Source organism: Klebsiella sp. JN_Kp126, assembly GCF_033843325.1.
Taxonomy (GTDB): domain Bacteria; phylum Pseudomonadota; class Gammaproteobacteria; order Enterobacterales; family Enterobacteriaceae; genus Klebsiella; species Klebsiella michiganensis.
The window spans coordinates 1-52,000 of sequence record NZ_JAWXQV010000097.1 but is presented as its reverse complement, the minus strand read 5'-3'; the positions used below and the strand labels follow the sequence as shown (position 1 = coordinate 52,000).

The following is a 52,000-nucleotide window of genomic DNA, read 5'->3' as shown; positions in this document are numbered from 1 at the left end:
AAGAACAAAGAGCAGCAACGCGATCCGGAGATGCATCAGACCAAGAAAGGCAATCCGCGAGGAGCTGGCCGAGGTGGATGTGGACTGGCTGATCGCCGAGCGTCCCGGCAAGGTAAAAACCTTGAAGCAGCATCCGCGCAAGAACAAAACGGCCATCAACATCGAATACATGAAAGCCAGCATCCGTGCCAGGGTGGAGCACCCGTTTCGCATCATCAAGCGGCAGTTCGGCTTCGTGAAAGCCAGATACAAGGGGCTGCTGAAAAACGATAACCAACTGGCGATGTTATTCACCCTGGCCAACCTGTTTCGGGTGGACCAAATGATACGTCAGTGGGAGAGATCTCAGTAAAAACCGGAAATAACGCCAGAAATGGTGGAAAAAATAGCCTAAATAGGCTGATTCGATGTGTTTGCGGGAAAAAAATCGGCCCAGATCCGCGAAATTTTAATCAGCGAGTCAGCTTGGGAAGAAATGACCTGCTTATTCGCACCTTCCCTAGCTTAGGGTTGTGCCCGTTATTGCTGGGTAAGATCAATCTCCATAACTTATTATCGGCTGCCTTTACTCTCAGGATTTTATCCGCTCTTCATCCGGGGACGACCAAGCCGTTACCCCTTTCCGTTGCAGGGATAGCGTTGGCGGTCCGTCATTCCACCATGCTAAAAGAACCCTGCCTCGTACCAGTCCATCTGCGTTTAGCAAAAGTTGCCATCTCATACTGTACCGCGCTGAGTTGAGGATGAGTCAGCGAAACTGATGGGCTATAGGGTCGTCGGGTTACGGTGTGGAGGTTCAGTTTACCGATTTGACGTCATTTGACGTGATTTGACGTTTATTAAAAATATTAATGTAATTTTATATGATATTTTTAACGTCATTTTTTAATCAGAAAAGCTTGCCAATATATGGGAAAATAAATATTTATTTAAAAAAATAATACATATAAATCATGTAGATATAATAACAGCATTGTATTCTTTTAGTTATATTAGATGCGATCTTTACAAAAAGATAACAAAATGAATTGATGTTTGTGAGGTTTATCACATTGTTATTTTATTTGTAATGATAGTTTTGATCGCATTAATAGGAGCGGGACACAGAGATGTTCTATGCATCGGTAATATCAGAAACATCATTCAACACTTTCTAGGAGGCTACTAGTGTCTAGTAACCATGAAGATCAGAACACGATCCCTATCGTGGCGGATAATCATCAATTTCTTGTGGAAGGTCACAATGAATCTCTTTACGCTGGCGCGGTTCACTACTGGCGTTTGGAGCGGGATAAATGGGGGGAAATTCTTGATAAGGTTAAATCCCTGGGGTTTACGGCTATTTCAATTTATATGCCCTGGGAAGTTCATGAAATCGAACGGGGACAATTCGACTTCGGCAGCATTGACCCCAACAAGGATCTTGACGCGTTCCTCACTCTGGCGGAAGAAAAAGGTCTTCGTACCATTGCGCGACCTGGCCCGCAAATCAATTCTGAATTAACCTGGTTCGGCTATCCTCGCCGGATCCTTGATGACCCGGAACTGCAGGCACTTAACGCACAAGGGGGGAAAGCCGTCCTCACCCAGGTCCCCCGACCTATTCCTGCGCTCAGCTATGCCGCGGAGAAATTTTTCACTGAGGCGGCTTTGTGGTTTGATGCTATTTTACCGATCCTGGTGAAACATCAGTATCCAAACGGCGGATTGATTGCGGCGCAAGTCGATAACGAAATGGCTTTCTTTTTCCATATCAATCCTTACGCCTGTGATTTCAGTCCATCCTCAATCGCAAAATTCCAGGCGTTTCTGGCAAAGAAATATCAAACGCTCGGCGCCATTGAACAGGTCTACGGCCGAACCCTGGGTGGTTTCGATCAAATCGATGCGCCACGGCGTTTTGAGGGTAAAACCTCACGCGACCTTCCCGCGTATGTCGATTGGATTGAATATCGGGAATACTACCTGGTGGACTGTCTCACCCGCTTAGCCGGTATGATGCGCAACGCTGGATTGACCAATATTCCCCTGTTCCATAACTACCCGCACCCCTTGGGGCCAGGGGGAGCCGCCAGCGGCATCACCGCGCCTTATAATCTGATGGCGTTAGAGGAAAGCCTTGACTTCGTTGGTTTCGATATCTATTCCCGCAAAGAATTGTACGATCACGTGAAAACGGTGGTGTCCTATGTGGTGGGGTCCAGTCGGTTCCCCTACATTCCTGAATTCATCGCTGGGGTGTGGCCATGGTACTTGCATCCAGGCGACGAGAAAGATGAGGCGTTTGTCACTCGCGCCGCGCTGATGCACGGGATCAAGGGATTCAGCCGTTATATGCTGGTCGAACGGGACCGCTGGCTGGCCTCGCCTATACGTCGCGATGGACGGATACGCACAGAAAACGCCGCGGTATTCCAGCAGACCAATGCCCTGGCCACCCGTTATGATTTCAATCAGTTTCAGCGCCAGGCTGATGTGCTGCTACTGGCGAATCGCGATTATGACCGGCTGGAAGCGGCCACCGAACTATTATCCTTCCCGGGCGATTTTCTGGAATCCCAACTGAGCCTGTCGGAATATCCCAATTTCATGACGGTTTCCGAGCGGACATTTGGTTTCAACGAGCCCATCCAACTGGCGAAAACGGATTGGTTCACCGCTTATTACCGTTGCCTGTCCGATGCCGGACACACTTTCCTGCTCTCTGATTCGTCACTGCCGGCAGTGCGCCTACCGCGCTATAAGGCTGTCCTGCTGTCGTCGTTTGAGTTTCTTGGCGATGCCGCGCAGCAAAAGCTCTTGGACTATATCGAGAATGGCGGCGTAGTGATCCTCGGCCCGCAGCTACCGACCCTGAATGAACGATTCGCCGAAAATAAGACCCTATTGACTGCCGCCGGCACCGGAGCAGCCGTGCCGCTGTCGGTTGATCGACGGCAGGTTGCCACAACCTATACCATCGGTAACGGGCGTCTGGTAGTGATACCACGGCTGGCCGATGTGGCATCGGCGGTTGATGAAGCGCTTCGCCAGGTCGGCATTGTCGCGATCAGCAAAAATGATCCTCAGCTTGATGTCGCTGTCCACCGTGATCCCAGTAAGCCAAACCGGGTTTTTGTGTTCGTCGCCAATCCGACCGATCGGGAAATTCAGGCGGAGGTGGGCGTCGGGCAACCCCTCCGAAACGTCAGCGAAATTTGGGAAGGCCGTGCTGTCAAGGCCAGCGGCACCCATTGGTGCGACACGTTGGCTCCTTACACTATTAATACGTACGAGATTGAACTCTAATTCGGAGGTAACCCGTTATGTTGCATGAAAACGCGCTAATGGTTGATATCGATGTGGATCATTGGCGAAATCTTCAAAACTTGCTGTTGGATTCCGCGAAAGAAAAACGTCGGATTATTATCATCCACGAGGACGGTGAAATCGTTAAATTTGTTCATTCGGGGAAAGCGAAGATTACGCGACCCATCACCAGGGTAACGCAACCTCAGGCGGACGCCAAAGCGGTATACGAAGCCAATCGAGCCACTACCGATTTCGTCTTGATCGTTGAACGCCGTGCTTCGGATGAGTATTTCAGAAAGATCCAGGATACCTGGACGGTTAATGACGACATTGACGAGTATGTACACCGGGCCTTCGTCACGATGGACGATTACCCTGACGGCATTGCCGCCTTTCCCGGCCCGGCCAGTTCCCGTCTGGGATTACAATGGCGGCTTGGCGCGTCCTATGAAGGGATTGAGCAAGCCATCAAAGCGTTCATCCCGGCGGATTCCTGCGTCGTCTTCGGTATCTTCGAGGGAGACCGTCTATGGAGCAGCCTGGTTTTGGGCTTCGGCGCGGAGCGACGTATCACGCTGGTGACCACGGTTGATCCCAGCGAATTGACCGTCAAAACCGGACGACAGGCCATAGCGCATGATGTTGTGTCCTGGACCGGCAGAAAATTTTCACCGGTCGCCCTCGGTCTGTTCGCCGACATTGCCGACGCCAGACAATTTTTGTCCCGCACCGATAAACCAGAAGTTATTCGTAACCTGTTTCGCACCGGCAAGTTACTGGCCGATCCGGTCCCGGAATCATTATCACGGTTAATATTATAACGCTAAGGCTAGTTTTCCTTTATGCCAGAATTCGGGGGTCGGGATGTGTCCGCCCTCTCTGACGAAAATAGTAATAACCCGACGGCATGCAAGCGCAGGCGGCATCATTCAAAGAGAACACTACAATGAAAAACAGGTGGAACAGGGTACTCTCAATCGTGGTCGCCGGTTTGTTTGGCATCGCAGCCACGGGAGCGGCGCTTGCCGCCGATCCCAATGAATTGCTCACTTCCCTGTCGGGTAAAGTGTTAAGCCAGGGACCCAACGGCGAACAGCCGGAATCTGTGGGCAATATCCGACTCACCCCCGATGAGTTATCCAGAATCAAAAATCTGCATGCGACCGCGGCAATTATCATGCATTACTCCGGCGATGACTGGTCGCGCGCCCAGATAAATGGCTTGACCCAGCAGTTCAAGAGCATGGGCATCAAGGTCATCGGCGTGACCGATGCCGGCTTCAAGCCCGAAAAACAGGTCTCCGATATCGAGACCATGTTGGTTAGGAAACCTAATATCATCGTGTCGATCCCAACCGATCCGGTTGCTACCTCGAGCGCTTATAAGAAAGCGGCCGATCAGGGCGTCAAACTGGTATTTATGGACAATGTTCCCAAGGGATTAACTGCCGGAAAAGACTATGTCAGTGTCGTCTCCGCTGACAATTACGGTAATGGTGTCGCGGCTGCGCTGCTCATGGCGAAAGAATTGAAAGGAAAAGGCTCGATCGGCATTGTCTACCATGCCGCCGATTATTTTGTGACGCAACAGCGCTACATCGCTTTCAAAAAAACCATTACGGATAATTTTCCAGATATCAAGATTGTGGCAGAGCAGGGTATCGGCGGACCAGATTTTGCCGGAGATGCTCAACGGGCGGCCAGTGCGATGATCACCGCGCACCGCAGGATCAACGGAATTTGGGCGGTGTGGGATGTACCGGCTGAAGGCGTTATCGCCGCAGCGCGCACCTCGGGACTCGACCATTTGGTGATAACCGCCTGTGACTTGGGTGAAAACGTGGCCATTAATATGGCCCAGGGCTCTTTTGTTAAAGGACTGGGCGCACAACGGCCATACGATCAGGGCGTCACCGAGGCGATTCTGGCTGGTTACGGCCTGTTGGGCAAAAAAGCGCCCACCTATGTTGCCTGGTCGGCGCTGCCAGTGACCAAAGACACACTCGCCGCCTCATGGCAGCAAGTTTACCACCAGGAACTGCCAGATGATGTTCGTAACAGCATGCGCTAGGTTAACGGGTAGACGCCTGATCCACCCCTTTACTCTGGTGAGAACGGTTGACTGAGTTCTGACCGGTGATCTTTTTCGCCAGCAAACGAACACTTTATGGGGTATAAAAATGACAAACATTGTTGCTGCTCTTGGCGGTCAGTCAGTGGGAAATGTGGAACAGCGGGCAGGAAACGAGTCCCCCAATCCTGCCCCCGCCATTCGCATGGTCGGCATCACGAAAACATTTGGCGGCGTAGTCGCCCTCAAAGATGTCCGGATCGAGGTCAAGCGCGGCGAGATCCATGCCTTGCTGGGGGGCAACGGTGCGGGGAAATCCACCTTGTTGAAGATCCTTCGTGGCGTACAGTCCCCCGATACCGGGACTATCGAAGTGAACGGGCAACCGCTGATCGAGCATACCGTTGAGGCAGCAAGGTTAGCGGGCATTGCCATGATTTTTCAGGAAATGAGTCTGATACCGACCCTCACCGCTGCCCAGAATATTTTCCTGAATCGCGAGCCTAGAAATCGCTTTGGTTTAATTGATGACCAAGCCTGCATCCGGTTATCCCGCGGTTTATTCCAGGAATTCCATGTCGATATCGAACCGACGGAGCTTGTTGCCCAGATGAGCGCCGGTCAGCGTCAACTGACTGAAATCATCAAAGCCATGTCGCAACGCAGCAGTATTCTGATACTGGACGAACCGTCGAGCGCGCTGACCGAAACAGAGGTGGGCCTGCTGTTTAGCATGCTTCGCCACCTGAAAACAGCGGGGGTCGCCATTATCTATGTGTCACATAGAATGGATGAGATCATGCATATCGCCGATCGCGCCACGATTCTGCGGGATGGCCGTTACGTCATGTCCGCGCCGCTATCGGATCTGACGATTGAGACTATTATCGGTCACATCGTCGGCCAGGAGGGGCGAAATCTTACGGTCACGGTTGATAATGCAGACTCGGTACCCGGGGAAATCATTCTGGAACTCAAGGGTGTATCCGGTAGCCGCCGGCCGCTTGATGTCAGTTTGACGGTTCGCCGGGGTGAAGTCGTCGGTATCGCGGGTCTGCTGGGCAGCGGTCGCAGCGCATTGGCACGTCTTCTCTACGGTATCAGCCCGGTGGTTGCCGGCGAAATCCGGGTGAATGGCAAAACCGTCCATTTCGCCAGCCCCCGCGAAGCCATTGCCGAAGGTATCGCCCTTATCCCCGAAGACCGTTTGCTGGAGGGGCTGATTGTTCAACATAGCGTCGCCAGCAATATCTGTCTGCCGGTACTTAAACAATTGAGCCGTTATACCTGGGTTTTGACCGGCCGGTCGGCCGCCCTGGTCAGAAAGCAGATAGATTTCCTGCGAATTAAGACTGATTCACCCGGAACCTCCGCCTTGGCGTTATCGGGTGGAAATCAGCAAAAAGTCGTCTTGGCAAAGGGTCTGGCGACCGCCCCGGATATTCTCATCCTGGATGAGCCCACTGCGGGTATTGATATCGGCAGCAAAACCGAAATCGTCGAATTGATTCGTGAACTCGCCCGTCAAGGCAAGGCCGTTATTCTCATTTCGTCGGAGATGGCCGAACTTATCGCCGCCTCTGATCGTATCATTCTCATGGCGAAAGGCCGGCTGGCCGGTGAGATTGATCCCAGGAGAGATTTGATCTCACCCGATACCGCCCCGTCAGAACGTCTGTCAGACGCGCAACGCCGCCTCCAGATCGCCATTCAGAAGGTAAATTCAAATGACTAAGTTAGCCGTGATTAACCCTACTTCCGTGTCACTGCTGAACGCCATGTTTCGTTCCTGGCGACGCGCCATCCTTTATATCGGGTTTGTTGTTATCTTTATTGTATTCTCCATCACCTTATCCGACCAGGGCTTCCTGGACCCCGATAATCTCTTGAACATTGTCAGACAAACAGCGATGATCGCCATCATGGCGACCGCCATGACATTCGTACTGGCTGCCAGAGAAATCGATCTTTCTATCGGTTCACTGGCGGGTCTGGCCTCGGTGGTCACCGCCATGACCATACATAATTATGGCGTGGTACCCGGCGTCTTCGCCGGTGTTGCGGTCAGCCTGATCTTTGGTCTGGTGAATGGTTTTCTGACCACTCGCATCGGGATACCTTCCTTTTTGACCACTCTCGCCACCATGGGTATTGCAACCGGTGTGTCAATGTGGATAAGCCATACCGCGGCGATTCCGATACTGAGCCAAGGATATGCTTTTGTGTTTGGCGGCGGTAATATCGGCCCGGTGCCGGTTTTGCTGATTTGGATGTTTGTCATCGGATTCGCCGGACATTTCTCGCTAAAACGCAGTACCTTCGGTCGTCGGGTCATGGCGACGGGGGGCAACGAGACCGCGGCGCGCTATAGTGGCATTAACACGGCATCGATCAAAGCCAGGGTCCTGCTGCTGTCGTCTTTGTCGGCCGGGTTGGCGGGGATGCTTTACGCCGGTCGGCTGCAATCCGGGCGATTCCAATTTGGCGTCGGCGACGAAATGTCGGTCATTGCTGCTGCGGTTCTGGGCGGTACCGGACTGTTGGGGGGAAGCGGTACCGTGGTTGGCTCCATTGTTGGCGCGTTGATGATGGGATTAATCAATAACGGGTTGCTGCTGCTGGGACTGGATTACAGTCAGCAACTGGTAGCCCGTGGTGTGATTATCATTCTGGCGGTGGCCCTTAGCCAATCTAATAACCGTTAGGGTAAGTGGTTTGGGGCGCTCAAAAATTAGAAATTTTTAAGCCGGCTGTCATTGTCTTATTTATCTTAAGGTTGGTTAAATGACTTGTTCTTTCTCTCACCAGAGATCGTTTGAAATTACTGATGTTAAGGAGCCGTCGCTGTGAAACGTGTGACTTTGCGCGATGTCGCGAAAGAGGCAGGAGTCTCGCTTGCAACGGTTGACCGGGTATTAAATGGGCGGAGTAAAGTTCGCCCCGATGCTGCCGAGCGCGTCAAAAATGCGTTGGATCTCTTGCAATTTCGCGGGAATGTCACGCCTGCGAGCCTGACAGATGAACAGGAATATCGCTTTCAGTTCATCATCCCGCGCGGCCCAAAAAATACCTTTATGGTCAGCTTGCGTGAAGAGGCTGAAGCGTTAGGAAAACGTTTGGCTGAACAACGCATTTTCCTGTCATTCGCCGACTATAAAGAATTGGATGATGAGGAGTTGACCCACCTGCTCAGTCAAATTAATCCAAAGATTTGCATGGGCGTTGCGGTGGTCGCCATTGATACCTTTGCGGTGCGTGAGGCTATCGACGCGCTGATTCAGAAAGGGGTCGGCGTCGTTACCCTTGTATCCGATGTTACCCCCTCCCGTCGGTTGCACTGTATCGGCCAAAATAATGTCGCCGCCGGCCGGGTGGCGGCTTCGTTGATTGGCAAGTTTACGGCGGGCCTCTCCGGTTCCGTCGGCATCATCGCGGGCGCGATGACCTTGTGTGATCAGGCCGACCGGCGAGTGGGTTTCGAACAGGTCATCACGCGGGAATATCCGCATTTACGGGTATTGCCGGTCCGGGAGGGACGCGACGATAGCAGCATAACCGTGACGGTGGCGCGCGAATTGTTGGCCAACAATCCCGATCTGGTGGGGTTATACAATATCGGGGCGGGTAACCGCGGACTTATCAATGCCATAGAAGAAAGCGGCCGCAAATCCGAGGTCGTGGTGGTGGCCCACGAACTGACGGAGCATGCGCGTCGCGCGCTCATTGCGGGTACCTTTGACGCAATTATTAATCAGAACCTGTTGCATGAAATCGAGTATGCCGTTCAGACGTTGAAGGCGTTTTCGGATAGTGATGCCGGCTTCATAGCACCAAGTGTTTCTATCGATATCTTCGTTCGTGACAATCTCCCTTGATCGATGCAAGATAGAGTTCATTGTATAAAAAGTGATATTGGCACTGTTGCAAAGTTAGCGATGAGGCAGCCTTTTGTCTTATTCAAAGGCCTTACATTTCAAAAACTCTGCTTACCAGGCGCATTTCGCCCAGGGGATCACCATAATAAAATGCTGAGGCCTGGCCTTTGCGTAGTGCACGCATCACCTCAATACCTTTGATGGTGGCGTAAGCCGTCTTCATGGATTTAAATCCCAGCGTGGCGTCGATTATCCGTTTCAGTTTGCCATGATCGCATTCAATCACGTTGTTCCGGTACTTAATCTGTCGGTGTTCAACGTCAGACGGGCACCGGCCTTCGCGTTTGAGCAGAGCAAGCGCGCGACCATAGGCGGGCGCTTTATCCGTGTTGATGAATCGCGGGATCTGCCACTTCTTCACGTTGTTGAGGATTTTACCCAGAAACCGGTATGCAGCTTTGCTGTTACGACGGGAGGAGAGATAAAAATCGACAGTGCGGCCCCGGCTGTCGACGGCCCGGTACAGATACGCCCAGCGGCCATTGACCTTCACGTAGGTTTCATCCATGTGCCACGGGCAAAGATCGGAAGGGTTACGCCAGTACCAGCGCCGCCGTTTTTCCATTTCAGGCGCATAACGCTGAACCCAGCGGTAAATCGTGGAGTGATCGACATTCACTCCGCGTTCAGCCAGCATCTCCTGCAGCTCACGGTAACTGATGCCGTATTTGCAGTACCAGCGTACGGCCCACAGAATGATGTCACGCTGAAAATGCCGGCCTTTGAATGGGTTCATGTGCAGCTCCATCAGCAAAAGGGGATGATAAGTTTATCACCACCGACTATTTGCAACAGTGCCCATGGTCAGTCTTCCCGCAGGTACTGGTACAAGGTTTCGCGGCTGATGCCGAAGTCACGGGCCACCAAGGTTTTCTGGTCGCCTGCCGCAACTCGCCGTTTCAACTCGGCAATTTGTTCGCTGTTCAGCGATTTCTTTCGTCCCCGGTAGGCCCCGCGCTGCTTAGCCAGCACGATTCCCTCGCGCTGACGTTCGCGGATCAGAGCGCGCTCGAACTCAGCAAAGGCTCCCATGACCGACAGCATCAGATTGGCCATCGGTGAGTCCTCGCCGGTGAACGTTAGCCCTTCTTTGACGAACTCCATGCGCACGCCCCGTTGTGTCAGCCCTTGGACGATGCGGCGCAGGTCATCAAGGTTGCGTGCCAACCTGTCCATGCTATGCACCACCACGGTGTCGCCCTCGCGGACGAAGGCCAGCAGCCTTTCAAGTTCGGGACGTTGTGTGTCCTTGCCTGAAGCCTTATCGGTGAATACCTTGCCGACTTCTATTTGTTCCAGTTGTCGATCAGGATTCTGGTCGAAGCTGCTGACGCGAACGTAGCCGATACGTTGACCTTGCAAGATGCCTCCAAAGGTAAAAATGTCAGGATGAAATCTATTACCCTTGGCTGAATGTGTCAATAAATATAAATTAATACCCTACTCTGACGTTGTTTGTGCTCAACATCTGACATCAGGTTAGGGTATAGTCTTAACTGACACCACCTCCCAGGGCCTGATATAAAGCAACACTATCGACTAGGCGTTGTGCCTGGACCGCAACCATATTGATCCGGATTGACTGTGCCTGTTGCTGCGCGATGAGCAGTTGCAGGTAGCTGGCCGCGCCCAGCCGGTATTGCCGCTCGACCGACTGCAAGGAGGCCTGTGCAGCCATATCAGCGGCAGCGAGGGCAGTCAAAGTTTGTGCATCGCTTTCCACCGCGCGCAGGGTGTCGGCGACGTTACGCAAAGACTCCAATACGACGCTCTGGTAATTGGCTACGGCGGCATCAAAAGCGGCGAGCGCCGCTCTTTTTTCAGCGGGTAGCCCTGGATTAAAAAGAGGCTGGGTGAGCTGCGCAACCAGGCCCCACACTGCCGAGCCACCACCGAACAGGGCACCGGTGGTCAGCGCCTGAGAACCAAGGTTGGCGCTCAGGTTGATCTGTGGGTAGAGCTTGGCGACAGCCACACCATAGTCTGCATTGGCCGCATGCAACAGCGCCTCTGACGCCTGGATATCCGGTCGGCGGCGCACCAGTTCTGAGGGCACGACGAGCGGCATCTCGACGGGTAGAGTAAAATCGGCCAGAGTGAAGGCCGGGATGCCACCCGTGCCTGGGGCACGACCGGCTAGCACCGCCAGTAGATGTTCGGTTTGTTGCAGTTGTTTACGCAGCGCAGGCAGTTCTGCCCGCGTTTGCTCCGCCTGAGCTTGTAGGCTCAACGCTTCATCAGGTGAGGCCTGACCGATACGCACGCGTTCATGGGCTAGGCGCAGTTGCTCATCCTGCTCGCGCAAAATGGCAGTAGTGGCTTCTAGTTGCGCGGCGAGGCGTGCTCGGGTAATGGCAGCGGTTGCCATGTTGCCGGCAAGGGCCAGGCGCGCAGCATTCAGTTCGAAGCGACGGTAGTCGGCGCGAGCAGCCAAGGCTTCGAGTGCGCGCCGGTTGCCGCCAGCCAGATCGAGGTTGTAATGCACGCCAACGCTGGCGTTGTAGAGGCTGAATTGACGTGCGTCTCCGCTCAACCCTTGGCTACTGGGACTCATTTGCTGGCGCTGAGATCCCAGTGCGACATCTACCTGTGGATATTGCGTCGAGCCCGCCTGTGCGGCAAGAAGCTCCTGCGCCTGTCGCAAATTGGCGCTGATGCTCGCCAGCGTCGGGCTGACATGGAAAGCTTCGTTTATCAGTCCGTCGAGTGCGGATGAACCCAAGCTTTGCCACCATTGCGTTTCGATCGGAAGCCCTTCGACTAGACGTTGTGTTTCGCCGAACTGCGTGGGAGCGGACACGGTTCTATCAGCTACCGGTGTTGCAGTGTAGCGAGCCACATCGGGTGCGGTGGGACGCTGAAAATCAGGGCCGGCGGCGCAGCCGGCCAGACCGGCGGTGACCAGACCAGCTACCAGGTAAGTTGCCGCAAGCCGTCTTTCGAGGCTGATGGGGCGCTGGCATGTTTTAGCGTGCTCCATAAAAATGCTCCACGAAAGGTTTACGGAAAGCTTGGTGGCAGCCCAAGCAGCTTTCCTGCACGTGGGCGAATGATTGGATCACCGCCTTGCCGTCGCTACTCACAGCAGCCAGCTTCATGGCCAGCGCCGCCTCGTGAGTCTGCGCGTCAAAGTTTCTGAACTTGGTCGCATCAGCGCCGAGGTAAGCAAGGATGCGCATTTTTTCAGTAAGCGGTGGCTCGGGGTGTGCAGCAACTTTTGGGGCGAGCTGAACGACCTGAACCCATTCCTCCTGCGAAATCGCACCGGTAATAGCCTGCATGTTGCGCCCGAGTTCCTGCATGATCTTGCGTAGCGCCAGTGGCTCAACCTGGGTAGCGTCACCAGCCCAAGCTGGCAACTGAAAACCCCATAAAAGCAGGCAGGCCGTAACGGTCAGGGTGATAGTTCCAAATGCGTGGCTGTGTTTGCGGTGGGTCATGAAATTCTCCTGTAATTCAATCGTTCTCTCATTCGAACTCCCGCCCTTCGCCAGCTTCCTCATGGGTCACGCCGTCGCGGATGTGGTAGATGCGCTTGAATGTGGGGATGATCTTTTCGTCATGGGTGACGACGATGATGGCGGTCTCGAACTTCCGGGCCATGTCGTTGAGGATGCGGATTACAGCCATGGCGCGCTCGGAATCCAGCGGCGCAGTGGGTTCATCGGCCAGGATCACCGGCGGACGATTGACCAGTCCGCGCGCGATGGCGACCCGTTGCTGCTCGCCACCGGAGAGTTGCGAGGGCATTGCGCGAGCTCGGTGTTGCACATCAAGCGCTGTGAGCAATTCCAGTGCCTTCGCGCGCGACTCTCCATTCGCGACGCCTGCAAGCATCGGCAGCAGCGCCACGTTGTCGGTGACATCGAGAAACGGAATCAGGTACGGCGCCTGGAAAACGAAACCGATCTTGTCACGCCGTAAGGCGCGCAGGTCGCGGACTTTCCAGCCATCGGCGTAGATCACTTCATCGCCCAGCGTCATGCGACCGGCGGTCGGTTCGATCACCGCACCCAGACACTTGAGCAGCGTGCTCTTGCCGGACCCGGAAGGGCCGATCAGTCCCACCACTTCACCAGGCGCAACATGCATATTCACGTCTCTCAAGGCAAAGACAGCGGTGTCACCATCGCCATACCGCTTGCTTAAACTTTCGATGTGTATCCCTTTGCCACTCATCTCAACCTCCAATGGCTTCGGCCGGATCGACCTTGAGTGCTATGCGAATGGCGACGAGGCTAGCTAGAACGCAGATCACGAGCACGGCAAAAAAACCGGCGACAGAATCCATTGGCGTGAGCAGGACATATTTTGGAAAAGCCGGTGCTGAAAAGGTGGCTGTGATCTTGCCGACCACGAAGCCAATCACGCCCAGGGCGAGCGCCTGCTGCATGATCATCGCGGCGATGGTTCGGTTGCGTGTGCCGATGAGCTTCAACACCGCGATCTCACGGATTTTGTCCATCGTCAGCGAATAGATGATGAAGGCAACGATGGCCGCGCTAACGATGGCCAGAATCACAAGGAACATGCCGATCTGCTTGGCCGAGGTGGCGATCAGCTTGCCGACGAGGATGTCTTCCATCTGTGCCCGGGTGTAGACCGTCAAACGCTTCCAGCGCTGGATGGATTCGGCAACCTCGTCCGGCGCATGACCAGGTTTCAGAGTGACCAGCACGGCATTGACGAACGCGTTGCTGCTCTGTGAAGCAATCACGGCATCCAGCAAACCTGGATCACCGGGTCGATTGAAGACCGGGTTGGCTTCGGTGCGACGCCGGCTTTGCCAGATGGCATCGTTGTCCTTGAGGAACTGGGCCTCCTGGGCATCTTTGAGCGGAATGAATACCATCGGGTCGCCGCTGGACGACACCATGCGCCGTGTCAGCCCCACGACGGTGTAATGATTGCGGCGAATGGCAAGACGATCTCCCAGTTTGAAGCCGGTGGCGATGTCGGCCACAGCCTCGTAGTGACCGCGCGTGATCTGGCGTCCAGCGACGAGATAAGGAGGCCATCCGGGTGTAGCCCCCAACGCACCGGGCGCGATGCCGACCACCATGGTGCGTACATCACTCTCGCCCTTGCGTACCTGCATGGTCAGGTAGGTCGCGTTCGCTGCCTGTGAGACTCCCGGCATGGCGAGAATGGCGCGATACACGTCATCGTTGAGGCTGGACGACTCCGCATAAGGACCCAGAGTATCCTTTTGCACCACCCAAAGGTCAGCGCCACTGTTGTCGAGCAACGCCTTGCCGTCGTCCACCATGCCTCGGTACACCCCAGCCATGACTAGGGTGACGCCGATCAGCAGACCCAGACCGATGCCGGTGAAGACGAATTTCCCCCAGGCATGGAGAATGTCGCGGCCGGCCAGGCTGATCATCGTGAAACTCCCGGGATATGCTCGACCACATGGATGCGGCTGCGCGCCGTCAGTGCCTTTTCGCTATAGGTCACAACCTGGTCCCCATTCTTGAGCCCTTCGCGCACCTGCACGTAACCATTGAGGTCGGAAGTGCCGAGCTTGACCGGGGAGAAATGCAGATCACCATCCACGATTTGCCAGACACCAACTTTATCGCCTTCACGCTGGACGGCAGCGTTGGGGATCAGTGGAGCGGCCGGGAGCGCCGGCAAGTCAACCGTGACTTCGGCCAGTTCACCCACTGGTGGCAAAGGTTCTGGTTTGTTATCGAATGTCACCTTGGCAAGCGTTTCCTCGGTTACCGCGTCGGCCTTGGGTTCCACCCGCAGCACGCGACCTTTCAAGGTCTGGCCACCACGCGAACGCAGGACGATATGAGCCGGCAGCCCCCCAGCCAGCCCCGATGCGCTGATCTGGTCGAAGCGCACATTGATCCACAAACTCTTGGGGTCGATCACTTCCACCACGGCCTGGCCCGCGACGATGGTCGTGCCGGGATCGGCATCGCGCACGGCGACTACACCGTCGACCGGCGCGATCAGGCGCAGATTGCTCCGCTGCGCGACGAGTGCTTCGCGGTCGGAGCGTGCCCGGGCAATATCTTCCCGAGCGGCGGATAGGGCGGCATCGGCGATCTGCAGTTCCTGCCGCTTGGTGGTGACGATTTCCTCGCTGGTCGAGCGCACCGCAAACAATTGCTCATAGCGGCGCGCCTGGGTTTGCGCGTAGGCTTGCCGGGCTTCTGCCTCGCGCAAAGCCGCTTCCGCCCGCTTGAATACAGACTCCTGTGAGCGCACCCGATCATCAAGGTCGACCGGCTCCATCTCGCCGAGCACCTGTCCGGCCTTGACCTGGTCGCCTACATGCACCTCCAGGCGTTTGACGCGCCCGGCAAACGTCGGCCCGATCTTGTAGGTGTAGCGCGCCTCCACCGTGCCGATGCCGAACAGCGCCGGTGTGATAGCCCGTGATTCCACGCTTGCCACCGTCACAGCGACCGGGGCGAGCGGCCCTGATCGCAGACCGACATAAATAAAAAGCACCAGCAAAGGAATGATGACGGCAAGCAGTGCCAGGGTGCGGCCTTGCAAGGGTAACTTTTTCATTGCGCACTCCTTATGCCACGCCGATAAATTGCAAAGACGCGCGGCGCATCGCGGTGCATACGTCCCACATCACCCGCCAACAGCGATTGCATGACCAAGCCCTGGATCGTGCCAATGAACAGCGTTGCCGCCGCCTCGTTGTCAAGCGAGGGAGACAACTCGCCGCTGGCCTTGCCTTTCTCGATGAGACGATGCAAACGTTCGCCGTAGCGCTGAATCAAGGTTTGCACCATGCGCTTGGCCGGTGTCGATTCGGCACGCTGAAGCTCACCAAACATCATTCTTGGCACGCCTGGGTGCTCAGCTACGAATTCGATATGACTCATGAACATCGCCTCCATGGCTGCCAAGGGCGACTCGATTCCTTGTGCGGATCGATCGATTCTGGCTAATAGGCGCTCTGCTACCCACTCCATGACCGCCTGCCAAATGGCTTCCTTGTTCGGGAAGTGCCGAAACAGCGCACCCTGGGTCAAGTTCATGTGTTTAGCGATAGCCGCAGTGGTTATCTCGCTTGGGTTTTGTGAACCGGCAAGCGCCACGACGGACTCGACAGTTACGGCACGACGTTCATCGGCCGGCAGATGCTTTGGATGGGTGTCCACGAGCACTCCTGGTAAGATAGTAATTGATTACTATCTTACCACAAGAGGCAACTCAAACAAGAGAAAACCCGACGTACTCGTCAATATCTAGAGTCTGCAATGGGCTTAACGTGCTTTATTTTCCGTTTTCTGAGACGTCCCCTAGCTGGCTTATCAGGCAGATTCCGGACCGCTTTTTTGACGTTTTATCCGGAACCGAATGCGCGGAAATTGATGGTATTGCGCATGACGGTTTACTGCATGATACTGAACACAAGACAGCATACCCTGTTGCAGGAAGAGGTTTCCGAAAGGTGGATAACTGATCGGATGCTATCAGTCCATCACATCATCATGGCACCGACAGTTCCCGGACCCCATCCCCGACAGCATCAGAACCAATATCCTCCCGCTATGCGGTGTATTTAACGAGAGAGTCATAAATGGAGCAACTGAACGGCACGCCGCCTTGCCTTATGAAGGCGTGGAAGAAGCATGAACACGAACTTCTTTGCTGGTTACTCAGACAAGTGGGTAATGAGGCTGATGCTGATGATCTGATACAGGAAACCTTTCTCCGGGCAATACGACAACATGGGAAATTCTGTGCCATCGTGAATGCCAGAGCCTGGCTGTTTGAGGTTGCCCGGCATCTGCTTATTGATAAAAGCCGCCAGCAGCGTCCATTTATGCCTCTCCACGATGATTTATCATTGCCGGATAATACGCCTGAAACTGTCGACTCACTGGCTGGTTGTCTGCCCCGCATCCTGGATAAAATGGCAGAGTCTGATCGGATTATCCTTACGCTCTGTGATCTTGAGGGGATGAAACAGGCTGATTTTGCAGACCGAAATGGTCTGACACTTGCGGCAACCAAATCGCGTTTATCCCGGGCGAGGGATAGGCTGCATAGGAAACTTTCCAGCAATTGCCAGATCAGACTGGATGAGTATGGTCGGGTATGTTGTTTCACTCCCAAGTGAAGAATCTGTTTCCCCTTCTGGGGTTACCGATAAGCTATTGCAGTGAAATCCTGTTCAATAACATTTCTCAGCAAATGAAATAAATCGAAAAAAACTGCATCCTTTTCTGTCAAACAGCGTCTTCCCGAAAAACAACCGTCGTGAGGCCTGTCCGTTATGTTCCAGATTTTCACTGATTTTGCCACCTGGCTGGTCTATGAATGCCTTAGTCTGAGTCCTGCAACCAAACTCGGGGAGGCGATCCACTTTTTTGTCGAAGACGTGAGCAAAATTTTCGTTCTCTTGCTGGTCATGATCTACTTTGTGGCCATACTACGGGCCTCGCTGGATATTGAGAGGGTAAGAAACTATCTTGCAGGTAAGCACCGTGGAATGGGGTATTTACTGGGCTCCTGCTTTGGCGCCGTTACTCCGTTCTGTTCCTGCTCAAGTATCCCGGTATTTCTGGGGTTTACTTCGGCTGGTATCCCCCTCGGGATTACCATGGCCTTTCTCATCACATCCCCCCTTATCAATGAAGTCGCCGTCCTGCTTCTGGTCAGCCTGCTCGGATGGAAGTTCACGCTCATTTATATTGCTGTCGGAATGGCTGTTGGTATGGCTGGCGGTGCTTTTCTTGATCGGATTAAGGCCGAACGCTGGTTAGCCGATTTTGCCGCCGATGCCCTCAGAGACGGGCAGCAACATCAAACTGATGAGATCCGACAATCTACCATGGCACCGCATATGCCTCTCTCAAAGCGACATGCCTTTGCTAAAGAGGAAACTCTCACCATTTTTAAGCGTGTCTGGCTCTGGGTCATTCTCGGAGTAGGACTTGGTGCGGCATTGCATGGATTTGTGCCCGACGGATGGATCGCGTCGCATCTCGGTGCCGGTCAGTGGTGGACTGTCCCTGTAGCTGTGCTGGTTGGCATACCTCTCTATTCCAATGCTACCGGTGTGATCCCTGTGATGGAGAGTCTGATCACGAACGGCCTGCCAGTGGGGACAACTCTGGCTTTTTGCATGAGCACTGTGGCTGCCAGCTTTCCTGAGTTCATTCTGCTCAAACAGGTGATGAAGTGGCAATTACTGTGCACCCTGCTGTTGCTGTTGTTGACCTCTTTCACACTGGTTGGCTGGATTTTTAACGTTGTATTCCCGTTAATTCCCTGAAGAGGATTATAAAATGAAGCATGTAAAAGTACTGGGTACAGGCTGTTCCGGTTGTAAAACAACCATCCGCCTTATCCAGCAGGTGGCTGATGAGAGAGGCGTCGCTATTCAGCTTGAAAAAGTGGAGTCACTGTCTGAAATAATGAAACACAAAGTGATGGCGACCCCGGCGGTTGTCGTTGATAACATCGTTGTACATACCGGAGGAATACCATCAAGAGACATTATCGAAAGCTGGCTCTGACCTGCAGGCAGGGAAATAATTCCTGTTCGTTCATTGCCTGAAATATCAAGCTCTGATCTCTGTAGAGGACTTCCGGCAGCCCCTTTTTTAATGAAAAGTTCAGACCCAGAGATGAAGGTATACCTTCATCTCTGTCGCGGAGCTCCGCCACAGCAGGTAAAGTTTACACTCTGATATCTCACTTATCACAGTCAGTTCAGGTCCGTTTTTTGCTCTCTGACAGCTGGCCGTCTTACTGCAGTCCCTGTTCAGCCTTTAGTTATCATATTCCTGACGCTTATTCGTTTAAAGTCTGAAACTTCGCTTCAAGCTCAAGTATTCTGAGACACATCTGCTCAATAAGTTCTGGTGTGATGGTTTTTTTAAAACGAGCGATGAGTTCAGCATCCGTGTCATCCATATATTTTATGGGTTTATCAAATGCAACCTGGCTAAGCCGGGCAAGCGCAAGAACTTCATCAATCATAAGGATTTTCTTCATAATGTCGCCTTTTCTTCCCGACTCAGGGTTTTAATGCCAGTCTGGAATTAAGTTTTCCCGGAGTTTCCTCCGGGTTCCGACTTATCTGAGCATTAACAGCGGGACTCTGGTCTGTTCGAGCATCGCAGTTGTGTTACTGCCGATGAAAAAACGTCGCAGGGAAGAGTGCCCATATGCCCCCATGACAATCAAATCCACGCCGTTGTCTGCGGCGTAACGACAAAGCGCCTCCGTTACCGAGCGTCCTTCAGCTAACCGGGATATCGCACTGATGCCAGCGCACTGCAGACTACGCTTTGCCTCTTCGAGGGTATGAGCATCGCCGTTAACCATTACGATATGACATTCCAGGCTCTGCAGCAGAGGGCTGAGCGTCAGTCGACGCAGGTTTCTCCGGCTTTCCTCACTGCCATCAAACGCAAACATGACTCTTGAAGGTACAGAAAAAGTTTCAGGTACAATCATTACCGGCTTTTTCTGCAGGCGGATAATGCTCTCCAGATTGCTGCCAACCGGGTTCTGTGCTCCCCGGCGACCGAGCACCATCATACGAATACCCTTCAGGTCAGCCAGGATGATATCCAGTGCGCCATTTTTCTGAAGTTGCTGAACATCCGGGATACCGATCTGGCTGAGCAGTTCCGCGCATCCGGCAAGAATGGCGCGTCCCTGAGTCATCAGCAGGCGGTTACGCTCCCCTTCTATTCGGACAAGGTCCTGCGTCAGTTGCTCCCGGCTGTCAATACCGATAGTCCCCGTAAGGTCAGAAACTGCCGGTTGTTCATTTTTTTCAAGCACATGCAGCAGGGCAAGAGGAACGTCAAGCTTCCCGGCAATCCAGGCTGCATACTCACACACGGCGCGTGTTGATGACGATCCATCCACGCAGGCAATAACGGTGTTGTCCATAGCATTAATTCCTGACATTAATGACCTCCCATCAGTTTTTCGATTTCTTCGGGTTTATCGTGAACACCAAAGCGATCAACGATAGTACGGGTTGCTTCGTTCATCCCGCGGATCTCAACGTCTGTTCCTTCTCTGCGGAATTTAATAACCACCTTATCCAGTGCGCTGACCGACGTGATATCCCAGAAATGGGCATGCGTAACATCAATGACAACTTTCTCTGCAGCTTCGCGAAAATCAAAATACGCCATAAAGCGGTCGGCGGAGGCAAAGAACACCTGCCCGGTGACCTTATAGAGCCGGGACTCTTCCCTGAGTTCTGAAGAGACAGCCAGAAAACGCGCCACTTTAGTGGCAAAATTCAGGGAAGCGATAAGCACACCGGTCAGTACCCCGAATGCCAGATTATGAGTGGCCACCACCACCACCACTGTTGCCAGCATCACCACGCTGGTAGAAATGGGATGGCTTTTAAGGTCGGTAACTGAACGCCATGAAAAGGTACCAATCGAAACCATGATCATTACGGCGACAAGCGCGGCCATAGGGATTTGCGAGACCAGGTCCCTCAGAAAGACTACCATACACATCAGGACCACACCGGCAGTGAGGGTGGACAGACGGCCCCGACCGCCGGATTTCACGTTGATAACAGACTGACCAATCATTGCACAGCCCGCCATTCCCCCGACAAATGAGGTGCAGATATTAGCGATGCCCTGAGCCTTGCATTCCCTGTTTTTATCACTGGGGGTATCCGTCATATCGTCCACAATCGTGGCTGTCATCATTGATTCCAGTAACCCTACAATGGCGAGGCCTGCGGAGTAAGGGAGAATAATCAGGAGCGTATCAAGATTCAGCGGGATATCCGGCACCAGGAAGACCGGCAGACTGTCAGGCAGTTTGCCCATATCCCCGACCGTACGCACGTCCACATGCAGCCATATGGCAATCGCCGTAAGCACCACGATACAGACAAGGGGTGAGGGGATTGTTTTATTCAGATACGGGAAGAGGTAGATAATGGCGAGCCCTACTGCCGTCATAGCATAAACATGCCAGGTCACATTGGTGAGCTCAGGTAACTGCGCCATGAAAATCAGGATCGCGAGTGCATTAACGAATCCGGTCACCACGGAGCGTGAGACGTAGCGCATGAGACCGCCGAGTTTAAGATAACCGGCTATCAGCTGGAATACGCCGGTCAGTACGGAGGCAGCCAGTAAGTACTGTAGTCCATGATCCTTCACCAGGGTCACCATCAGGAGCGCCATTGCCCCCGTTGATGAAGATATCATCGCCGGGCGACCACCAAAGAAGGCCATAATCAGCGGGATACAGAAAGCGGAGTAAAGCCCCACCTGAGGGTCAACACCGGCAATAATGGAAAAGGCGATCGCTTCTGGAATGAGTGCGAGCGCGACAACAATACCAGCCAGCACGTCACCACGGACGTTACCCAGCCAGTCCTTACGCGTCGAGGACAGCAACATAGTAATTTCTCAGTTTTTAGATGTAGTTAGCCCCGGAGGACATAAGTTTCAAATACGATAAAACACATCCGCAGACGGGATGTTATTACGTGCGTTCTGAGGCTCGCTCAGTACGGCGGAGGAAGGGAAAACTCAGGGTGGCGTAATGCGCATGATCAGCAGATAAATCCTTGAAAGCAGGTACTCAGCCCTCAGTGAACAGAATAAGTCAGCGTAATGTACTTTAGTGCTGACCACGTGCTCTGTATGATACAGAATCTATCTACTATAAACGAAAATACAGCACGATCAATGCTCACACTCTATATGGGACGTTCGTACCTGGACATGATTATCTGTGTTCAATGTCCCCGCATGACCGTCTTAACATCCAGAATATTACGTTTCCAAAAAAACCAGAAATGATTAAAAAATGAGCTTAACGTACAATAATTTTCGATATCCAAACTGACCCCTACCAGTTGCTGCGTGATGATGGTACTGAGAAATGGCTCAGCTTTATCAACAAAGATGAGTGGTGCCAGAATGAGTTTCAGGTCACCCGTCAGGTTAAGCAGTACAACGCCGAACAAAACACACGCAAAACACGCTTTGACGTTACGCTGCTGATTAATGGCCTGCCGCTGGTACAGATAGAGCTTAAGCGACGTGGGCTGGGCCTGAAAGAAGCCTTTAACCAGATTGATCGTTACCATCGGGATGCATTCTGGGTAGGCAGTGGCCTGTTCCAGTATGTTCAATTATTTATCATCAGTAACGGCGTTGATACTAAATATTACGCCAATAATCGCGCGAACCATTTCGAGCAGACCTTCTTCTGGACAAACGAGAAAAATGAACCCATTAAGTCACTGGAGAAGTTTACCGAAGCCTTCCTGAAAGTTTGTCACATTGCAAAAATGATTACTCACTACACGGTGCTGAATGAAACCCGTAAGTGCCTGATGGTCATGCGCCCCTATCAGTACTATGCCTGTGAGGCGATGATCCGCCATGTTAAGGACAGTCTCCATCTACAGGGCAAACCCCGTAACGGCTATATTTGGCATACTACAGGTAGCGGGAAAACGTTGACCAGCTTTAAAGCCAGCCAGGTGATCATGTCGATGCCTGAAGTTGATCGGGTTATCTTCGTCGTCGATCGTCGCGATCTGGATTATCAGACAGCCAAAGAGTTTAACAGTTTCGCTAAAGACAGCGTAGATACCACTAACAATACCAGTACACTAATTAAGCAGCTAAAGGCTAACAACAGTAAACTGATACTGACCACCATTCAGAAACTAAACAATGCTATTACCCACGAAGGATATAAGGCACAGCTTGAGCACCTGCGTAAGGAACGTATTGTCTTTATCTTCGACGAATGCCACCGCAGTCAGTTCGGTGACACTCACAAGGCTATCGTAAGTTTCTTTGAAAATGCGCAACTGTTTGGTTTCACCGGTACACCTATCTTTGCCGACAACGTCAACATCACCAACGGCGTCAAACAGACCACTGAAATGCTGTTTGATAAATGCCTCCACAAGTATGTCATTGTCGATGCCATCCGTGATGAGAACGTATTGCGATTTGCCGTGGAGTATGTAGGAACCTATCGCCGTAAGGAAACCAGCAATGAGATCGATATCGATGTGGAAGATATCGACACCAAAGAGGTCATGGAAAGCGATATCCGGCTGGGCAAGATAACCGACTACATCCTGGCTCACCACAATGCAAAAACCCGAAGCCGTGAGTTTACCGCAATGTTCTGCGTGGGCTCGGTGGACATGCTGATCAAGTACTACAAACTCTTTAAAGAAAAACAAACAAAGCTTCAGCAGGCCGATCCGGGTTACAAACCGTTGCGTATAGCAACAATCTTTACTTATGCAGCCAACGAAGCGGACAAAAGCGATAAGGAAACGGTTAACGGCTTACTGGATGAAGAAGACATCAGCCTGCCTCAAGGCGGGAAAATCGATATCTCCAGCCGGGATCATCTGGACAGCTTCATCAAGGATTATAATACGCTGTATGGCACCAGCTATTCAGCTAATGATTCGCAAAGCTTTTACAATTATTACAAGAACATTGCACAACGAACCAAAGAAAAAGGGATTGATATCCTGCTGGTGGTCAATATGTTCCTCACGGGATTTGACAGCCCGACTCTCAATACACTTTACGTTGATAAAAACCTGCGTTACCACGGACTGATACAGGCATTCTCCCGTACCAATCGTATTCTTAATGAGAAGAAAAGCCACGGTAACATCGTCTGCTTCCGCAACCTCAAGAAAGCCACTGATGATGCCATAGCGTTATTCTCGAACAAAGACGCATCTTCAGTCGTGCTGGTTAAGCCTTTTGAGGAGTACCTGAGCGACTATCAGGCTGCTGTAGATACCCTGTTGACCCTGACACCTACAGTGGAAAGCGTGGACAGCCTCCCTGATGAAAAAGCTCAGCTTGCTTTTGTGACGGCTTTCCGTGACATGATGCGACTGAAGAATATCCTGGAGAGCTTTGCTGATTTTGATGAAGTGAGTAAACCTTTATCGGATCAGACTCTTGCCGATTACACCAGTAAATATCTCGATATTTATGACAAGGTGAAAAAACGCACTGGCAAAGATAAAGTCTCGATTCTAGATGAGGTCGATTTTGAAGTGTCACTGATTCATCGGGATGAAATTAATGTCGGCTATATCCTGAGGCTACTGGCTGGCATCCAGGCTATGCCACCAGAAGCGCAGCAGGAGCAGAAGAAGAAGGTCATGGATATCGTTGACAGTGACGTCACGCTGCGCAGCAAACGCGAACTGATTGATAACTTCATCGAAGAAAACCTGCTGCAAGTTTCGCATGATGAAGATATCATCCAGACCTTTGAAACCTACGTTGAACGTGAAAAACGTAAAGCTGTTGCAACGCTATGTTCTGAGGAAAAGCTGGATGAAAGCAAAGTTGCCGCTTTATTGGATAACTATCTGTTTACCGATGTAACCCCACGCGAGGATGAGGTAGCCAGGGCTCTAACATGGACACCAAGGATCCTTGAAAGGAAGACCGTCCTTAAACGTGTCTATGACAAGGTTTGTGGTGTGATTGATACTTTTATCAACGGAATGCGTGGGTTCTGAGGGTAGCGAAGCCCCAATTGGGGCTTCGCTATTGATATATTTACCCGGTTGAGCGAAATATTGTAGGTGGAAAGTAAATTATTAATTGATATACTATAAAATAATTGCAAGCAGTATTTGATACAGGAAAACATTATGATAATAAATTTCCTTTTTAGAGTTCTTTTAACATTTAACGCAACATCGTTGTTGGCTATAATTTTCTTTGTACAAAAGAAGTACACCCTTTATTACTTTTTCCAAAAGTTTGAACACAGTCATTGGTTGAGTTTATTACCACAAATGACATCATACGTATTTTACATGCTAATCCCCATATTACTAACTTGGATTAGTTTGCTTTTAAGCTCCAGACTGGGCAAGGATGAGTTTAAAGAAGGTGAAGTAGTTTCTGTGGAGCATGCGAACAACTCATTTCTTCCAAGCTATCTTGGTTATTTCTTTGTGGCTTTAAGTATAACTAGTTGGTCTGCCTTGTTTTTTGTTTATTCCGTTTTATTTATTTTTACCTTTATGTCTCAAGCATTATACTTTAACCCTTTATTTCTACTGTTTAGATATGAGTTTTATAACATTAAAAACAAGAGCGGCGCATCCATTTTTTTAATTAGTCGTCATAAATACAAAACCCCCAAAGAAATCAAGATCCCCATTGCATTTAGAATAAACAACTATACCTTTATCGAAAGGAAAAAATGATGAATAACATTTTTGCGAAAGTAAAAGGACCTCGTAAGAAACCTTTTTTTAAATTGGTATCAGACTACACTTTGTTTGACGCTTTAGACTTATCTACTCTTAGCCTCATTCCATATAACCCTGACCATAATCTTGATGAAGATTCATGGTTTAAAATTGAAAATTTTAGTCAGCAATCATTCTGCTTATCATGCATTAAGGATGAATTTGATTCTAAGGACTTCGACGATCTAACAAAACAATACTTCACGAAGATTTCATATATTCTCTCTCATCAGAATGAAGACTTTTATTTTCAGAAAATAACCCCATCCCTATTTATCAAGAGAAAAACAATTGCTTTTGGTGAATCAGCAGAAATAGAAGAAAATGAAGGGCGATTGATTGTTAACCATATACCTGATGCTGTATACTTAAAGGAAAGAAATATATTGTTATTCAGAAATCTCGCCACAATTTCAAGTATATTTAAAGGTATCGATATTCTGTACAAAGAAGCCACGGAAGAAGAAGTTAAGTCGTTTTTAAGTGAATCCTTCATTGTACTTTCAACTGACTATGATGTAGAAAAAGTATCAAAGCCAAACCGAAAGAGAATTGCATTAGCTATGGATACTCTTGCAGCGATGCCAGTGGAAGACAGAGGTGAGATGCTGAATTACATTAATGATTATTGTGCTGAAAAACTTAAATATGACACCACTGAGAGTAAATTCGAAGTATCATCAGAAGAAGAGTTGAAATATTTGCTGTACGGTATCGAACAAAGATTTTACACTACTAAATTTGGTAATGAAAAGCGATTAGCAAACTCAATACAAAGATTATAAAAGTGGTGTAATGGATACCATAATCAACAGAATTCGTGGGTTCTGAAGCTGAAGAAAATCTGTATAATCTTCGCTGTTATCATTACAGCTCAGGTTCTGGCGATCAAGGGAAATAGGTAACAGGAACCGGTTGTCACTAAAACAAACTAGTAAATGAAAGTGATACAATGAAAAGCAGACTAAAAAATTTATACAAGCACTTGATTGAAAACCATAAGCATGAACTTAAAGGCTGGCATGATGCTTATCGTGAGTTTTATGAGCAGGTCGCGATAATTCGCGAACGCATAAAATCAGGAAAGGAATTATCTCCGAGTGATGAGATTTTCCTGAAGCAACTCCTTTTCGAAAGAAGTAATGGAATTGCTTCTCGTGGTCAGTCGGTTCTAAGCAACGAAAACTTTGATGGTTTTATTAAAAACAAGGACTTCATTGCTATATTACAACAATTTATCCTGAATCCTAACAGAGAGGAACTGAAAAAGTTTGAGTGCACATGGTCAGAACAAGGGAAGTCTAATAATCCTGTTCTTATCAATCGCGTAGCGGCAGCCTGCACGCTTGAAGTTTCCACAACAGTTGATTCCGCTAAGTTCAATCAGGTATTTAGCTGGCTTACACACGAAGGGATCATTCCTGCATACCCAGCAGAGAATAATCAGGACTGGTTTTCAAAAAACGTATTCCTGATGAAAACTATAAAAAATGAGTTCAGCGATGAACTTCGCAATAATGAAACTGATGAGTTTTATCTCAGCCAATTTATCTGGGTTCTGTACGAGAATCTCTCTAATCCATTCAGTCTGAAAAAGCAGATCGTTAAGTACGGGCCTCCTGGAACGGGAAAGACATACCAGGCTCGTCAACAAACATCGCTTCTTTTTGATATCTGGAAAGAAGAGTTTGCGCCAAATAGCAGCCTCACACATTCAAGTCAGATTGAGTTGATTCAATTTCATCCCTCTTTTAGTTATGAAGACTTCATGGAAGGTTTGCGCCCAGTACTGGATAACGACGGTAAAGCTCAGCTGACGTTGATTAATGGTGTTTTCAAGGAATTTTGCCGGAATGCAGGAAAGTGGGAAATGGATATTGAACGCCTCGACCTTAACAGGGATTGGGAATCAATCACGATAGGTGAACTCCGTCCATATCAAAATAAGTTATCAGGTGGTCATTGGGAAAACATCTTCGAAATATCTGACTCTTCGAAGCTGATAGCAGATGCAGTGCCTCCGTTCTTTTTTATAATCGATGAAGTGAACCGAGCCGAGTTATCACGTGTTTTTGGTGAGCTTATGTATTGCCTGGAGTACAGAGGAATTAAAGGAAGCGTCAAAACCCAATATGCTAATCTAAATAACCAACAAACAGGCATGCTTCATACCGCACAAGGTTACCATTTTTTTATTCCAACAAACATCTACCTGATAGGTACGATGAATACGATTGATCGTAGTATTGAGAGTTTTGACTTTGCACTCAGACGTAGATTTCGTTGGGAAGAAGTTACGCCAGATACGAGACTTTTAAGATACCATCTTAGCCAGTTCTGTAAAGCCTGGACGCCTCTGGCAGATAACCTCGAACGACTGAATACCCAAATTACGAAGGAGCCTTTACTGGGGGCTGATTACCAAATTGGACATGCCTATTTAATGAATCTGAAGTATGCCAGGAGCCTTACAGTTACTGAAGTGAGGTCTCGTATCTGGGATGACTGTATTCGACCTTTACTTCAAGAATACCTTCGTGGCAGCAACGAATCAGAACTCATTGATTCTTTTGCAAAAGCATTTGGAATTTAAACCATGTGGCTATTCGATATTATAAAGGATGGTACACTGGTCGATAACAGGTCTTATTTTGTAAATAACGGAATACTTACTAATAAATCTCAGGGGAAATCAATTACTTTTAGCTCCAAAACAAAAGGACAGTGGACTAATCATAAAAATGATGAGTCTGCCATTTGGCTTTTTTTGAATTCAGTTTCGCGTGATGTAGAAAATGAACTTAGTAACAATCTTGCAGATGCACTCATCCTCTTCAATGATCGAGAGTATGAACATAATACCGATGATGGTTTTATTACTATAACTGGTACTGATTCCAGAAATTTTACATTAAACACAGGTAATCTTATTGGATTTGTCAAACGTGGTGAATACTCACTGAAAGTCGGTTCTCGTTTTGGCGATGCCTTCCTACGGTACATCATAGCTGACGCTGACGGTTTTCTGGAGATGGAAAATATTGGTGGCGAAAATAACACTGAAGGATATGAGTGGCTTCTGGCATATCTTTGGAACATCAAGTTGAAGAAGGCTTACCGACTGGGTATCCCTAAAACCTACATTATGAAAAAAGAACGAAATTCACGGGTACGTGGCACAATCGATACAATTGACTACTTCAGAAACAATGCCTCAGGCAAATATTTATGTGCCTACCGCGAACACAGTTACGACAGTCCTGCAACTTCGTTGTTCATCAAAGCCTATGAGACGATTGAACATCAACTATTCTGTAAGCATACGAGGAATATTTACAATGCTTTCATCACTGCTAATCAGGGGGGGAGAAGGTCTCGTCAGGAGATCTTGAGAACTCCATATTTTACTAACCCATTTTATAACGACTATAACATACTGATAGATTTATCTAAGAAAATCATCAGTCAGGAAGGTTCTAATTTTGGATACCAACAAGAGTCAAGTGCTTTCTTTTTTGATATATCGATGCTTTTCGAATATTTCATCCGGAAACTCATAAAACGAAGTGGGATAAAGATGCTAAGTAAATTCGAACAAAATTATGAAATTCCGACTGGAGCTTTCGGAAGCTATGTGCGAAAAATTGAACCCGACCTGGTTTTTGAGAATGATGGCGGCCTGTACGTTTTTGATGTGAAGTATAAAACCTTTGATCCGCAGTTTGGGGTTAAACGTGAAGATATTTTTCAACTACATACTTACATAGGGCAGTATGGGAATGGAGGCCTTATAAAAGGATGCGGCTTTATTTATCCAATATCTGAAAATAGATGGAATGCACTTAATATGGATAAAACGCAGGGGGTGATTTCTGATGTAATTCATCAGCAGGGAAAAGATATTCCTTTTCATTTGCTTTTCTTGAAAATCCCTAATAACTCTGCCCCTGAATTTAACAAGAGAATGAGCGAAGAATGTCATATGTTCATTGAGAACATAAACACGAAGGTATTAAAAAATGAGAATAGATAAAAACTCAGAATTAGCTGTAAACAAAACCAAAGAAAAAGCTATAGACCTTAGAGTAAGTAAGTGATTATTTGTAATTACCTAAGATGATATTATTTCTTTAGCTACGCTTGAGAATATTCCTAATCAATTCCCAAAAAAAATAACTAGAGGTTGGATACTCGCCATTACTGGCGAGCACTTTTATTTATAATCATTTAATCAGGAAATTTGTTTACTATAAATAATGTTGTGTTTCTGTAACTCTGATTCCATATCGTTGATGCAATAAACAATATAGTATATGCTAAAAATAAATGTATAGAATGGATTCATCTTCAATTCAAATTTAAATTCATTTAAAGCATAAGCTTGTAAAGCTGTTTTAGCTTTAAAAGCCCAGACGATGATCATTACAGTTGAAGCAACAGAAAGAAGTGTAGCAACATGATCCAACACCGTTTCACTTTCACTTACAGAATAACTTATATCTGTCAATAATCATCCAAATCCAGTAACAATAGCCAGCCAGAGAGGATAATCTTTGCCAACAAACTCATTCTTCATGTGCTCTGTCAGTTTTGGTTGGTTCAGATATAACCACATCATGGGGTAAATGCCACCAGTTACAACAGACAGCAATACAAACTTCGTTACCTTTGTATCGATTTTAGCTTTTAACGTATTAATATTTTCCATATGTCCATCTCCATATTCAGTAAGTTATCACCAGGAAAAGGTGAATGAGCCTTTATTTGTACTGACGACTAATTCAAGTGGTCTGCACTGCGAAAATGATTTATTAGTCGGACTGGTAAATGTATAAGACTGACCGAACCCAAGTCTTTTATTTACGTTTTCGCCTCTGTCCGCTGTAGAGATAACACAGTTGCCACGGTTAAGCACGAGAGACTTGATTATGACCTCATTATCAATACTGGTAATGGTATAACGCCATACAGGAAAAGAGACCGTGCCTGCTCTGAGTTGTTCTCCATTTGCATCCACTTTTATAGGGGAATCTGATGCACCAACCTGAAAACTTGAGAGTAAAAGACTTGAAATTAAAAAACATTTACGAGCTGAAGATAGTACTTTCACGATAATATCCCTTACCTTTAACGGTATTAATTGTTAATATATTGTTCAATATTATTTTCAAAGGTGTCGCCATTTAACTTGATCTCGGTAATAAACTTATTCCCTTTCCAGACCTGAATAAATGGTCCGCCACGTAAATATTCACCTATCACATATCGATACTCACCATTGGGAATAGTGACACTTTGATCACCATTTCCAGACATACTGAACTCAACCTTTTCACGTGGAACATTAATTAAAATTTCAGGATTATCATCCTTCCTATACTCATAACGAATATTGCCGTATACGTAACACACACCAACATGTTTGCCATCCTTAGCGGTATAAGCATCAAAGATGGTTTGTTCACCGTCGCAGGAATTATCAGGATTGGCATAAACAGACATTGAGAACATGCCTACGGTTAACAGAATGGCACTACTGAGTAATTTTTTCATATAACTCCTTTAATGATAAAAACTCCTGAAATTCAAAAAATCTGAACAGGAGTCTTTACCTCCTGGTTTTATTAATCCGCTGATAACAGTTGTTTTGGAGTTTTTCACCACAACTGAAACAACGCTTGATCTATATCCCATCGGTCTCCTCTCCTTGCCAGCGACCTGCGACTAATCACTGAATAGCCTTTCCTGACCCACCACCGGTAATAACCTGATTAAAGGCAGGTTGATGTGATCTTTTCAGGAAGGTAATGAGGTGTAAAATTGTTAATACCGATCGAAATAGATAAACCGATCCGTTTTACCTATCGTTAAAAACGATCAATAAGATTAAAATGATAGTCATTGACTATTAAAATACTCAATACCGATCGGTCGTGCAGATCAAAAAGAAAAAGTATTTGAAAATATGAATGGGTTTTTACTGAGTTTTTTGGTGAGTTGATAGAAGGAAAACCAAAGCTAATTAGTCAAATGTATGTTCACAGTCACGACATTCATACTGATCGAACAGGACGCCATCAAGCGATGCTCCTGTTACCGCTCCAGTCGTCGCACCGGCGACAAATCTTCCCAGTATTGCGCCAATGACAGCCCCTGTAGCTGTTCCCACCACCGGAACAACAGAACCTATTGCTGCCCCCGTACCAGCACCACTAAGTGCTCCTGCCACTCCTCCTGCTATACCTCCTGCCTTCCTGCCAATATTTCGCTCACTTACACGGTCAGAACCACATTGCGGGCATATCGTAGTCATTTGTTATTCTCCTGATTTACGGTTGTTAAAAGCAAAAAGGCACCCTAACGTTAATGAACGGATGCCTTTCTATGAAATAACTCATGTTCAATCTAAGGGGTAATAGAGCCAGCAGTAGCACCTGTCATCTTGTCAGCATGGGGTTATTAATTTTCGCAAAATCAAACGGGCTGATAGTCTTCTCCCGGTTCGAATCCAGAAAATCCGCCCACCATTGCAGCATCAACTTGCGTTCATCCAGATGTTCCGCTTTATGGATATATGCTGCGCGTACCGAGTTACGTTCCATATGGCTCATCTGGCGCTCCACCGCATCCTTCGACCATAGCCCTGACTCAATTAACGAACTACAGGCCATTGTGCGGAAGCCGTGGCCGCAAACCTCGACCTTAGTATCATATCCCATCACCCGTAGCGCACTGTTTACGGTGTTTTCACTCATTGGCTTACGCGGATCATGATCGCCAATAAAAATCAGCTCATGCTTATCACCACAAAACTGTTTTATCTGCTTCAGGATCGCCTGTGCCTGCCTTGAAAGCGGCACCAGATGAGGTGTACGCATCTTTGATCCTCGCTGAGAATGTTTCACGCCGGGAATAGGCTCTCGCTCAGGCGGAATGGTCCACATTGACGTTTCAAAATCGATCTCTGACCAGCGAGCAAAACGTAGCTCACTGGAACGAATAAAGATAAGCAGAGTGAGTTCCGTTGCCCAGCGGGTTAGTGGCCTGCCGGTATAGCCATCTATTTTCTCAAGTAACTCAGGGATGCGCTTTAACTCCAGTGCCGGACGATGCTGCCGGTTACTGGAAGCTACCGCCCCCGCCATCTCCTGCGCCGGGTTGTAATCAATTAACCCGCTTTGCACTGCATAACGCATGATGGCCGTGGTGCGCTGTTGAAGACGGGAAGCCACTTCAAGACGTCCAGACATCTCTACGGCTTTAATGGGAATTAACAGATCGCGGGTACCCAGTTCAGTAATATTGCGAGTGCCAATTGCCGGGAAGATATTGTCCTCAAGGCTCCTTTTTACGCGATTAGCATGATCTTCCGACCATTTCTGATTGGTAATGAGCCACTCTCTGGCAACCTTCTCGAAAGTAATAATCTCTTTCGCCTGCTCTTCTTTCACAGCACGTTTATGCTCACGAGGATCAATACCAGCAGCTACCAGCTTTCTGGCTTCTTCCCTTTTCTTCCTGGCATCCGCCAGCGAAACATCCGGGTAAACGCCGAACGCCATCAAATGCTGTTTACCGCCAAAACGGAAACGAAATCGCCAATACTTTGAGCCGTTAGGTTTTACAAGTAAGGACATTCCGTCGCCGTCAACAAGTGAATACTCTTTCTCCTCAGGTTTTGCAGAACGAACTTTAGTATCCGTTAGGGCCATGATGGGCCTCCTTCCATTGGTATCTCGTGAGTATACAAACAATATCGAATCGGAAAATATACACATTAGTATACTCACAAGCTTGTTGATGTGGGTTGACTCAGGTTGACTTCAGTTGAGGAGAAAATCGTGGAAAGCCTTGTGTGGCGAGGATTTCAGACATAAAAAAAGACCTCAGTTGAGGTCTATTTACATGCTTTTGGTGCCGAAGGCCGGACTCGAACCGGCACGTATTTCTACGGTTGATTTTGAATCAACTGCGTCTACCGATTTCGCCACTCCGGCACGGAAAGGATACGGAAAACGTTCTGGATTATACCTGTCACTGGCTGCTGCGCAAGCGGCAGAGTGCGATCGCCACGCTAAGTGTTGAAAAAAACAGCGCAAGCCGCATTTCGGCCAACATTCAATACGTTCCAGATATAACCCCCTCGTTCTCACCTTTCCCACTCGCGGTTTCCTCTTTCTCCGAGCCTGCTCGCAAAATCCTGCAAACGGCTCAATTCGGTTTACATTTTCGGCAATTTGTTATCAGATCCTGTTATTAGTACGCGTAATAACGCCGGTACTTTCCCAAAACAGGATTTCCGCAATGCGCTTCTATCAGATCGAACCGACGCTGGAGAACTACTGGCGCGGCATTATTCTTTTTGGCAAAAACGTCGCCTCCTATAAGTTTGCGCTGGCGCATGCGCTGTACGATATCCGCCGCGACGGTAGCGATCTGATACGCCTTGAGGAGCTGGCGGTGCCGTTCAGCCAGCATCTGTGTCGCCATCTTGAGCAGGCCCCCAAACAGATCACGTCGCCAAAAAGCCAGTTTCTCAGCGCCTGTAGCCGCTTCAATCGCCAGGAGATAACCCAGGATCAGCTCATCGCGGCAACGGTTAAGCTCGGCTTTAGCGTGGTGCTGGATAAATTTCATAACGTGAATCAGGGCGAAATCGCCAGGCGCTTTTTTATCGACGAGCGTAAAACGCATCAAGGTATCCGTCTGACCGACGACTTTTATTCTCTGACGGAGCGCCAGCAGTACCAGAACCTGATCCACGAAACGGACGCCCGCTGGCGTCTGGTGGAGCAGGCGTGGGCGATGAACATCGCCAGCAGCCTGATCGCCGTGGAATATGATGCCGCCGAACAGCAGCTCTTCAGCACCCTGAATACCCGACGAGTTGCCATCTCCAGCTGTCGCGGCAGCCTGAACGGCTACCAAAAAGGCCGCTGCTTTTACTGCTATGCGCCGATCAGTCTCGAAAGCGGGGATGAGAACCTGGCCGACGTTGACCACTTTATCCCGTGGGCGGCGCGCGGCGAGGTGGCGAATATCAACGGCGTCTGGAACCTGGTACTCGCCTGCAAGAGCTGCAACCGCGGGGAGAAAGGCAAGTTTATGCGGGTACCGTCGGCAAAATTGCTGCGCCGCCTGCGCGACAGAAACGAATATTTTATTACCAGCCACCTTCCCTTGCGTGAAACCTTAATCCGTCAGACCGGCAACACGACCGCCCGCCGCGATGACTTCCTCGCCAAAATCTGGAACACTGCGCGCATTACGCTCCTTCATGAATGGGAACCTCAGGCCGCCGGAACGGATATATTCTGATGACAATCAACTACTACCAGCAGAACGCTGACAGCTTTGTGGCTTCAACCGTCGCTGTCGATATGACCTCTCTGTACGCGCCTTTTATCGGGGCAATTGAACCGAACGGGCTGATCCTCGATGCGGGATGCGGCTCCGGACGCGATGCCAAAGCCTTTGCCGATATGGGCTACCGGGTCGAGGCGTTTGACGCCTCACCGGCAATGGTCGAGCGGGCTGCGCAACACAGCGGGCTGGCCGTGCGTCAGGCGACCTTTCAAAGTATCAGCGAAAGCGCACGATATGACGGCATCTGGTGCTGCGCTTCGCTGCTGCACGTTCCCGCCGCGGAGCTGCCGGGAGTGATGCACAAACTGGCTACGGCCCTCAAACCCGGCGGCGTCTGGTACGTCTCATTTAAATACGGTTCAGGCGAGCGAGAAAAAGAGGGGCGGCGGTTTACCGATCTCGACGAAGCAGGGCTGACCGCGCTGATCGAACCGCTGGCTGATATCCGTCTCGCCAACATGTGGCAGACGGTGGATAAGCGCCCGGAGCGGAACGAAATCTGGCTCAACGCGCTGTTACTCAAAAGCTGAACTGTCGCGATGGCTTCTCTCTCGCAGAGAAGCCGGCTTGCGCAAGCTTCCCCCCTCCTTCTGCCAAGCGTCCCCTCGCCCCATGCTCTACACTTCCTTCTTAACTACGCCAAACCCAAGGAAACTGTCATGAGCACTATTAAAAGTTACGCCGCCAAAGAAGCGGGCGCCGATCTGTCGCTGTGGGAGTACGATGCCGGCGACCTTAAGCCGGAAGATGTCGAAGTGCAGGTGGAGTACTGCGGGATCTGCCACTCCGACCTGTCGATGATCGACAACGAATGGGGCATGTCGAGCTATCCGCTGGTGGCCGGTCACGAGGTGATTGGCCGGGTGGCGGCCCTGGGCAGCGCGGCGCAGGATAAAGGGCTGAAGGTTGGCCAGAAGGTCGGCATTGGCTGGACGGCGCGCAGCTGCGGCCACTGCGACGCCTGTATCAGCGGCAACCACGTGAACTGTCTGGAAGGCTCGGTGCCCACCATCATCAACCGCGGCGGCTTCGCCGATAAGCTGCGCGCCGACTGGCAATGGGTGATCCCGCTGCCGGAAAACGTCGATCTCGAATCCGCCGGGCCGATGCTCTGCGGCGGCATTACCGTCTTCAAACCGCTGCTGATGCATCACGTCACGGCCAACAGCCGCGTCGGCGTCATCGGCATTGGCGGCCTCGGCCATATCGCCATCAAGCTGCTGCACGCGATGGGCGCGGAAGTCACCGCCTTTAGCTCCAATCCGGCGAAAGAGCAGGAAGTGCTGGCAATGGGCGCCGATCGCGTGGTGAACAGCCGCGATCCCGAAGCCTTAAAGGCGCTGGCCGGGCAGTTCGACCTGATTATCAACACCGTCGCCGTCGACCTCGACTGGCAGCCGTACTTTGAAGCGCTGGCGTACGGCGGCAACTTCCACACCGTCGGGGCAGTGATGAAGCCGTTCCCGGTCCCCGCTTTTACCCTGATTGGCGGCGACCGCAGCATCTCCGGCTCGGCCACCGGCAACCCGGCCGAGCTGCGCAAGCTGATGAAATTCGCCGGACGCAGCAAAGTCGCGCCGACCACCGAGCTGTTCCCGATGTCGCAGATCAACGAGGCGCTGAAGCACGTTCGCGAGGGCAAGGCCCGCTACCGCGTGGTGCTGAAAGCCGACTTCTGATCAACCCTCGTCATGCTTCAGGCCGCAGCCGCGCGGCCTGAACGCCACTGACCGGGGTGATGCCGGGCGGCCCGTCTGCCCGGCGCTTGTTTCCCTGGTCATTAAACCGTCATCTCCCCGCCATACGTTTGCAGTCAATCCTTCTCACAATCCGGGCTTCTACAAACGCCTGAATGAGACGTCCGCCACCATGAGAAAAACCTGGCTCCCTTGGCTGATACTGTCGCCTTCCCTGCTGTTTTTATTACTGTTTACCTGGTTTCCCCTCGGGCGATCGATTTATGACAGCCTGTTCGATACCCGCATGGTCAGCGACGGCGGCCAGTATGTCGGGCTGGAGAACTTCAGTCGTCTGTTCGCCGACAGCGTCTTCTGGCAGTCGCTGGTGAATAACCTGCTTTATATCCTGCTGACGGTGGTACCGGGCGTGACGCTCGCCCTGCTGCTGGCGGTCGCCCTGACCGAGAATCACCGCGTCAACCGCTGGCTGCGCACCGCCTTCTTCTTCCCGATGATTATCCCGATGGTCAGCGCCGCCGCGCTGTGGCTGTTTATCTTTATGCCCGGCCTTGGCCTGCTCGACCACTATCTGGCGAAGCTGTTTGGCCCGATGAACAACAACTGGCTGGGGCGCAGCAACAGCGCGCTGCTGGCGCTGGCGCTGATTGGGGTGTGGAAGTTCGCCGGTTACTACATGCTGTTTTTCCTCGCCGGGCTGCAAAGCATTCCGGCCTCCACGCGCGAAGCGGCGATCGTGGAAGGCGCCACCCGCACGCAGGTGTTCTTTAAGGTGACGCTGCCGCTGCTGCGCCCGACCCTGAGCTTCGTGATAACCACGGCGCTGATCTACTCCATCACCCAGATCGACCACGTGGCGGTGATGACCCGCGGCGGGCCGGATAACGCCACTACCGTGCTGCTCTACTACATCCAGAACCTTGCCTGGGACACCCATGATTTAGGTAAAGCTTCCGCCGCCACCTTCCTGACGCTGGCCGGGCTGTTTGCCTTCTCGCTGATTAACCTCAAACTGCTGGAGAAAGGAGCGCACTATGAGCGCTGAAATCTCGCCGCTGGCGCTGCGATCGCACAGCGCATCGCGCCCACTCTGGCTGCGCCTGCGCCGCTCGCAGCCCTTTACGCTCACGGTATTAATGTGCTGCCTGGCGCTGCTGTGGATGAGCCCGTTTTTATGGATGCTGGCGACCTCGTTCAGCGCCACGACCTTCGGCGAGGATATGGCCTCGCTGCTGCCCCGTATGCCGCTGACGCTGGATAACTTCCGCGATGCCTGGGCCAGCGCCGACTGGCTGAGCCTCTACGCCAACACCCTTATCTTCACCTTCGGCACCTTCTTCGTGCAGCTGTTGACCATCACCACCGCCGGCTACGTCTTCGCCTGCCACGAGTTTCGCGGCAAGAAGACGCTGTTCCTGATGTTCCTCGTCCAGTTGATGATCATGCCGGTGGTGATGATGGTGCCGAACATGCTGACCCTGAAAACCTTCGGCCTGCTCAACACCCTCACCGGGGTGATGATGCCCTACTTCACCTCGGCGTTCGGCGTGTTCCTGATGCGTCAGGCGTTTCTGTCTATCCCCAAAGAGCTGGAAGAGGCGGCGCTGATGGAGGGCTGTCGCTGGTGGCAGGTGCTGTTCCGCGTGCTGCTGCCGATGTCCTGGCCGTCGGTGCTGGCCTTCGCCACCGTCAGCATTACCTACCACTGGAACGAGTATCTGTGGCCGCTGATGATGCTGAACGACCCGGACAAACAGGTGCTCACCGTGGGACTGGTCTCGTTCGCCATGGGCGCAGAATCCGGCGGTCAGTGGGGCATCATTGGCGCCGGCACGCTGATGGTCTGCCTGCCGCTGATGCTAGCCTTCATCCTCTTCCAGAAACAGTTCCTGCGAAGCTTCGGCTTCTCCGGGATCAAATAAGGAGCTCTTCATGCTGTTAGCGCAAATTTCCGATACCCATTTCCGCAGCCGCGGCCAGAAGCTGTACGGCTTTATTGACGTCAACGCCGCCAATGCCGACGTCGTCTCCCAGTTGAACGCCCTGCAGGAGCGTCCGGACGCGGTGGTGGTGAGCGGCGATATCGTCAACTGCGGCCGCCCGGAAGAGTATGAGGTCGCCCGCCAGATCCTCGGCAGCCTGAACTATCCGCTGTATCTCATTCCCGGCAACCACGACGATAAAGCGCTGTTTTTGGAATATCTGCATCCGCTGTGCCCGCAGCTCGGCCGCGACGCGCAAAATATGCACTACGCGGTAGACGATTTTGCCACTCGCCTGCTGTTTATCGACTCCAGCCGGGCGGGTACGTCGAAAGGCTGGCTGACCGAGGAAACCATCAAGTGGCTGGAAGCCCAGCTGTTTGATGGCGGCGATAAACCGGCGACGGTGTTTATGCATCATCCGCCGCTGCCGCTGGGCAATGCGCAGATGGACCCTATCGCCTGCGAAAACGGCCATCGTCTGCTGGCGCTGGTTGAGCGTTTCCCGTCGCTGACGCGCATTTTCTGCGGCCATAACCACAGCCTGACCATGACCCAGTATCGCCAGGCCATCATCTCCACCATCCCGGGAACCGTCCACCAGGTGCCCTACTTTCATGAAGATACACGTCCGTATTACGACCTCTCTCCGGCGTCGTGCCTGATGCATCGCCAGGTCGACGAGCAGTGGGTGAGCTATCAGCATCCTCTGACCCACTACGCCGGACCGTGGATGTACGACGAAAATATCAGCTGCCCAACGGAAGATTGCTAAACGCCATGCTTAGTCTGCAAAACATCAGTAAACAGTTTGACGGTAAACCGGCCCTCAGCGCCCTGTCGCTGGATATTCGCGAAGGGGAGTTCGTGGTGCTGGTGGGCCCGTCCGGCTGCGGTAAAAGCACCCTGCTGCGCCTGCTCGCCGGGCTGGAGCCGGTCAGCGAGGGGGAGATCTGGCTGCACGATGAGAACATCACCGAAATGTCGCCCAGAGAGCGCAACTTCGCGATGATCTTCCAGAACTATGCGCTGTTTCCGCACCTGTCGGTGCGCGACAACATCACCTTCGGCATGAAGGTGCGCAAAGAGGAGAAGACCAGCTGGCAGCCGCGGGTGGATAAAGTCGCGCAGATGCTGCAGCTGGATACCCTGCTCGATCGCAAACCGGCGAAGCTCTCCGGCGGCCAGCGGCAGCGGGTGGCGATGGCGCGGGCGATAGTGCGTAATCCGCGCCTGTTCCTGATGGATGAGCCGCTCTCCAACCTCGACGCCCGCCTGCGTAGCGAAGTGCGCGACAGCATTATGGACCTCCACCAGCAGCTCAGAACCAGCACCGTCTACGTCACCCATGACCAGACGGAAGCGATGTCGATGGCCGACCGCATCGTGGTGATGAACGGCGGCCACGTACAGCAGGTCGGGCGACCGGAGTATCTGTACGCCAACCCGGCCAACCTGTTTGTCGCCGGGTTTATCGGATCTCCGGCGATGAATCTGCTCTCACTGCCCTGCGCTGATGGTGAGGTATTACTGGGTGAGCTGCGCTATCCGCTGCCGCCGCGCTACCGTGAAGAATCCCGGGTGTGGTTAGGCATTCGCCCGGAACATATCAGCGACCGCGTGGAGGAGAGCCATCTGCGCCTGCCCGCCACCGTGCTGCAACGAGAACTGATGGGAGCCGATTATTTGCTCCACGTCAGCACCCCCATCGGCACCTTACGCTTTAGTCGTCGCCATCGCGGCGCGGTGCCGGAGAAAGGCGATTCGCTGATCCTCGGCTTTTCACCTGCCGATGTGCATCTTTTTCATGCTGAGAAACAGCATAATTTACTGATGGAGACAGACCATGTTTAAACCTCTCACCGCTCTCGCGGTTGGGCTCAGCCTTGCCCTGAGCGGCGCGGCGCTGGCGAAAGAGAAGATCGATTTCATGTTTCCGGCGCCGGTGGACGGCAAGCTGACCATGGAGATGACCCGTGTCATTAAGCAATTCAACGAGTCGCAGCAGGATGTCGAAGTGCGCGGGATCTTTACCGGCAACTACGACACCACCAAGATCAAAGCCGAATCGGCGCAGAAGGCCGGGCAGCCGCCCGCGCTGGTGATTATGTCCGCCAACTTCACCACCGATCTGGCGCTGAAGGATGAGATCCTGCCGATGGACGAGCTGTTCCAGTATGGCGATCAAAAAGCGGGGGATTTTCTGGTGAAGGCGTTCTGGCCCGCAATGCATAAAAACGCCCAAGTGATGGGCACCACCTATGCGATCCCGTTCCATAACTCGACGCCGATCCTCTACTACAACAAAACGATGTTCGATCGGGCCGGGATCAAACAGCCGCCGCAAACCTGGGCCGAGCTGCTGGCGGATGCCAGAAAGCTGACCGACGAAAGCAAAGGCCAGTGGGGGATCATGCTGCCGTCGACCAACGATGATTACGGCGGCTGGATCTTCTCGGCGCTGGTGCGCGCCAACGGCGGAAAATACTTTAACGAGGACTATCCGGGCGAAGTCTATTACAACACGCCAACCACCATCGGCGCCCTGCGCTTCTGGCAGAACCTGGTCTATAAAGACAAAGTCATGCCTTCCGGCGTGCTGAATTCGAAACAGATCGGCGCCAGCTTCTTCTCCGGCAAAGTCGGAATGGCGATGCTGAGCACCGGCGCGCTGGGCTTTATGCGCGAGAACAGCAAAGATTTTGAGCTGGGCGTGGCGATGCTGCCGGCCAAAGAGCAGCGGGCGGTACCGATCGGCGGCGCCAGCCTGGTGAGCTTCAAGGGCATCAACGACGCGCAGAAAAAAGCGGCGTATCAGTTCCTGACGTATCTGGTGAGCCCGCAGGTCAACGGCGCCTGGAGCCGCTTTACCGGCTACTTCTCCCCGCGTAAGGCCGCCTACGATACGCCGGAAATGAAGGCGTATCTGCAGCAGGAACCGCGCGCGGCGATCGCCCTCGAACAGCTGAAGTATGCCCATCCGTGGTACTCCACCTGGGAGACCGTTGCCGTGCGTAAAGCGATGGAAAACCAGCTGGCCGCGGTGGTGAACGATGCCAAAGTCACCCCGGAAGCCGCGGTGCAGGCGGCGCAGAAGGAAGCCGATGCGCTGATGAAGCCCTACGTCGATAAGACCGCGCTGGCGGAAGTGAAGTAGACCTTTCCCTCACTATCCCCGCAGATAGCTGAGGTATCTTCTGCAATACCGTACGGAAGCAGTGTGCCCCCTCCCCCTTTTCAAGGGGAGGGGATCGTTCGATACGGCTCGTTAGCCCGGTCCGTGCAGACCGCTGAGCACCGCTCCAGCATCGCAGATATCGTTGGCAATCAGCGTTACACTTTATCCGCCTGCGATTCAGCCACTATTCGCCGGGCCCTGGCGGCCTGCCCTTCTTCACTGGTGTCCAGCTTATCCCGAAGATAGTGCTCGATTTGTTCAAGACTACGGTGGCGGGTTTCCGGTACGCATTTAATTACGAATATCGCGCCGAATACGCCAATACCGGCGAAGATAAAGAAGGTGCCTGAAAGCCCTAACCACGCCAGCAGTATCGGGAAGAACAGGGAGATCAGGAAGTTGGCAATCCACATTGAAAATACCGCCCCCCCCATAAAAATACCGCGCAGGCGAGTTGGAAATATTTCCGACATGAGCAGCCAGGTCACTGGCGACAGCGCCCCCTGCTGAAAGCTCAGAAACAGTAACATTCCTGCCAGAACCATATAGGCACGTAGCGCATCAGGCTGGCCGTTAACCGTCTCCGGCAGCAGATAGCTGACAGCACCGATAAAGACCAGGCAGGCGGTGCAGCCGAACTGACCAATCATGGTCATCGGGCGACGGCCAATTTTGCCAAGCATCCAGATGCCAACGAATGTCATCAATACTGAGACTACGCCATTGGCAATAGTGGCAAACAGCGCGGCATTATCAGTCATACCAACCGAGGTCAGCACCGTGGGGGCATAGTACATAATGGTATTTACACCGGTAAGCTGTTGGATAACCGCTATACCAATACCGATCATAAACAGCTTGAACAACCACGGGGTCATAATCTCGCTGAACCGGGGCTTACCGAGATTGCGCTGCTCATCCAGCGTTTCGGTGATCTCCAGCAGCTCCCACTCAACATCATCTTTATGCCGGGTGCGCTCAAGCACGCGACGGGCTTCCGCCAGGCGCCCTTTCATCGCGTACCAGCGCGGTGAATCCGGCATAAACATCATGCCAAACCAGAGCAGCACGGCGGGTAGCGTCGCCACCGCCAGCATCCAGCGCCAGGTGCTTTCCCCGCCCCAGACTTCATGGAACGTGGCATTAGAAATATAGGCCAGCAGCTGACCGGATACGATCATCAGCTCCTGCAAAGTAACCAGCTGTCCGCGCTTATTCGCGGGAGCTATCTCGGCAATATAGACCGGTACGGTGGCCGCCGCCCCGCCGACCGCCACGCCGAGAATAAGGCGAAAGAAAATCATCCAGTTAACGTCCGGCGCCATAGAGGTGCCTATCGCGCCGATGGCAAAAAGCACCGCCAGCCACAGAATAATTTTCTTTCTGCCCGCTGCATTCGCCAGATTGCCAGAAAGCAGCGCGCCAAAGGCGGCGCCGAATAGCAGCGAGCTGGTGACCAGACCGGTGGTAAAGGGAGTAAGATGAAGCTCGGTGCCCATAAAGAGTAAGGCACCGGAAATCACCCCGGTATCATAGCCAAAAAGTAAACCGCCAAGCGTCGCGATCAGGGCGACAACTTTTACAAAGGGCGTTGTCGGGGTCTCGCTATTCGGTCCCGACGCTTTATTGAGTGTAAGATATTGTTCCTTAGACATAATAGACTCCAGTAACCCGCCTTGTTTGAGGGAAGATTTGCTCTAGTCTGAATGCAGAGGCTGAGGCCTCACCGACGTGTTGTTTTCGTTCTACGTCTTGAGCTACTGCTGAGTGATGGGGTAAAAAAAGCAGGCCATACGACGTATGGCCTGAAAATAAAACAACGATTAGATTCCTGCCGTCTCGCGGATATATTTGCGCGCTTTTACGGCGTATTCGAATGGGTTGGCCAGCGCCGGATCCTGCTCGGCCTCAACCACCATCCAGCCTTTATAGCCATGCTCGTCCAGCAGCTTGAATACCGGACGGAAATCAATGACGCCGTCGCCCGGCACGGTGAAGGTCCCCTTCTTCACGCCGTCCAGGAAGGAGAGCCCTTCGCGACGCACCTGCTCGATCACCGGCGGACGCACGTCTTTCAGGTGCACGTGGTTAATGCGCGGCAGATATTTTTTCAGAATCGCCAGCATCGGCTCTTCGCCGCCTTCGGAATACCAGGCGTGTCCGGTGTCGTAGAGCAGGAAGACTTTGTCATCCACCAGCGACATAAACTTGTCGATCTCTGCCGTCGTCTGGATACCGGTGCCCATATGGTGGTGCAGACAAACCTGCATGCCCTTTTCCGCCGCCAGACGACCGAGGGTGTTATAGCCTTCCGCCACCCGCTGCCACTCTTCTTCGCTAAAGCACGGTTTCGCATTCTCCAGGATGGGCTTTTCCAGCCCCTGGATGCTGCCGCTCTGCTCAGAGCAGCCGATCACTTTCGCGCCCATAGCATGCAGGAAATTCATGTGGTTAACGAATTCATCAATGGTCTTTTCCCGCTGGCCGTTAGCAAAAAAGGTGCTGAACCAGGCGTTGCAAATCTGAATGCCGCGAATATCCAGCATCGGCTTGAGAACCGCCGGATCGCGTGGATATTTGCTGCCGACTTCGCTGCCGGTAAAGCCCGCCAGCGCCATTTCGCTGACGATTTGCTGGAAAGTATTCTCGCTGCCCAGCTCCGGCATATCGTCGTTAGTCCAGCCAATCGGGGCGATAGCCAGTTTTACGTTATCTTTGTTCATAGTAGGGGGCTCCTGCCGCTGCGCCTACCGGCGCAGCAATTCACGTTCGATGAGTTCACGGGTTTCCACTGCCTGGTATTTCATTTTTTCCGGGTAGCCGAACAGCGAGGTGGCCACAATCGGCTCACCGCCGACCTTGAAGGTCTGCTCGGCAAATTTCATATCGCGCAGGGTGCGGAACAGCGCGTCGAAATCAACATCCCCTTCTCCGACGCCCACGTGCTGGTGAACGACGGCATCTACGCCCGGTGGGTTAACGATATAGCGGCAGTGTTTTGTATGGTTGCGGGTATCCGCGATCAGCACATGGGAGAGATCGCTTCCCGCGTAGCGCAGCATCTTCTCAACGTCGCCCACGCCTTTGTCATAGAAGAAGGTGTGCGGGACGCTGTAAACGTACTTAACGTTATCGCTGCGGAACGACTTCACGATATCGACGGTTTCGTTGTTCTCTTCGCAGAAGTCCCACGGATGTGCCTGAATTTCAACGCGGATGCCTTCGCGCTCAAAAATCGGCAGCAGTTCTTCCATGGAGCGATAGAACATCTCATCGCAAATCTCCGGCTGGTTAGGATCGCCGGAGAACTCGGTGTTGATCACCTGAACACCCATTTCAACCGCGATTTCGATCAGCCGCTTCCAGTTTTTCACTGCCGCCTGACGGCGCAGCTCATCCGGACCGGACCAGCGGTAGACGCAGATAAACGAGGAGAGCTCCACGCCGGTATCGCGCAGCGCCTGCTTGTACTCAGCCATAATTTCCCGGCTGGCGCGCGGGTGCTTGTAGAACGGGTTGATCTGCGGGTGCGGCGATTGCTCAATGTACTTGTAGCCCCACTCCGCCACCTGATGGACCATTCGGGTTACCCCGAGGTCTTTAATGACATCAACGTCAAAAGCAATTTTCATCGTCGTTACCTGTGCAAAGAAGTTCCGTCAGCAAAGCGGGATTAGCGTTTGTAGAATGCCGGGCATTCCGGCAGCGTCACCTCAACCGGCTCGCTGGTTTCCTGGGCTTTGATACAGGCGTCGGCAGCAACGGACGCCGCGTAGCCATCCCACGCCGACGGGCCGTGCAGCTGGCCGGCCTGAACATCATTGATAAAGGCCTGTAGCTCAACGTCATACGCTTTGATAAAGCGATCCTTCCAGTCGGTCAGGATAGCGGTCGACAGGTTAGCGGCTTTGCGCATCTGCACAGCCGACGGCTCAGGCAGGCGGGCAATCCCGGTTTCCCCTACCACTTCACACTGGATGTCGTAGCCGTACTGGCAGTTCACGAAGACTTCCACGTCGATCAGCGTGCCTTTTTTGGTTTCAAACGACACGATCTGCGGGTCTTTCAGGCGCGCGTGGGTGTGGGACGTGGAGCGTGGGAAGCGCACCTGCACGGAAACATAGTCGTCATTCAGCAGCCAGCGCAGAACGTCCAGTTCGTGAATCAGGGTGTTGGTGATCGCCATGTTGGTGATGTAATCCTCGCCCACCGACTGGTTGCGGTGCGCGCAGCGCAGCATCAGCGGTGCGCCGATGTCGCCGTCATCGATCACTTTTTTCAGCGCCAGATAGCCTTCGTCGTAAGGGCGCATAAATCCAACCTGCACCAGGCGGCGACCGGCTTTCATTTCCGCATCAACGATGCGGCGGCAGCCTTCCGCGCTCATCGCCAGCGGCTTCTCGCAGAACACCGGCTTCCCGGCGGCGATGGCGGCCAGGGTGTACTCTTCGTGGGTGGGGTCCCATGAGGTGACCAGAATAGCGTCCACGTCGCTGGCCTTAATCACGTCATGACCGTCGGCGTACACTTCGGCATGCACGCCCGGCAGTGCAACCGCGGCGCGGGCGTTCTCTTCGTTGATATCCGAAACCGCCACTACCGTGGCTCCCTGCAGTACCTGAGTGCAACGACGGATATGCTCTTTACCGATAGCGCCGGCACCGATGACACCTAATTTGAGTGACATAGTTGGTTTTCTCCCGAGATTTGTAGGGTTCAGGGTTTGTGTTCTGTTTTAGTAATCCCGCGCCTGAGCGCGTTTTTCATTGATCATTTGCGCCACCTTGCGGATCCGCTCGGAGAGCGCAGACTGCGCGACGCCGACGTTCCACCAGCTGCCGTATTTGTGCACCATGGTTTTCGGCAGCACTTTAATGTCTATCAGGGTGCTGACGGTTTCGCGGCGCGCGGCGTCCAGCGCGTGGCGTAGTTCTTCTAGCGTCGTGACGCGCCAGGTTTTGCAGCCGTAGCCGGCAGCGACGGTGGCGAAATCTACCGGCACCAGGCCGCCCTGCAGCTGGCCCGATTCGGCGCAGCGGAAGCGGAACTCGGTGCCGAAGCTGTCCATACCGTGCTCCATTTGCAGGTTGTTAATGCAGCCGTTGGCCATGTTGTCGAGCAGCACGATGTTGATCTTCGCGCGCTCCTGCAGGGAGGTCACCAGCTCGGAGTGCAGCATCATGAACGAGCCGTCGCCGACCAGCGAATAGACCTCGCTTTGCGGTTGGGCTAACTTCACGCCCAGCGCGGCGCTGACTTCGTACCCCATGCAGGAGTAGCCGTATTCCACGTGATAGGTGTTGGTGGCCCGGTTGCGCCAGACGCGCTGCAGGTCTCCCGGCAGGCTACCCGCCGCCGCCACAATCACCGCATCCGCCGGCAGCGTTTCGTTGAGTACGCCAAGGACGCTGCTTTGCGTCAGGGTGGAGTCGGTTATCTGGCGAAATTCGCGATACACCGATTCCCGATCCAGATGGTCGTCGATTTCCGGGACGAAAGCGGTTTCCTGCCAGACCGCCTGGTAAACGCGCTGGGTCTCTTTCAGCTGGCGGCTCTGCACGCTTTCAATCTGCTCGCCCCAGCCAGCCTGCCAGGATTCGCCGGACAGGGCGTCGTCCAGGGCAGTGAGGGCTTCGCGAGCATCCGCCAGCATCGGGATGCCATCCAGCTTCCAGGCGTCGAAGTTGCTGACGTTAATATTGAGGAAGCGCACGCCCGGGTGCTGGAAAATCCATTTTGACGAGGTGGTGAAATCGCTGAAACGCGTGCCGAGACCGATGACCAGATCCGCCTCTTTCGCCAGCAGGTTCGCCGCCAGGCAGCCGGTTTCGCCGACGCCGCCCACGTTATACGGATGCGAAGAGACAACGCTGCCTTTACCCGCCTGGGTTTCGGCAAACGGCACGCCGTAGCGCTCGGCAAAACGGGTCAACGCCTCGCCGGCGCCGGAGTATTTCACCCCGCCGCCGCAGACGATCAACGGCTTACGGCTGGCTTTAATCGCCGCCACGGCATCCGCCAGCTGCGCGGCGCTGGCCGGACGGCGATCAAGGCGGTGTACCCGGCGGGTAAAGAAGGATTCCGGATAATCCCAGGCTTCGCCCTGGACATCCTGCGGCAGACAGAGCGTGACCGCACCGGTTTCCGCCGGGTCGGTCAACACGCGCATGGCGTTAATGCAGGCGCTCATCAGCTGTTCCGGACGGGTGATGCGATCCCAGTATTTACTCACCGCGCGAAACGCGTCGTTAGTGGTAATGCTGAGATCGTGGCTCTGTTCGATTTGCTGCAGCACCGGGTCAGGCTGGCGGGTCGCAAACACATCGCCCGGCAGCAGCAGCAGCGGGATGCGGTTGGCGGTCGCGGTGGCAGCAGCGGTAATCATGTTCGCCGCGCCGGGGCCAATGGAGGAGGTGCAGGCAATAATCTGACGACGCAGGGACTGTCTGGCAAAACCGGTGGCGACATGCGCCATCCCTTGCTCGTTACGCCCCTGATAGACCCGCATTTCACCGCTATCTTGTTCAAGGGCCTGGCCCATTCCCAGCACGTTGCCGTGGCCAAAGATAGCAAAGATGCCTTTGACGAACTTATGCTCTTCGCCATCGACTTCCAGGTACTGGTTATCCAGGAACTTCACCAGCGCCTGCGCCATTGTCAGTCTCAGTTTGCCCATGTTGCCCAATCCTTATTGTTCAGTATTTGCGTGTGGGTTCGCGTTTTGCCCTGCACAGCGATACAGCGATGAGTCAGGGAAATCGTTAACGTCACTGGAATACTTCTGGATTATAGGCAAACATTTTTTTCATTAAATAGAAATACAGAAGAAATATTTCATTTTGCGAGAGCGATCAAACTCTCTATGCATTTCACCCGTTTCATTCGCATCCTGTATACGGGATAACGCGCAAATTACGCGGCCCACCTCTTAATATCCCCTTAAAAATCATAGGTAAAGACCGCATCTAAACGGGCTCTGGTTCAACTTTCAGCCGCAGCCCAGGATCCGAGGCAGAATGAGGCTCAGCGCGGCATAGTGGTATATCCCTCACATTTTTGGTTTTTTAATTTCGATCTAGTTTGCAAATGAAATATTTATTTCTCAAACTAGAGATAACCAATAACCCTCAGGCTGTTTTCGGAGACGCTGTCGGTATCCCGACTCTTCCGTACAGCAGAAATGCAAAAGGAAACCCTAGCTATGAATGCAGCAGTAAAGCGACTCGACGTCATCTGTATTGGCCGGGTGGCAGTCGATCTCTATGCCCAGCAGATTGGCGCGAGGCTGGAAGATGTCGCCAGTTTTTCTAAATACCTGGGTGGCTCTTCCGGCAACGTCGCCTTCGGCACCGCCATTCAGGGATTAAAATCGGCAATGCTCGCTCGCGTGGGCGATGAGCATAATGGTCGTTTTCTACGCGAAACCCTGAGCCGCGCCGGCGTCGATACCGAATATCTGATCACCGATAAGCAGCGCCTGACGGCGTTAGTGATGCTGGGGATTAAAGATCAGGAGACGTTTCCGCTGATTTTTTACCGCGATAACTGCGCCGACATGGCCCTTTCGCCAGAAGATATTAAGGAAGAGTACATCGCCTCTTCCCGGGCGCTGGCGGTAACCGGCACCCACCTTTCGCACGCCAACACGCGCGAAGCGGTGCTGAAGGCGCTGGAGTACGCCCGCCGTCACGGCCTGCGTACCGCGCTGGATATCGACTATCGTCCGGTGCTTTGGGGGTTAACGTCTTTAGGCGACGGTGAAACGCGTTTCATTGAATCCGGCCAGGTGACCAGCCAGCTGCAGGAAGTCCTGCATCTGTTCGATTTAGTGGTGGGGACAGAAGAGGAGTTTCATATTGCCGGCGGCAGCACCGATACCCTGACCGCGCTGAAAAACGTGCGTAACGCCACGAAAGCGACGCTGGTTTGCAAGCGCGGTCCGATGGGCTGCGTGGTGCTGGAAGGCGCTATTCCCGACAGCTGGGATAGCGTGCCGCTGCAGCAGGGCGTACGCGTAGACGTTCTTAACGTCCTGGGCGCGGGCGATGCCTTTATGTCCGGCCTGCTGCGCGGCTGGCTTAACGATGAAGGTTGGGAGCAGGCCTGCCGCTACGCTAACGCCTGCGGCGCGCTGGTGGTTTCACGCCACGGCTGCGCGCCCGCAATGCCGACCAAAGCCGAGCTTGACGACTATCTGTCGCGGGCAGAATCGGTGCCGCGTCCGGATATCGACGATCGTCTCAACCATCTCCATCGCGTCACCAGCCGCCGCCAGGCATGGCCGGAGCTGTGCATTTTCGCCTTTGACCACCGTAAACAGCTGGCAGATCTGGCGCTGGAAACCGGGCGTGATGAATCCTGCATTCCGCAGCTGAAGCTGCTGCTGCTGGCGGCCGCGGAAGCCGCCGCAGACGAAGCCGGTCTTGACGGTCGCAGCGGCATCCTCGCCGATGGCACCTACGGCCAGCGCTCGCTCAATGCTATCACCGGCAAGGGCTGGTGGATTGGTCGACCGATTGAAATGCCGAGCTCTCGCCCGCTGCGTCTGGAACATGGCAACATCGGTTCCCAGCTGATCGACTGGCCGCTGGAGCACGTGGTGAAATGCCTGGTCTTCTATCATCCGGCCGATCCGGCCGAGCTGCGCGCCGAACAGGATGCGCTGCTGCTGGAAGTCTGGCAGGCGTGCAACAAGTCCGGGCATGAGCTGCTGCTGGAAATCATCCTGCCGGAAAACGGCCCGGATAAAGATGAACGCCACTACCACGACATGCTGGAGCACTTCTATCAACTGGGCATCCAGCCGGACTGGTGGAAGCTGCCGCCGCTGTCGAGCGCGGAATGGGAAAGGATTGGCAAACTGATTGCACGCGAAGATAGCTGGTGCCGCGGGATCTTAATCCTCGGCCTGGACGCCCCTTCGGACCGTCTGCGCGCCGGTTTTGCCGAAGCGGCGAAGCATCCGATGATCAAAGGTTTTGCCGTAGGACGCACCATTTTTGGCCAGCCTTCACGGCGCTGGATGCAGGGAGAGCTCAGCGACGAGGCGCTGATTAACGAAGTGAAACGCAACTACCTCACGCTCATCGGCTACTGGCGAGAAGCCCGCCGCTGATTCCGCCCAGGCCCGCATCCTCTTCAGAAGATGCGGGCTTTTTTCTGGATCTTCGTGAAATGAATCGCGTATTTCATCGTAGTAAATGAAAAATTCGCTTCATTTGATACACTGGAAATTATATTCCTTTCATTTTCTCAGAGCGCAATCTATGGCCAATAATCCGACCCAACTTACCATCTTGCAGGATGAAATCAGGCGTCGCTACGACACGTTAAGCAAACGCCTGAAACAGGTAGCCCGCTATATTCTCGATAACAGCAATAGCGTGGCTTTCGACACCGTGGCCTCTATCGCGCAACAAGCTGACGTCCCCCCTTCCACGCTGATCCGCTTCGCTAACGCCTTTGGTTTTAGCGGCTTCAACGAAATGAAGCAGATGTTCAAGCAGCATCTGATGGAAGAGACGGCTAACTATACCGAGCGCGCGCGTCTGTTCCGCCAGACCACGACGGATGACGCAACCCCGCCGGAAACGCCGACCGAAATCCTGAATATGTTCACCATGGTCAATACCCAGGCGCTGCAGCAGCTGGCGATGCAGACCTCCGGCGACGATCTGCAGCGCGCGGTCGCGCTGCTGGCGGAAGCGGAGAATATCTACGTTATTGGCCTGCGCCGCTCCTTTAGCGTCGCCTCCTATCTGACCTACGCCCTGCGCCATCTGGACCGTAAAGCGTTCCTGATTGACGGTCTGGGCGGCATGTTTACCGAGCAACTGAGCCTGGTCGGGCCGAAAGATGTCGTGGTGGCGGTGAGCTTCTCTCCGTATGCGCGGGAAGTGGTTGAACTGGTGGAGCTCGGCGCGCAGCGTAAAGCACGACAGATAGCGATTACCGACAGCCAGGTCAGCCCGCTGGCGGCCTTCAGCGACGTCTGCTTTGTGGTGCGCGAGGCGCAGGTTGATGGTTTCCGCTCGCAGGTGGCCTCGCTGTGCCTGGCCCAGACGCTGGCGGTCTCGCTGGCGCTGAACAGCAGCAAAGATGCAGAGACAAAGCAGCTGGCTTAAGCTTTTCATTATTCCCGGATGGCGACGTAAACGTCTTATCCGGGCTTGTATTATTAAAAAATCCAGAGAGAACCGGCCAGTTCCCTCTG

At 52.4% G+C, this 52,000-nt stretch carries 44 protein-coding genes, 1 tRNA gene and 1 pseudogene; 25 read left to right on the top strand and 21 right to left on the bottom strand.

The window, feature by feature from the left end; all coding sequences use genetic code 11:
* The 7 genes and pseudogenes from SIK97_RS27750 to SIK97_RS27720 all read left to right on the top strand — a co-directional run.
* Positions 1-352 (top strand): annotated as a pseudogene (locus tag SIK97_RS27750) (transposase); the annotation flags it as partial.
* A gap of 815 nt (positions 353-1,167) precedes the next feature.
* Positions 1,168-3,288, top strand: coding sequence for an alpha-amylase family protein (locus SIK97_RS27745; RefSeq protein WP_050595115.1), 2,121 nt, complete (start codon positions 1,168-1,170; stop codon positions 3,286-3,288).
* 17 nt (positions 3,289-3,305) lie between these two features.
* The gene (locus SIK97_RS27740) at positions 3,306-4,112 is read left to right on the top strand and encodes a hypothetical protein (protein WP_050595116.1); all 807 of its coding nucleotides are present in this window, start codon (positions 3,306-3,308) and stop codon (positions 4,110-4,112) included.
* A 125-nt stretch (positions 4,113-4,237) separates the two neighbouring features.
* On the top strand, positions 4,238-5,362 hold the full coding sequence (locus tag SIK97_RS27735) for a substrate-binding domain-containing protein (RefSeq protein ID WP_032692944.1): 1,125 nt from the start codon (positions 4,238-4,240) through the stop codon (positions 5,360-5,362).
* Between the two features lie 109 nt (positions 5,363-5,471).
* The gene (locus tag SIK97_RS27730) at positions 5,472-7,097 is read left to right on the top strand and encodes a sugar ABC transporter ATP-binding protein (protein ID WP_077253341.1); all 1,626 of its coding nucleotides are present in this window, start codon (positions 5,472-5,474) and stop codon (positions 7,095-7,097) included.
* On the top strand, positions 7,090-8,067 hold the full coding sequence (locus tag SIK97_RS27725; protein ID WP_077253342.1) for an ABC transporter permease: 978 nt from the start codon (positions 7,090-7,092) through the stop codon (positions 8,065-8,067). The genes SIK97_RS27730 and SIK97_RS27725 overlap by 8 nt, the downstream gene beginning before the upstream one ends.
* Before the next feature lie 141 nt (positions 8,068-8,208).
* Positions 8,209-9,237 carry a LacI family DNA-binding transcriptional regulator gene (locus tag SIK97_RS27720; RefSeq protein WP_032692947.1) on the top strand — a complete coding sequence of 343 codons (1,029 nt, stop codon included), beginning with the start codon at positions 8,209-8,211 and terminating at the stop codon, positions 9,235-9,237.
* Between the two features lie 91 nt (positions 9,238-9,328).
* On the opposite strand, the gene SIK97_RS27715 is transcribed toward SIK97_RS27720, so the two are convergent.
* The 8 genes from SIK97_RS27715 to SIK97_RS27680 form a co-directional block, all read right to left on the bottom strand.
* Entirely contained in the window at positions 9,329-10,033 is a 705-nt protein-coding gene (locus SIK97_RS27715; protein WP_131066661.1) for an IS6-like element IS26 family transposase, read from the bottom strand.
* 68 nt (positions 10,034-10,101) lie between these two features.
* Entirely contained in the window at positions 10,102-10,659 is a 558-nt protein-coding gene (locus SIK97_RS27710) for a recombinase family protein (RefSeq protein WP_001162010.1), read from the bottom strand.
* A 130-nt stretch (positions 10,660-10,789) separates the two neighbouring features.
* Positions 10,790-12,277, bottom strand: coding sequence for an efflux transporter outer membrane subunit (locus SIK97_RS27705; RefSeq protein WP_053389979.1), 1,488 nt, complete (start codon positions 12,275-12,277; stop codon positions 10,790-10,792).
* On the bottom strand, positions 12,264-12,737 hold the full coding sequence (locus tag SIK97_RS27700; protein ID WP_050074829.1) for a cytochrome c: 474 nt from the start codon (positions 12,735-12,737) through the stop codon (positions 12,264-12,266). Before SIK97_RS27700 ends, SIK97_RS27705 begins: the two co-directional genes overlap by 14 nt.
* A gap of 28 nt (positions 12,738-12,765) precedes the next feature.
* Positions 12,766-13,476 (bottom strand): ABC transporter ATP-binding protein, encoded by a 711-nt coding sequence (locus SIK97_RS27695; protein WP_004393997.1) that lies wholly within the window; start codon positions 13,474-13,476, stop codon positions 12,766-12,768.
* A gap of 1 nt (position 13,477) precedes the next feature.
* The gene (locus tag SIK97_RS27690; RefSeq protein ID WP_022652303.1) at positions 13,478-14,683 is read right to left on the bottom strand and encodes an ABC transporter permease; all 1,206 of its coding nucleotides are present in this window, start codon (positions 14,681-14,683) and stop codon (positions 13,478-13,480) included.
* Positions 14,680-15,831: an efflux RND transporter periplasmic adaptor subunit gene (locus SIK97_RS27685; RefSeq protein WP_016236501.1), complete on the bottom strand. Its 1,152-nt coding sequence runs from the start codon at positions 15,829-15,831 to the stop codon at positions 14,680-14,682. The genes SIK97_RS27690 and SIK97_RS27685 overlap by 4 nt, the downstream gene beginning before the upstream one ends.
* A complete protein-coding gene (locus tag SIK97_RS27680; RefSeq protein WP_004393990.1) occupies positions 15,828-16,436 on the bottom strand; it encodes a TetR/AcrR family transcriptional regulator in 609 nt (202 codons plus the stop codon). Before SIK97_RS27680 ends, SIK97_RS27685 begins: the two co-directional genes overlap by 4 nt.
* Before the next feature lie 422 nt (positions 16,437-16,858).
* Here SIK97_RS27680 and SIK97_RS27675 point away from each other — a divergent pair, with 422 nt between their 5' ends.
* The 3 genes from SIK97_RS27675 (at position 16,859) to SIK97_RS27665 (ending at position 18,803) form a co-directional block, all read left to right on the top strand.
* Positions 16,859-17,401 carry a sigma-70 family RNA polymerase sigma factor gene (locus tag SIK97_RS27675; RefSeq protein WP_022652305.1) on the top strand — a complete coding sequence of 181 codons (543 nt, stop codon included), beginning with the start codon at positions 16,859-16,861 and terminating at the stop codon, positions 17,399-17,401.
* Between the two features lie 156 nt (positions 17,402-17,557).
* Positions 17,558-18,559, top strand: coding sequence for a permease (locus SIK97_RS27670; protein WP_032951239.1), 1,002 nt, complete (start codon positions 17,558-17,560; stop codon positions 18,557-18,559).
* A 13-nt stretch (positions 18,560-18,572) separates the two neighbouring features.
* The gene (locus SIK97_RS27665; RefSeq protein ID WP_021314637.1) at positions 18,573-18,803 is read left to right on the top strand and encodes a thioredoxin family protein; all 231 of its coding nucleotides are present in this window, start codon (positions 18,573-18,575) and stop codon (positions 18,801-18,803) included.
* Between the two features lie 277 nt (positions 18,804-19,080).
* On the opposite strand, the gene SIK97_RS27660 is transcribed toward SIK97_RS27665, so the two are convergent.
* From SIK97_RS27660 to SIK97_RS27650, 3 genes are all read right to left on the bottom strand, one after another.
* Positions 19,081-19,284: a hypothetical protein gene (locus SIK97_RS27660; protein WP_021314636.1), complete on the bottom strand. Its 204-nt coding sequence runs from the start codon at positions 19,282-19,284 to the stop codon at positions 19,081-19,083.
* 81 nt (positions 19,285-19,365) lie between these two features.
* Positions 19,366-20,193, bottom strand: coding sequence for a universal stress protein (locus tag SIK97_RS27655; RefSeq protein WP_110277164.1), 828 nt, complete (start codon positions 20,191-20,193; stop codon positions 19,366-19,368).
* A gap of 17 nt (positions 20,194-20,210) precedes the next feature.
* Entirely contained in the window at positions 20,211-21,689 is a 1,479-nt protein-coding gene (locus tag SIK97_RS27650; protein WP_022652309.1) for a SulP family inorganic anion transporter, read from the bottom strand.
* Between the two features lie 461 nt (positions 21,690-22,150).
* Between SIK97_RS27650 and SIK97_RS27645 the strand changes: the two genes are divergently transcribed.
* The 5 genes from SIK97_RS27645 to SIK97_RS27625 all read left to right on the top strand — a co-directional run bounded on the left by SIK97_RS27645 (position 22,151) and on the right by SIK97_RS27625 (position 29,597).
* Positions 22,151-24,820 carry a type I restriction endonuclease subunit R gene (locus SIK97_RS27645; protein ID WP_265800882.1) on the top strand — a complete coding sequence of 890 codons (2,670 nt, stop codon included), beginning with the start codon at positions 22,151-22,153 and terminating at the stop codon, positions 24,818-24,820.
* Positions 24,821-24,955: 135 nt separating this feature from the next.
* Entirely contained in the window at positions 24,956-25,519 is a 564-nt protein-coding gene (locus SIK97_RS27640; protein WP_265800880.1) for a hypothetical protein, read from the top strand.
* On the top strand, positions 25,516-26,349 hold the full coding sequence (locus SIK97_RS27635) for an ATP F0F1 synthase synthase (RefSeq protein ID WP_224331320.1): 834 nt from the start codon (positions 25,516-25,518) through the stop codon (positions 26,347-26,349). The genes SIK97_RS27640 and SIK97_RS27635 overlap by 4 nt, the downstream gene beginning before the upstream one ends.
* A gap of 167 nt (positions 26,350-26,516) precedes the next feature.
* Entirely contained in the window at positions 26,517-28,157 is a 1,641-nt protein-coding gene (locus tag SIK97_RS27630) for an McrB family protein (protein WP_154950600.1), read from the top strand.
* 3 nt (positions 28,158-28,160) lie between these two features.
* On the top strand, positions 28,161-29,597 hold the full coding sequence (locus tag SIK97_RS27625) for a 5-methylcytosine restriction system specificity protein McrC (RefSeq protein ID WP_154950598.1): 1,437 nt from the start codon (positions 28,161-28,163) through the stop codon (positions 29,595-29,597).
* 477 nt (positions 29,598-30,074) lie between these two features.
* On the opposite strand, the gene SIK97_RS27620 is transcribed toward SIK97_RS27625, so the two are convergent.
* From SIK97_RS27620 to SIK97_RS27600, 5 genes are all read right to left on the bottom strand, one after another.
* Entirely contained in the window at positions 30,075-30,272 is a 198-nt protein-coding gene (locus tag SIK97_RS27620; protein WP_050595157.1) for a hypothetical protein, read from the bottom strand.
* Between the two features lie 27 nt (positions 30,273-30,299).
* Positions 30,300-30,674, bottom strand: coding sequence for a hypothetical protein (locus SIK97_RS27615; RefSeq protein WP_071993408.1), 375 nt, complete (start codon positions 30,672-30,674; stop codon positions 30,300-30,302).
* Between the two features lie 26 nt (positions 30,675-30,700).
* Positions 30,701-31,117, bottom strand: a complete 417-nt coding sequence (locus SIK97_RS27610) for a hypothetical protein (RefSeq protein WP_032694878.1) — start codon at positions 31,115-31,117, stop codon at positions 30,701-30,703.
* Positions 31,118-32,001: 884 nt separating this feature from the next.
* Positions 32,002-33,276, bottom strand: a complete 1,275-nt coding sequence (locus tag SIK97_RS27605; RefSeq protein ID WP_032694877.1) for a tyrosine-type recombinase/integrase — start codon at positions 33,274-33,276, stop codon at positions 32,002-32,004.
* Positions 33,277-33,476: 200 nt separating this feature from the next.
* A tRNA-Leu gene (locus tag SIK97_RS27600) sits at positions 33,477-33,561 on the bottom strand.
* 307 nt (positions 33,562-33,868) lie between these two features.
* Here SIK97_RS27600 and SIK97_RS27595 point away from each other — a divergent pair.
* The 8 genes from SIK97_RS27595 (at position 33,869) to SIK97_RS27560 (ending at position 41,766) form a co-directional block, all read left to right on the top strand.
* Entirely contained in the window at positions 33,869-34,882 is a 1,014-nt protein-coding gene (locus SIK97_RS27595; protein WP_057173408.1) for an HNH endonuclease domain-containing protein, read from the top strand.
* Positions 34,882-35,460 (top strand): class I SAM-dependent methyltransferase, encoded by a 579-nt coding sequence (locus SIK97_RS27590; RefSeq protein ID WP_057173409.1) that lies wholly within the window; start codon positions 34,882-34,884, stop codon positions 35,458-35,460. The genes SIK97_RS27595 and SIK97_RS27590 overlap by 1 nt, the downstream gene beginning before the upstream one ends.
* Before the next feature lie 129 nt (positions 35,461-35,589).
* A complete protein-coding gene (gene ahr, locus SIK97_RS27585; protein ID WP_004128305.1) occupies positions 35,590-36,609 on the top strand; it encodes an NADPH-dependent aldehyde reductase Ahr in 1,020 nt (339 codons plus the stop codon).
* Between the two features lie 190 nt (positions 36,610-36,799).
* Positions 36,800-37,672, top strand: coding sequence for a carbohydrate ABC transporter permease (locus tag SIK97_RS27580; RefSeq protein WP_014227687.1), 873 nt, complete (start codon positions 36,800-36,802; stop codon positions 37,670-37,672).
* A complete protein-coding gene (locus SIK97_RS27575) occupies positions 37,662-38,549 on the top strand; it encodes a carbohydrate ABC transporter permease (RefSeq protein WP_032694864.1) in 888 nt (295 codons plus the stop codon). The genes SIK97_RS27580 and SIK97_RS27575 overlap by 11 nt, the downstream gene beginning before the upstream one ends.
* A 10-nt stretch (positions 38,550-38,559) precedes the next feature.
* Positions 38,560-39,384: a phosphodiesterase gene (locus tag SIK97_RS27570; protein WP_004117574.1), complete on the top strand. Its 825-nt coding sequence runs from the start codon at positions 38,560-38,562 to the stop codon at positions 39,382-39,384.
* A 5-nt stretch (positions 39,385-39,389) separates the two neighbouring features.
* A complete protein-coding gene (locus SIK97_RS27565; protein ID WP_014227685.1) occupies positions 39,390-40,463 on the top strand; it encodes an ABC transporter ATP-binding protein in 1,074 nt (357 codons plus the stop codon).
* A complete protein-coding gene (locus tag SIK97_RS27560) occupies positions 40,456-41,766 on the top strand; it encodes an ABC transporter substrate-binding protein (protein WP_057173410.1) in 1,311 nt (436 codons plus the stop codon). The genes SIK97_RS27565 and SIK97_RS27560 overlap by 8 nt, the downstream gene beginning before the upstream one ends.
* Before the next feature lie 176 nt (positions 41,767-41,942).
* Here the strand turns inward: SIK97_RS27560 and SIK97_RS27555 are convergent, their stop codons facing one another.
* From SIK97_RS27555 to iolD, 5 genes are all read right to left on the bottom strand, one after another.
* The gene (locus tag SIK97_RS27555) at positions 41,943-43,442 is read right to left on the bottom strand and encodes a sugar porter family MFS transporter (protein WP_014837228.1); all 1,500 of its coding nucleotides are present in this window, start codon (positions 43,440-43,442) and stop codon (positions 41,943-41,945) included.
* 168 nt (positions 43,443-43,610) lie between these two features.
* On the bottom strand, positions 43,611-44,510 hold the full coding sequence (gene iolE, locus SIK97_RS27550) for a myo-inosose-2 dehydratase (RefSeq protein ID WP_004098147.1): 900 nt from the start codon (positions 44,508-44,510) through the stop codon (positions 43,611-43,613).
* A 24-nt stretch (positions 44,511-44,534) separates the two neighbouring features.
* Positions 44,535-45,419 carry a sugar phosphate isomerase/epimerase family protein gene (locus tag SIK97_RS27545; protein ID WP_004098146.1) on the bottom strand — a complete coding sequence of 295 codons (885 nt, stop codon included), beginning with the start codon at positions 45,417-45,419 and terminating at the stop codon, positions 44,535-44,537.
* A 41-nt stretch (positions 45,420-45,460) separates the two neighbouring features.
* On the bottom strand, positions 45,461-46,474 hold the full coding sequence (locus SIK97_RS27540; protein ID WP_004098145.1) for a Gfo/Idh/MocA family protein: 1,014 nt from the start codon (positions 46,472-46,474) through the stop codon (positions 45,461-45,463).
* 48 nt (positions 46,475-46,522) lie between these two features.
* A complete protein-coding gene (gene iolD, locus SIK97_RS27535; RefSeq protein WP_014227682.1) occupies positions 46,523-48,463 on the bottom strand; it encodes a 3D-(3,5/4)-trihydroxycyclohexane-1,2-dione acylhydrolase (decyclizing) in 1,941 nt (646 codons plus the stop codon).
* 525 nt (positions 48,464-48,988) lie between these two features.
* Here iolD and SIK97_RS27530 point away from each other — a divergent pair.
* Both SIK97_RS27530 and SIK97_RS27525 read left to right on the top strand, forming a co-directional pair.
* Positions 48,989-50,902 (top strand): bifunctional 5-dehydro-2-deoxygluconokinase/5-dehydro-2-deoxyphosphogluconate aldolase, encoded by a 1,914-nt coding sequence (locus tag SIK97_RS27530; protein ID WP_049078815.1) that lies wholly within the window; start codon positions 48,989-48,991, stop codon positions 50,900-50,902.
* Positions 50,903-51,053: 151 nt separating this feature from the next.
* Positions 51,054-51,911 carry a MurR/RpiR family transcriptional regulator gene (locus tag SIK97_RS27525; RefSeq protein ID WP_004098142.1) on the top strand — a complete coding sequence of 286 codons (858 nt, stop codon included), beginning with the start codon at positions 51,054-51,056 and terminating at the stop codon, positions 51,909-51,911.
* Positions 51,912-52,000 lie beyond the last annotated feature (89 nt).

Coding starts and splice junctions, on each gene's coding strand:
- SIK97_RS27740 (WP_050595116.1), top strand. CDS start 3,306: ATGTTGCATGAAAACGCGCTAATGGTTGATATCGATGTGGATCATTGG.
- SIK97_RS27735 (WP_032692944.1), top strand. CDS start 4,238: ATGAAAAACAGGTGGAACAGGGTACTCTCAATCGTGGTCGCCGGTTTG.
- SIK97_RS27730 (WP_077253341.1), top strand. CDS start 5,472: ATGACAAACATTGTTGCTGCTCTTGGCGGTCAGTCAGTGGGAAATGTG.
- SIK97_RS27725 (WP_077253342.1), top strand. CDS start 7,090: ATGACTAAGTTAGCCGTGATTAACCCTACTTCCGTGTCACTGCTGAAC.
- SIK97_RS27715 (WP_131066661.1), bottom strand. CDS start 10,033: ATGAACCCATTCAAAGGCCGGCATTTTCAGCGTGACATCATTCTGTGG.
- SIK97_RS27705 (WP_053389979.1), bottom strand. CDS start 12,277: ATGGAGCACGCTAAAACATGCCAGCGCCCCATCAGCCTCGAAAGACGG.
- SIK97_RS27700 (WP_050074829.1), bottom strand. CDS start 12,737: ATGACCCACCGCAAACACAGCCACGCATTTGGAACTATCACCCTGACC.
- SIK97_RS27695 (WP_004393997.1), bottom strand. CDS start 13,476: ATGAGTGGCAAAGGGATACACATCGAAAGTTTAAGCAAGCGGTATGGC.
- SIK97_RS27690 (WP_022652303.1), bottom strand. CDS start 14,683: ATGATCAGCCTGGCCGGCCGCGACATTCTCCATGCCTGGGGGAAATTC.
- SIK97_RS27685 (WP_016236501.1), bottom strand. CDS start 15,831: ATGAAAAAGTTACCCTTGCAAGGCCGCACCCTGGCACTGCTTGCCGTC.
- SIK97_RS27675 (WP_022652305.1), top strand. CDS start 16,859: ATGGAGCAACTGAACGGCACGCCGCCTTGCCTTATGAAGGCGTGGAAG.
- SIK97_RS27670 (WP_032951239.1), top strand. CDS start 17,558: ATGTTCCAGATTTTCACTGATTTTGCCACCTGGCTGGTCTATGAATGC.
- SIK97_RS27665 (WP_021314637.1), top strand. CDS start 18,573: ATGAAGCATGTAAAAGTACTGGGTACAGGCTGTTCCGGTTGTAAAACA.
- SIK97_RS27660 (WP_021314636.1), bottom strand. CDS start 19,284: ATGAAGAAAATCCTTATGATTGATGAAGTTCTTGCGCTTGCCCGGCTT.
- SIK97_RS27655 (WP_110277164.1), bottom strand. CDS start 20,193: ATGGACAACACCGTTATTGCCTGCGTGGATGGATCGTCATCAACACGC.
- SIK97_RS27650 (WP_022652309.1), bottom strand. CDS start 21,689: ATGTTGCTGTCCTCGACGCGTAAGGACTGGCTGGGTAACGTCCGTGGT.
- SIK97_RS27640 (WP_265800880.1), top strand. CDS start 24,956: ATGATAATAAATTTCCTTTTTAGAGTTCTTTTAACATTTAACGCAACA.
- SIK97_RS27635 (WP_224331320.1), top strand. CDS start 25,516: ATGATGAATAACATTTTTGCGAAAGTAAAAGGACCTCGTAAGAAACCT.
- SIK97_RS27630 (WP_154950600.1), top strand. CDS start 26,517: ATGAAAAGCAGACTAAAAAATTTATACAAGCACTTGATTGAAAACCAT.
- SIK97_RS27625 (WP_154950598.1), top strand. CDS start 28,161: ATGTGGCTATTCGATATTATAAAGGATGGTACACTGGTCGATAACAGG.
- SIK97_RS27620 (WP_050595157.1), bottom strand. CDS start 30,272: ATGGAAAATATTAATACGTTAAAAGCTAAAATCGATACAAAGGTAACG.
- SIK97_RS27610 (WP_032694878.1), bottom strand. CDS start 31,117: ATGAAAAAATTACTCAGTAGTGCCATTCTGTTAACCGTAGGCATGTTC.
- SIK97_RS27605 (WP_032694877.1), bottom strand. CDS start 33,276: ATGGCCCTAACGGATACTAAAGTTCGTTCTGCAAAACCTGAGGAGAAA.
- SIK97_RS27595 (WP_057173408.1), top strand. CDS start 33,869: ATGCGCTTCTATCAGATCGAACCGACGCTGGAGAACTACTGGCGCGGC.
- SIK97_RS27590 (WP_057173409.1), top strand. CDS start 34,882: ATGACAATCAACTACTACCAGCAGAACGCTGACAGCTTTGTGGCTTCA.
- ahr (WP_004128305.1), top strand. CDS start 35,590: ATGAGCACTATTAAAAGTTACGCCGCCAAAGAAGCGGGCGCCGATCTG.
- SIK97_RS27580 (WP_014227687.1), top strand. CDS start 36,800: ATGAGAAAAACCTGGCTCCCTTGGCTGATACTGTCGCCTTCCCTGCTG.
- SIK97_RS27575 (WP_032694864.1), top strand. CDS start 37,662: ATGAGCGCTGAAATCTCGCCGCTGGCGCTGCGATCGCACAGCGCATCG.
- SIK97_RS27570 (WP_004117574.1), top strand. CDS start 38,560: ATGCTGTTAGCGCAAATTTCCGATACCCATTTCCGCAGCCGCGGCCAG.
- SIK97_RS27565 (WP_014227685.1), top strand. CDS start 39,390: ATGCTTAGTCTGCAAAACATCAGTAAACAGTTTGACGGTAAACCGGCC.
- SIK97_RS27560 (WP_057173410.1), top strand. CDS start 40,456: ATGTTTAAACCTCTCACCGCTCTCGCGGTTGGGCTCAGCCTTGCCCTG.
- SIK97_RS27555 (WP_014837228.1), bottom strand. CDS start 43,442: ATGTCTAAGGAACAATATCTTACACTCAATAAAGCGTCGGGACCGAAT.
- iolE (WP_004098147.1), bottom strand. CDS start 44,510: ATGAACAAAGATAACGTAAAACTGGCTATCGCCCCGATTGGCTGGACT.
- SIK97_RS27545 (WP_004098146.1), bottom strand. CDS start 45,419: ATGAAAATTGCTTTTGACGTTGATGTCATTAAAGACCTCGGGGTAACC.
- SIK97_RS27540 (WP_004098145.1), bottom strand. CDS start 46,474: ATGTCACTCAAATTAGGTGTCATCGGTGCCGGCGCTATCGGTAAAGAG.
- iolD (WP_014227682.1), bottom strand. CDS start 48,463: ATGGGCAAACTGAGACTGACAATGGCGCAGGCGCTGGTGAAGTTCCTG.
- SIK97_RS27530 (WP_049078815.1), top strand. CDS start 48,989: ATGAATGCAGCAGTAAAGCGACTCGACGTCATCTGTATTGGCCGGGTG.
- SIK97_RS27525 (WP_004098142.1), top strand. CDS start 51,054: ATGGCCAATAATCCGACCCAACTTACCATCTTGCAGGATGAAATCAGG.